Source organism: Candidatus Accumulibacter cognatus (genome assembly GCF_000584975.1).
Taxonomy (GTDB): domain Bacteria; phylum Pseudomonadota; class Gammaproteobacteria; order Burkholderiales; family Rhodocyclaceae; genus Accumulibacter; species Accumulibacter cognatus.
The window spans coordinates 1-56,005 of record NZ_JDST02000013.1 but is presented as its reverse complement, the minus strand read 5'-3'; the positions used below and the strand labels follow the sequence as shown (position 1 = coordinate 56,005).

The 56,005-nt window shown below is 59.3% G+C and carries 53 protein-coding genes and 2 pseudogenes; 12 read left to right on the top strand and 43 right to left on the bottom strand.

Annotated features, from left to right (window positions below):
• Positions 1 to 9 precede the first annotated feature (9 nt).
• The 15 genes and pseudogenes from AW06_RS03495 to AW06_RS03430 form a co-directional block, all read right to left on the bottom strand.
• Complete coding sequence (locus tag AW06_RS03495) at positions 10 to 951, bottom strand: agglutinin biogenesis protein MshI (protein WP_273704348.1); 942 nt, start codon at positions 949 to 951, stop codon at positions 10 to 12.
• Between the two features lie 429 nt (positions 952 to 1,380).
• A pseudogene (locus tag AW06_RS19815) lies at positions 1,381 to 1,519 on the bottom strand (IS4 family transposase); the annotation flags it as partial.
• A gap of 384 nt (positions 1,520 to 1,903) precedes the next feature.
• Complete coding sequence (locus AW06_RS03490; RefSeq protein ID WP_034945630.1) at positions 1,904 to 2,974, bottom strand: hypothetical protein; 1,071 nt, start codon at positions 2,972 to 2,974, stop codon at positions 1,904 to 1,906.
• Between the two features lie 451 nt (positions 2,975 to 3,425).
• Positions 3,426 to 3,815, bottom strand: a complete 390-nt coding sequence (locus tag AW06_RS03485; RefSeq protein ID WP_034945627.1) for a DUF2237 domain-containing protein — start codon at positions 3,813 to 3,815, stop codon at positions 3,426 to 3,428.
• Positions 3,812 to 4,006: a Fe-S cluster assembly protein IscX gene (gene iscX / locus AW06_RS03480; protein ID WP_034945624.1), complete on the bottom strand. Its 195-nt coding sequence runs from the start codon at positions 4,004 to 4,006 to the stop codon at positions 3,812 to 3,814. Before iscX ends, AW06_RS03485 begins: the two co-directional genes overlap by 4 nt.
• Positions 4,003 to 4,344 (bottom strand): ISC system 2Fe-2S type ferredoxin, encoded by a 342-nt coding sequence (gene fdx / locus AW06_RS03475; RefSeq protein WP_034945621.1) that lies wholly within the window; start codon positions 4,342 to 4,344, stop codon positions 4,003 to 4,005. Before fdx ends, iscX begins: the two co-directional genes overlap by 4 nt.
• Positions 4,341 to 6,242 carry a Fe-S protein assembly chaperone HscA gene (gene hscA / locus AW06_RS03470; protein ID WP_034945618.1) on the bottom strand — a complete coding sequence of 634 codons (1,902 nt, stop codon included), beginning with the start codon at positions 6,240 to 6,242 and terminating at the stop codon, positions 4,341 to 4,343. Before hscA ends, fdx begins: the two co-directional genes overlap by 4 nt.
• Positions 6,243 to 6,293: 51 nt before the next feature.
• A complete protein-coding gene (hscB, locus tag AW06_RS03465; protein WP_034945616.1) occupies positions 6,294 to 6,821 on the bottom strand; it encodes a Fe-S protein assembly co-chaperone HscB in 528 nt (175 codons plus the stop codon).
• 99 nt (positions 6,822 to 6,920) lie between these two features.
• Entirely contained in the window at positions 6,921 to 7,244 is a 324-nt protein-coding gene (gene iscA / locus AW06_RS03460) for an iron-sulfur cluster assembly protein IscA (RefSeq protein ID WP_034945614.1), read from the bottom strand.
• Positions 7,245 to 7,271: 27 nt separating this feature from the next.
• Positions 7,272 to 7,667: a Fe-S cluster assembly scaffold IscU gene (gene iscU, locus AW06_RS03455; protein WP_034945612.1), complete on the bottom strand. Its 396-nt coding sequence runs from the start codon at positions 7,665 to 7,667 to the stop codon at positions 7,272 to 7,274.
• Between the two features lie 28 nt (positions 7,668 to 7,695).
• Positions 7,696 to 8,907, bottom strand: coding sequence for an IscS subfamily cysteine desulfurase (locus AW06_RS03450; RefSeq protein WP_034945610.1), 1,212 nt, complete (start codon positions 8,905 to 8,907; stop codon positions 7,696 to 7,698).
• A 59-nt stretch (positions 8,908 to 8,966) separates the two neighbouring features.
• The gene (locus AW06_RS03445) at positions 8,967 to 10,124 is read right to left on the bottom strand and encodes a cysteine desulfurase family protein (protein WP_034945607.1); all 1,158 of its coding nucleotides are present in this window, start codon (positions 10,122 to 10,124) and stop codon (positions 8,967 to 8,969) included.
• A gap of 12 nt (positions 10,125 to 10,136) precedes the next feature.
• Positions 10,137 to 10,628: a Fe-S cluster assembly transcriptional regulator IscR gene (iscR, locus tag AW06_RS03440; RefSeq protein WP_034945604.1), complete on the bottom strand. Its 492-nt coding sequence runs from the start codon at positions 10,626 to 10,628 to the stop codon at positions 10,137 to 10,139.
• Positions 10,629 to 10,688: 60 nt separating this feature from the next.
• Positions 10,689 to 11,441 (bottom strand): serine O-acetyltransferase, encoded by a 753-nt coding sequence (cysE, locus tag AW06_RS03435; protein WP_034945664.1) that lies wholly within the window; start codon positions 11,439 to 11,441, stop codon positions 10,689 to 10,691.
• A gap of 62 nt (positions 11,442 to 11,503) precedes the next feature.
• A complete protein-coding gene (locus AW06_RS03430; protein WP_034945601.1) occupies positions 11,504 to 12,322 on the bottom strand; it encodes an RNA methyltransferase in 819 nt (272 codons plus the stop codon).
• A 63-nt stretch (positions 12,323 to 12,385) separates the two neighbouring features.
• On the opposite strand from AW06_RS03430, the gene AW06_RS03425 reads away from it, so the two are divergent.
• Positions 12,386 to 13,195 (top strand): inositol monophosphatase family protein, encoded by an 810-nt coding sequence (locus AW06_RS03425; protein ID WP_034945598.1) that lies wholly within the window; start codon positions 12,386 to 12,388, stop codon positions 13,193 to 13,195.
• Between the two features lie 39 nt (positions 13,196 to 13,234).
• Here the strand turns inward: AW06_RS03425 and AW06_RS03420 are convergent, their stop codons facing one another.
• The 3 genes from AW06_RS03420 to AW06_RS19810 are packed head-to-tail and all read right to left on the bottom strand — an operon-like array spanning position 13,235 to position 16,132.
• Positions 13,235 to 14,047, bottom strand: coding sequence for an endonuclease/exonuclease/phosphatase family protein (locus AW06_RS03420; protein ID WP_034945596.1), 813 nt, complete (start codon positions 14,045 to 14,047; stop codon positions 13,235 to 13,237).
• A gap of 31 nt (positions 14,048 to 14,078) precedes the next feature.
• Positions 14,079 to 15,533 carry a hypothetical protein gene (locus AW06_RS03415; RefSeq protein ID WP_034945594.1) on the bottom strand — a complete coding sequence of 485 codons (1,455 nt, stop codon included), beginning with the start codon at positions 15,531 to 15,533 and terminating at the stop codon, positions 14,079 to 14,081.
• Positions 15,530 to 16,132, bottom strand: a complete 603-nt coding sequence (locus AW06_RS19810) for an SRPBCC family protein (RefSeq protein WP_273704347.1) — start codon at positions 16,130 to 16,132, stop codon at positions 15,530 to 15,532. Before AW06_RS19810 ends, AW06_RS03415 begins: the two co-directional genes overlap by 4 nt.
• Positions 16,133 to 16,247: 115 nt before the next feature.
• Between AW06_RS19810 and AW06_RS03405 the strand changes: the two genes are divergently transcribed.
• Positions 16,248 to 16,880 carry an MBL fold metallo-hydrolase gene (locus tag AW06_RS03405; RefSeq protein ID WP_034945592.1) on the top strand — a complete coding sequence of 211 codons (633 nt, stop codon included), beginning with the start codon at positions 16,248 to 16,250 and terminating at the stop codon, positions 16,878 to 16,880.
• Between the two features lie 48 nt (positions 16,881 to 16,928).
• Here the strand turns inward: AW06_RS03405 and lpdA are convergent, their stop codons facing one another.
• From lpdA to AW06_RS03355, 10 genes are all read right to left on the bottom strand, one after another.
• A complete protein-coding gene (gene lpdA, locus AW06_RS03400; RefSeq protein WP_034945590.1) occupies positions 16,929 to 18,365 on the bottom strand; it encodes a dihydrolipoyl dehydrogenase in 1,437 nt (478 codons plus the stop codon).
• Between the two features lie 85 nt (positions 18,366 to 18,450).
• Positions 18,451 to 19,710: a 2-oxoglutarate dehydrogenase complex dihydrolipoyllysine-residue succinyltransferase gene (gene odhB / locus AW06_RS03395; RefSeq protein WP_034945587.1), complete on the bottom strand. Its 1,260-nt coding sequence runs from the start codon at positions 19,708 to 19,710 to the stop codon at positions 18,451 to 18,453.
• A gap of 12 nt (positions 19,711 to 19,722) precedes the next feature.
• Positions 19,723 to 22,563: a 2-oxoglutarate dehydrogenase E1 component gene (locus tag AW06_RS03390; RefSeq protein WP_034945584.1), complete on the bottom strand. Its 2,841-nt coding sequence runs from the start codon at positions 22,561 to 22,563 to the stop codon at positions 19,723 to 19,725.
• 111 nt (positions 22,564 to 22,674) lie between these two features.
• Positions 22,675 to 23,970: a citrate synthase gene (gltA, locus tag AW06_RS03385; protein WP_034945580.1), complete on the bottom strand. Its 1,296-nt coding sequence runs from the start codon at positions 23,968 to 23,970 to the stop codon at positions 22,675 to 22,677.
• Between the two features lie 69 nt (positions 23,971 to 24,039).
• Entirely contained in the window at positions 24,040 to 24,294 is a 255-nt protein-coding gene (locus tag AW06_RS03380; protein WP_034945579.1) for a succinate dehydrogenase assembly factor 2, read from the bottom strand.
• Positions 24,294 to 25,007, bottom strand: coding sequence for a succinate dehydrogenase iron-sulfur subunit (locus AW06_RS03375; protein ID WP_034945576.1), 714 nt, complete (start codon positions 25,005 to 25,007; stop codon positions 24,294 to 24,296). The genes AW06_RS03380 and AW06_RS03375 overlap by 1 nt, the downstream gene beginning before the upstream one ends.
• Before the next feature lie 23 nt (positions 25,008 to 25,030).
• Positions 25,031 to 26,815, bottom strand: coding sequence for a succinate dehydrogenase flavoprotein subunit (gene sdhA / locus AW06_RS03370; protein ID WP_138677885.1), 1,785 nt, complete (start codon positions 26,813 to 26,815; stop codon positions 25,031 to 25,033).
• The gene (sdhD, locus tag AW06_RS03365) at positions 26,816 to 27,163 is read right to left on the bottom strand and encodes a succinate dehydrogenase, hydrophobic membrane anchor protein (protein ID WP_034945573.1); all 348 of its coding nucleotides are present in this window, start codon (positions 27,161 to 27,163) and stop codon (positions 26,816 to 26,818) included.
• Positions 27,157 to 27,549 carry a succinate dehydrogenase, cytochrome b556 subunit gene (sdhC, locus tag AW06_RS03360; RefSeq protein ID WP_034945654.1) on the bottom strand — a complete coding sequence of 131 codons (393 nt, stop codon included), beginning with the start codon at positions 27,547 to 27,549 and terminating at the stop codon, positions 27,157 to 27,159. The genes sdhD and sdhC overlap by 7 nt, the downstream gene beginning before the upstream one ends.
• Positions 27,550 to 27,669: 120 nt before the next feature.
• On the bottom strand, positions 27,670 to 28,407 hold the full coding sequence (locus tag AW06_RS03355; RefSeq protein WP_034945571.1) for a GntR family transcriptional regulator: 738 nt from the start codon (positions 28,405 to 28,407) through the stop codon (positions 27,670 to 27,672).
• Between the two features lie 218 nt (positions 28,408 to 28,625).
• Between AW06_RS03355 and AW06_RS03350 the strand changes: the two genes are divergently transcribed.
• The 4 genes from AW06_RS03350 (at position 28,626) to AW06_RS03335 (ending at position 31,470) form a co-directional block, all read left to right on the top strand.
• Positions 28,626 to 29,612, top strand: a complete 987-nt coding sequence (locus AW06_RS03350; protein ID WP_034945568.1) for a malate dehydrogenase — start codon at positions 28,626 to 28,628, stop codon at positions 29,610 to 29,612.
• Positions 29,613 to 29,996: 384 nt separating this feature from the next.
• Positions 29,997 to 30,377 carry a nucleotide pyrophosphohydrolase gene (locus AW06_RS03345; protein ID WP_034945565.1) on the top strand — a complete coding sequence of 127 codons (381 nt, stop codon included), beginning with the start codon at positions 29,997 to 29,999 and terminating at the stop codon, positions 30,375 to 30,377.
• Positions 30,378 to 30,457: 80 nt separating this feature from the next.
• Positions 30,458 to 30,682, top strand: a complete 225-nt coding sequence (locus AW06_RS03340) for a hypothetical protein (protein WP_034945563.1) — start codon at positions 30,458 to 30,460, stop codon at positions 30,680 to 30,682.
• Entirely contained in the window at positions 30,679 to 31,470 is a 792-nt protein-coding gene (locus tag AW06_RS03335) for a DUF2189 domain-containing protein (protein WP_034945561.1), read from the top strand. Before AW06_RS03340 ends, AW06_RS03335 begins: the two co-directional genes overlap by 4 nt.
• Before the next feature lie 22 nt (positions 31,471 to 31,492).
• On the opposite strand, the gene AW06_RS03330 is transcribed toward AW06_RS03335, so the two are convergent.
• A complete protein-coding gene (locus AW06_RS03330; RefSeq protein ID WP_034945559.1) occupies positions 31,493 to 32,353 on the bottom strand; it encodes an amino acid ABC transporter substrate-binding protein in 861 nt (286 codons plus the stop codon).
• Positions 32,354 to 32,548: 195 nt separating this feature from the next.
• Here AW06_RS03330 and AW06_RS03325 point away from each other — a divergent pair, with 195 nt between their 5' ends.
• Positions 32,549 to 33,544 (top strand): DUF3616 domain-containing protein, encoded by a 996-nt coding sequence (locus AW06_RS03325; protein ID WP_138677883.1) that lies wholly within the window; start codon positions 32,549 to 32,551, stop codon positions 33,542 to 33,544.
• Between the two features lie 45 nt (positions 33,545 to 33,589).
• Here the strand turns inward: AW06_RS03325 and AW06_RS03320 are convergent, their stop codons facing one another.
• From AW06_RS03320 to AW06_RS19805, 13 genes are all read right to left on the bottom strand, one after another.
• Positions 33,590 to 34,375 carry a 3'-5' exonuclease gene (locus AW06_RS03320; protein WP_034945557.1) on the bottom strand — a complete coding sequence of 262 codons (786 nt, stop codon included), beginning with the start codon at positions 34,373 to 34,375 and terminating at the stop codon, positions 33,590 to 33,592.
• A 3-nt stretch (positions 34,376 to 34,378) separates the two neighbouring features.
• Positions 34,379 to 35,278: a cysteine synthase CysM gene (gene cysM / locus AW06_RS03315; RefSeq protein ID WP_034945554.1), complete on the bottom strand. Its 900-nt coding sequence runs from the start codon at positions 35,276 to 35,278 to the stop codon at positions 34,379 to 34,381.
• On the bottom strand, positions 35,271 to 36,275 hold the full coding sequence (gene rfaD / locus AW06_RS03310; RefSeq protein ID WP_034945551.1) for an ADP-glyceromanno-heptose 6-epimerase: 1,005 nt from the start codon (positions 36,273 to 36,275) through the stop codon (positions 35,271 to 35,273). The genes cysM and rfaD overlap by 8 nt, the downstream gene beginning before the upstream one ends.
• Positions 36,276 to 36,284: 9 nt before the next feature.
• On the bottom strand, positions 36,285 to 37,217 hold the full coding sequence (rfaE1, locus tag AW06_RS03305) for a D-glycero-beta-D-manno-heptose-7-phosphate kinase (RefSeq protein ID WP_138677882.1): 933 nt from the start codon (positions 37,215 to 37,217) through the stop codon (positions 36,285 to 36,287).
• Positions 37,218 to 37,299: 82 nt separating this feature from the next.
• Complete coding sequence (lapB, locus tag AW06_RS03300) at positions 37,300 to 38,469, bottom strand: lipopolysaccharide assembly protein LapB (protein ID WP_171047282.1); 1,170 nt, start codon at positions 38,467 to 38,469, stop codon at positions 37,300 to 37,302.
• A 130-nt stretch (positions 38,470 to 38,599) separates the two neighbouring features.
• Complete coding sequence (locus AW06_RS03295; protein WP_034945548.1) at positions 38,600 to 38,902, bottom strand: integration host factor subunit beta; 303 nt, start codon at positions 38,900 to 38,902, stop codon at positions 38,600 to 38,602.
• Between the two features lie 10 nt (positions 38,903 to 38,912).
• Positions 38,913 to 40,610: a 30S ribosomal protein S1 gene (rpsA, locus tag AW06_RS03290; RefSeq protein ID WP_034945545.1), complete on the bottom strand. Its 1,698-nt coding sequence runs from the start codon at positions 40,608 to 40,610 to the stop codon at positions 38,913 to 38,915.
• Between the two features lie 182 nt (positions 40,611 to 40,792).
• A complete protein-coding gene (locus AW06_RS03285) occupies positions 40,793 to 42,739 on the bottom strand; it encodes a bifunctional 3-phosphoshikimate 1-carboxyvinyltransferase/cytidylate kinase (protein WP_034945641.1) in 1,947 nt (648 codons plus the stop codon).
• A gap of 2 nt (positions 42,740 to 42,741) precedes the next feature.
• Positions 42,742 to 43,629: a prephenate dehydrogenase/arogenate dehydrogenase family protein gene (locus tag AW06_RS03280; protein WP_138677881.1), complete on the bottom strand. Its 888-nt coding sequence runs from the start codon at positions 43,627 to 43,629 to the stop codon at positions 42,742 to 42,744.
• Positions 43,630 to 43,654: 25 nt separating this feature from the next.
• Positions 43,655 to 44,743 (bottom strand): histidinol-phosphate transaminase, encoded by a 1,089-nt coding sequence (hisC, locus tag AW06_RS03275; RefSeq protein WP_034945638.1) that lies wholly within the window; start codon positions 44,741 to 44,743, stop codon positions 43,655 to 43,657.
• 23 nt (positions 44,744 to 44,766) lie between these two features.
• The gene (gene pheA, locus AW06_RS03270; protein ID WP_171047281.1) at positions 44,767 to 45,858 is read right to left on the bottom strand and encodes a prephenate dehydratase; all 1,092 of its coding nucleotides are present in this window, start codon (positions 45,856 to 45,858) and stop codon (positions 44,767 to 44,769) included.
• Between the two features lie 69 nt (positions 45,859 to 45,927).
• On the bottom strand, positions 45,928 to 48,549 hold the full coding sequence (gyrA, locus tag AW06_RS03265) for a DNA gyrase subunit A (RefSeq protein WP_034945539.1): 2,622 nt from the start codon (positions 48,547 to 48,549) through the stop codon (positions 45,928 to 45,930).
• A gap of 508 nt (positions 48,550 to 49,057) precedes the next feature.
• Positions 49,058 to 49,354, bottom strand: coding sequence for a hypothetical protein (locus tag AW06_RS19805; RefSeq protein WP_138679133.1), 297 nt, complete (start codon positions 49,352 to 49,354; stop codon positions 49,058 to 49,060).
• 30 nt (positions 49,355 to 49,384) lie between these two features.
• On the opposite strand from AW06_RS19805, the gene AW06_RS19800 reads away from it, so the two are divergent.
• Genes AW06_RS19800 through AW06_RS03245 form a run of 4 tightly spaced genes read left to right on the top strand, consistent with a single transcriptional unit; the run spans position 49,385 to position 54,575 of the window.
• Entirely contained in the window at positions 49,385 to 51,571 is a 2,187-nt protein-coding gene (locus AW06_RS19800; protein ID WP_138679132.1) for a hypothetical protein, read from the top strand.
• Between the two features lie 28 nt (positions 51,572 to 51,599).
• Complete coding sequence (locus AW06_RS03255; protein ID WP_034945536.1) at positions 51,600 to 51,851, top strand: acyl carrier protein; 252 nt, start codon at positions 51,600 to 51,602, stop codon at positions 51,849 to 51,851.
• A gap of 7 nt (positions 51,852 to 51,858) precedes the next feature.
• Positions 51,859 to 53,427, top strand: a complete 1,569-nt coding sequence (locus tag AW06_RS03250; RefSeq protein WP_138679131.1) for an amino acid adenylation domain-containing protein — start codon at positions 51,859 to 51,861, stop codon at positions 53,425 to 53,427.
• Complete coding sequence (locus tag AW06_RS03245) at positions 53,427 to 54,575, top strand: acyl-CoA dehydrogenase family protein (protein ID WP_034945530.1); 1,149 nt, start codon at positions 53,427 to 53,429, stop codon at positions 54,573 to 54,575. Before AW06_RS03250 ends, AW06_RS03245 begins: the two co-directional genes overlap by 1 nt.
• A 145-nt stretch (positions 54,576 to 54,720) precedes the next feature.
• On the opposite strand, the pseudogene AW06_RS03240 reads toward AW06_RS03245, so the two are convergent.
• Positions 54,721 to 54,891, bottom strand: a pseudogene (locus AW06_RS03240) (transposase); the annotation flags it as partial.
• Between the two features lie 766 nt (positions 54,892 to 55,657).
• Here AW06_RS03240 and AW06_RS19795 point away from each other — a divergent pair.
• Positions 55,658 to 56,005 (top strand): DUF6444 domain-containing protein (locus AW06_RS19795; RefSeq protein ID WP_273704346.1); only part of this gene is annotated, 348 nt, incomplete at its 3' end.

The window sequence follows — 56,005 nt, the reverse complement described above, 5'->3', positions numbered from 1 at the left end:
ATGAGGAAATCACCTTAGTTCCGGCATCGCCGGGAAATCGAGGACCGACGAGAGATCCATCTCCTTGAGCGGTACATAGATGTTTTCTCCCAGTTCGCTGACAAGATTCCCGACCTGTGGATGGCTCGCCAAAATCACCTTGGAAATGGGAATCTGGCTGTACTGCCGATCAAAATTGTCGAGGCTGCGCTGTAACTCAAGTACCAAACGTTCCTGCACAAGCGCCCGTTGATCCGCATCACGCCCGTTCAATTGCCCCGAATTGATCTCGCCGCGCCGCACGGCAACCAGCTCGCCCTGAAAGGTCAGCGTCAGCATCATGCCGGTCTCGTCGATACGGAGAAACGCCAGACCCCGATTCTCGTCTTCCAGCAGGGCCGCCACATTACGTTGTGCCAACTCGGGAATGTCCAGCGCCTCCAGCGGTATCCTGGCTTCCTCAAATGCCCTGACTCGTGCGCGCACTGCCTGCTCTGCGGCGGAGACCACCAGAACGCTCGCCGCCCGCCCTGGTGGCAAGCCCGCTCTTGGAATATCGAGCACGTCGATGCAGGCACTATCAACCTGATAGCTCACAATTTCCTTGAGCACCCAGCGCAAGGCCTCCTTGCGCTCCTCTGCGGGTACCGGCGGTGCCTCAAGCTGCGAAACGGTGTACTCGCCTTCACCCATCAAAGTCGTACAAACATAGGATTTGAGTTGCCGTGTCACACGCAGACGCTGCAAAGCTTCGTGGGTGCCATTCTCAAGGGCGAAAGAGTCGAGCAGCCTGACTTCCGGACGTGAATTCGGTTCGCGCACCACATGCACAAGCGTCACCTCGCCACCCTGCGGAATGATGGCCAACCAGCCTGACTTGCGGCGTGTGAAGGGAAACGGAATAATTTTCTTGCCCTGCAATCGTTTCGTTGAAATATACCGACTAAGCCGTTCAATGACAAGGCGCCACACTATGATATTTGCATATATTGGGGGGCTTATATTCCGTATGGTCATATTCCAGGTTGTCGGCAAGAACTCCGCCCACTCCCCCTCCTGACTCATCTGGGAGGCACAATTTAACCTTCCCGGAAAGATGGCGGTAAGCCCGGATAGGTCAATGTGTTGATGATCGCGGCCCCTGAAGGGCGTCGGTCGCAATACCGGCGTCCATCACCACCAGTGCTCCCGCAGGCGTCCCCAGTTCAGCCAGCATGACAGCCAGCGCGCCGGGCTCTGCGAAGTTGCCGGCTAAGAGAGGTGGCCCCGTTTGGCTGGACAGAAAATCTTCTTTGATAAGTGGATCTCTGCCGGTTGTGGTCAGGAAACCGGTGTTACGCTTGGTTTTGACTTCCCGGGATCTTATGCGAAACCAATAGAGCTTGGTGGAGCTTGTGGGCGAAGGGACGCGCGAAGGCCCAGTGACACCAGCAACATCCGTTCCCCCACACTGGACATCTGCAGTTCTCGTGCGTACTGGCACTGACGATGGGACTCGAGAACCTCATCCGATCCAGTTCGCAGGCAACGCCTGCTCCAGCGCTCCTCACGCCATCACGCATACCAACGCCTTACGCTCAAACCGATCCAACACTTCTTTCCACCTCTTCGTCCCTCCCAAGTCTTCTGCCCAGACGGGAGATTACCGGAGATCCACCAAGACCTTTATAATCCAGGGTCAAACAGAAGGTCCCCAGCGGCTTCCGGACCAAGAAGGGGCCGATACCTACTGCATCATTGATTCGTATCTCGCTACCAGGCACCAGCCTCTTCCTCGCCCTGATCCTCACTTTCCAGGCCAGCCTCTCCTCAGACTCTCCCCGCTTGAGCTTCGTCCTGAACGCCTTGAGTAGTGATCGCCGTGCATGGATTAACGACCGCTTGCGCACTTCGTCGGCGACGACGCCAAGAAAAATTTCCTCGGTCAGACGCTGAGGTCCACCTGCTGTAGACTGCCGACCCCGCCATTTTCCTGCAGGAAGACGCCACTGCTGCGGATCTGCCCAAGGGTTTCGTTGCTGCCGTTACGTAGATCGAAAGGTGTCGCGACGCGGGCCAGGCTGAGTGCGCCGACATCGGCCTCCTTGAGGCTTAGCACCTTGCCACCACCACCTGCATCGGGCGTCCACACCCCGAGCTGGGCATAGGCCGCGTCGTTTTCGTCGATCCAGCCGTTACCATCTCCGTCAAGTGCCGCGAGGTCAGCAAAGCCATCGCCGCTTCTGGTCCCGAAAAGCTCGCTACCGTTGTTGATCTGCCCGTCGTGGTTGCGATCGAGGGTCAGGAAACCGCTACCGGAGGCGAGACGACTGATACTCTCGGCGGTCCCGTTAGCATCGAGATCGAACTTGAAAAGCTGGTCGCTGAGTTGGGCGGCATTGCCCGCAAAATTGATCACCAGGGGATCTTTCTTCTGGCGCGTAGCGTCGCCGAGGAGCACTCTGACATCGCTCTCTTCGTGGTAGCTGCGCGACATCTGAAGCTCCAGGTCAAAGCGGATCTCCTGGCCGTCGGCGGTCTTGATCACCCCGCTGGCAGCGAACGAGGTTTGCTCGAATTCGCTGTGCGACGCGTGGTAGTCGTATTCGACGCCGTAACCTGCTGGCCTTTGCGCTACAGCAACGTGTTCACCCTGGGCAACGCTGGCAACTGGCGCCGCCTCGGCCGGCACCTGCGCCGCAGCCGGTGCATGCAACTCGGCGACATCGAAGACGCGGACGTCTTCCCCGGTCAGCATGCGAACGAGGGCTCGCATCAGCAGCATGCGTGGATCACTCTCGGTCTCGTCGGTACTACCTTCCATTGCATCCGCCTGTGCTGCCGCCCTGCCGGCGTCGGAAAGAGTGACCTGATCTGCGGGAGCACGCGCATCGCCGCGACCCTCGAAGTCCGGCCGCTGAGCACCGACCCACACGCGCATCGATTCGCGGACTTCGGTTTTTTGTGCTGCGACATGCGACGAGAGCAGTTGCATCTCGGAACTGGTGATTTTCATGGTGGCTGCCTGAGTGGATGGAGGTAAACGCTACAACGGCAGACGGGAGGTTATTCTTTAATGTGAAAGTCGTGTCAGCGACTCACCAATCTCCTCTCTCCCTCGCTGGGGGGAAGACGCATAGCCTTATACACAACTCATTCAGCATGAGCAAAAAAGCGATCTAAATCGTTGATTTTTAGATGAAACATGCTCAAACGAGCAGGTTTTTATGCAATTCGGTAACTTATTGTTTCATATCGATATTTATGATGTCAGATGAGTTGTGTATAAGGCTATGGGGAAGACGGGGTTTCCGAGCATCGCTCCCGTCGCTGCAGCCGGCCCGCGATGCAGGGCAAGCCGTGGAAGGGATCGGGGAAAGGGCAAAGTCATGATGACCGTTACCGTGAAAGCCCGCTTTCATCATCGGAGGCGATCGGATTACCCATCATGATGGCTTAGTCGTTTTTCAGTTCAGGTCGACCGCATGGCGTTTGAGATCATCAAGGCCGACGATCAGCAGTGCAGCTTCGTTGGTGGCGTTAAGAACGACGCGCGGCGCCCTGCCGGCATGAAGGGCTTCACGCCAGCGGGCGGCACAGAGGCACCAACGATCGCCGGGGCGCAGGCCGGGAAAGCCAAATTCGGGGCGTGGCGTCGACAGGTCATTGCCATGCGCTTTCGAGAATTCGAGGAATTCGGCAGTCAGCAGCACGCAAACGGTGTGACTGCCGAAATCTTCGTCGCTGGTGTTGCAGCAGCCATCCCGAAAAAATCCGGTCATCGGCTTTTCGCTGCAGGACCCCAGTGGTCCACCGAGAACGTTGCGCTGGCCTCCGCCCATATCGCCGGGTTTCATGTCAACTCGTCGATCCAGGCTTGCTGGATCGCCTCGAGAATTTTCTCGCCACAGTGTCTGGAATCTTCGTCAAAACCGGGCAGGGCGAGCACCCAGTTCATCAGGTCGACGAAGTTGATCTTCAGTGGGTCGACCTCAGGATGCGCTTCCACGAGTTCGACAGCGATATCGTTGATGTCAGTCCATTTCATCGATGCCCCTCCTTGGTCATGTTGATCGAGTAACGCGGGATCTCAATCACCAGCAACGCTGTATTGACGATCACCTGACACGACAGGCGGGAATTCGGTTCGAGACCCCAAGCCTTGTCGAGCAAGTCGTCCTCGACCTCGTCGGAAGGGTCGAGGTCGGCGAAGCCTTCACGCACGATGACATGGCAGGTGGTGCAGGCACACGACATCTCACAGGCGTGCTCGATGGCAATGCCGTTTTCGAGCAGGTTCTGGCAGAGCGACTCGCCCTGCCTAGCGTCGATCACTGCTCCGTCTGGACAGAGTTCGATGTGTGGTAGAACGATGACCTGGGTCATACGGTCTCCCCCGTACTTGCCCCGCCGGACCCACCATCCAGATCGTTGATGTTGCGGCCGGTGAAAGCCTGCCGGATCGATTTGTCCATGCGTCTCGCAGCGAAATTCTGAGTATCGGCTTCGAGTTCGTCGATCGCCAGCATGATCTGACGTCGCTTGTCACCGCGTACCGCCGCCTGCAACCTAGCGATGTCGAGGTCGATGCGAGCCCGTTCGTCGGCGCTCAGCAGATCCCCGTCGCGAGCCAGCGCCGAGCTGACTGCCTGGACCAATCGTTCGGCATCGACCTGCGTTTCCTTGAGCGCACGTTGCAGCGCGTCGTCTCTGACGTGCACCAGAGAGTCCTTGAGCATGCCGGCAATTTCGTCGTCGGACAGTCCGTACGAGGGCTTGACGACGATGCTCGCAGCAACGCCAGAAGTCTTTTCACGGGCGGTCACCGCCAGCAGGCCATCAGCGTCGACCTGAAAAGTGACGCGGATGCGGGCAGCGCCAGCGACCATCGGAGGAATGCCACGCAACTCGAAGCGCGCCAGCGAACGGCAATCGCTGACCAACTCGCGCTCGCCCTGTACGACATGCAGGGCGAGCGCCGTCTGGCCGTCGCGAAAGGTTGTGAATTCCTGCGCGCGCGCCGTCGGAATCGTCGAATTACGGGGAACGATCTTCTCGACCAGACCGCCCATGGTTTCGAGACCCAGCGACAAGGGGATCACATCGAGCAGCAGCCAGTCATCGCCGGCCAGGCCGTTGCCAGCCAGCAGGTTGGCCTGTTTGGCCGCTCCGATGGCGACGACCTTGTCGGGATCGAGATTGTTCAGCGGATCCTGACGGAAAAAGTCACCAACGGCGCGCTGCACCTGCGGCATGCGCGTGGCGCCACCGACCATCACCACGCCCTTGACTTCGGCAACCGACAGACCGGCATCGCGTAACGCCTTCTTCACTGGTTGCATGGTCTTGGCTACCAGTGTCTGGGTGATTTCGGCAAAGATTTCGGTGGTCAGTGTCAGGTCGATCTGCTCGCCACTGTTCAGATGCGCGTTGATCTGGGCAACGCCGTGAAAGGTCAGGTATTCCTTGGCCTCGCGAGCGCGTGTCAGGAGCATCCGGGCATCTTCGACCGACAGGGGTCTGAGCCCGGCGGTTTCGAGGATCCAGCAGAAGATGCGATGGTCGAAATCATCACCACCCAGTGCCGAGTCGCCACCGGTTGCCAGCACCTCGAAGATGCCGCGCGACAGTCTGAGGATCGAGATATCGAAAGTGCCACCGCCGAGGTCATAGACGGCATAGACGCCTTCGGCAGCGTTGTCGAGACCGTAGGCAATCGCTGCTGCGGTCGGCTCGTTGAGCAGGCGCAGCACCGGGAGTTCTGCCAGCCTAGCAGCATCCTTGGTGGCCTGTCGCTGCGCATCGTCGAAGTAGGCGGGAACGGTGATCACCGCACCGAGCAGTACGCCCCCCAGCGATGCTTCGGCACGCCGACGCAGGGTGCGCAGGATCTCGGCCGAGACTTCGACCGGGCTTTTCAGCCCGGCAGCGGTGTGCAATCGCAACATTCCAGGAGCATCGTCAAACAGGTAGGGCATGCCTTCGCGGTTGGCAATGTCCTGCAAGCCGCGGCCCATGAAGCGTTTGACCGAGACGATGGTGTTGCGCGGATCAAGGGCCTGTTTCGCTTGCGCTTCGTAACCGACCTCGCTATGTCCGTCGGGCAGGTAGCGTACCACCGAGGGCAGCAGGGGACGCCCCAGTTCGTCGCCGAGAACGGCCGCCAGGCCACTGCGGACCGTTGCGACCAGTGAGTTGGTCGTGCCGAGGTCGATGCCGATCACCAGCCGGTGCTGGTGCGGCGCCGTGGACTCGCCTGGTTCTGCAATCTGTAACAATGCCATGAAGAAGTTCCTGGTACTTGTGGCGGGTAGTTCGGCGCAGTGGATTGGTTGCTATTCTTCGCAGGCCGCCATCGCTTCGTCGATCTCGGCGAGCAGCTTCTCCAGGAACATCAGTCGCCGCACACGGTCTGCGGTCTGTTCCAGGTCATGCCGATCGTCGAGCAGGACAGCGATTTCCTCGTAGCGTTCGCGCATGTCACGCTGCAGACGATGGTACAAATGCTCAAGTTCGTGGTATTCGCCAGCGGCACGCGCTTCGGCAGCTGCCTCGCGCCATTCCATCTGCTCGATCAGGAAATCTGCCGGCATCAGGGTATTGTTGTCGCTGCCGATATCGTGCGCAGCCAGATGCAGCAAATATTTCGCCCGTGTCAGGGGTTTCTTGAGCGTCTGGTAGGCTTCATTGATCCGCGTCGCCCACTGCAGCGAAAGCCGTCGTTCAGCCTCGCCGGCACTTGCAAAGCGGTCGGGATGCAACTTGGACTGGATTTCTCGGTAGCGATGGTCGAGCAGCGCTGCGTTCAGCCGAAAGGCGACCGGCAACTCGAAGAGGGTGAAGTGATCGGCGTTGAATTCCATTTGTTCCCAGCAGCACAGCTTCACTCAGCTCGGAGTGGTATACGCGACTTTCGCCTGCACCAACCTGCCTGTCGCTCCCCCTCCCATCTTATCTGCGAATTACACGTTGAAACTTTCGCCGCAGCCGCAAGCGTCCTTGACGTTCGGGTTGTTGAAGCGGAATCCTTCGTTCAGGCCCTCTCGCGCGTAGTCGAGTTCGGTCCCGTCAAGATAGGGAAGGCTTTTTGGGTCGATCAGAACCTTGACGCCGTACGATTCAAACTCGATGTCATCCGGTCGCGCGTTATCAGCGAATTCGAGCTTATAGGCCATCCCGGAGCAGCCGCTGGTGCGCACGCCGAGGCGCAGCCCGATGCCTTTGCCGCGCTTGACCATGAAATTAGCAACGTGGCGGGCGGCCCTTTCAGAAAGCGTCACTGCCATGCAAAAACCTCCTGCTGTACTGGTCTGTTAAGCCGGGAACTGCTCGCCATGCTTTTTCTTGTAATCAGCCACCGCCGCCTTGATCGCATCCTCTGCAAGTATCGAGCAGTGGATCTTGACCGGTGGCAGAGCCAGTTCGTCGGCAATCTGAGTGTTCTTGATGTCCAGTGCCTGATCGATGGTCTTGCCCTTGACCCATTCGGTCACCAGCGAAGAAGAAGCAATCGCCGAACCGCAGCCGTAAGTCTTGAACTTGGCGTCTTCGATGACACCGCCCTTGCCAACCTTGATCTGCAGCTTCATCACGTCACCGCAGGCGGGCGCACCGACCATGCCGGTGGCCACGCCCTCCTCTTCCTTGCCGAACGATCCGACGTTACGCGGATTTTCGTAGTGATCCAGAACCTTGACACTATACGACATGCTGTTTCTCCTTCAATACATTCATTCATCAATGAGCGGCCCACTGGACCGTACTGAGGTCGACTCCGTCCTGAACCATTTCCCACAGTGGCGAGAGTTCGCGCAATCTGCCGATCTTCTCGTGCAGGAGCTTGATCGCGTAGTCGACGTCCTCCTCGCTGGTGAAACGGCCAAGCGTGAACCGGATCGAACTGTGCGCGAGTTCGTCATCGCGACCGAGCGCTCGCAGGACATATGACGGTTCGAGAGAGGCAGAAGTACATGCCGACCCGGACGACACGGCGAGATCCTTGATCGCCATCAGCAACGATTCGCCTTCGACGTAGGCGAAGCTGATGTTCAGGTTGTGCGGCACCCGGCGCTCCATGTCGCCATTGACATAGACATGCTCAATGTCCGACAGACCTTTGAGCAGGCGATCACGCAGCATACGGATGCGCTCGTTCTCTGCACCCATCTCCAGGCGTGCCAGGCGAAAAGCCTCACCCATGCCGACGATCTGATGCGTTGCCAGGGTCCCGGAGCGGAAACCACGCTCGTGGCCACCGCCATGCATCTGCGCGTTCAAGCGAACGCGCGGTTTGCGCCGCACGTACAAGGCGCCGATCCCTTTCGGGCCGTAGGTCTTGTGCGCCGAGAAGCTCATCAGATCGACCTTGAGCGCCGCGAGATCGATTGCCACTTTGCCGGTCGCCTGCGCCGCATCGACATGCAAGATGATTCCCCTGCTGCGGCAGATCTCGCCAATCTCGCTGATCGGCTGGATGACGCCAATTTCGTTATTGACGAACATCACCGAGGCGACGATCGTATCCGGGCGTAGTGCCGCCTTGAACACATCGAGGTCGAGCAGACCGTCGTTCCTAACGTCGAGGTAGCTGACTTCAAAACCCTGCCGCTCGAGTTCGCGGCAGGTATCGAGAACGGCCTTGTGCTCGGTCTTGACCGTCACCAGATGCTTGCCCTTGCCGGAGTAGAAATGCGCCGCTCCCTTGAGCGCCAGATTGTTCGACTCGGTCGCACCGGAGGTCCAGACAATTTCCTTGGGGTCGGCATTGACCAGTCTGGCCACTTCTGCACGCGCTTCTTCGACCGCAGCCTCGGCTTCCCAGCCGAAAGAATGTGAGCGAGAAGCTGCGTTGCCGAATTTCTCGAACAGATAAGGGATCATCTTTTCCGCCACGCGCGGATCAACCGGCGTCGTGGCGGAATAATCGAGATAGATAGGCAGTTTCAGCATTGCTCTTGCTCCGGGTTATTCATGTTTCTTGCAGATCTTCAGTTCGTCGTCTGGCGCGCTCAGGCGGTCATTGCGGTCAGCCGCCGCAAGCCGGCGACAGTGGCCCGCAGGGTTTCCAGAAAACCGGCGACATGTTCCTTGCGGTTGCCGGCACCAAGACTGATGCGCACCGCGCCGCGGGCCAGCTCGGGATCGACCCCCATCGCCCGCAGCACATGCGAGGGCTCGGGGTTGGCACTTGAACAGGCCGCGCCGCTGGCAACTGCGTAGCCGGCGCGGTCCAGGTGTCCGACCAGCGTTTCACCATCAAGTTCAGGAAACGAAAAATAAACGGTGTTCGGCAGGCGCTCGGCGGCCTGGCCAAAGAGTGTCGCGCCGAGGGCGATGAGACCGGCTTCAAGCCGCCTGCGCATTTCGAGCAGAGGCTTCGCCAGCTTGGCTTGTCGCTCTGCAGCCAGGGTACAGGCGACGCCGAAACCGACGATTGCCGCAACATTCTCGGTCCCCGAACGTAGTCCGCGTTCTTGACCACCGCCGGCAATCAGTGGCTCCAGTTCGACGCGTTTATCGAGCACCAGCGCTGCCGCACCCTTGGGACCGCCGATCTTGTGTGCCGACAAGGTTAGCGCATGCACTCCAGCGGCATTGAGACGACGGAAATCGACGGCCAGCTTGCCGACCGCCTGCACCGCATCGGTGTGAAACCAGGCGCCGGCCATGCGCGCGTGCTCGGCGAGTGGTTCGAGATCCTGCAATACACCGGTTTCGTTGTTGGCCAGCATTACCGAAACGATCTTCGGTTTTCGGGTCATTATCATCGCAAAGTTGTTGATATCGACCCGTCCGTTGGCGTCAACCGCCAGTTTTTCGAGTGTCCAGCCACGTTTGCACAATTGTTCGGCCGGCTTGATCACACAGGGGTGCTCAATCGCGCTGACGGCCAGCAGACCAGGCTTCAGACAAGCTGCGGCACCCTTGATCAACAGATTGTTGGCTTCCGAACCGCCACTGGCAAACACCACTTCGCTCGCATGCGCACCGACTGCCGCAGCAACCTGGCTGCGCGCCTCGTCGATCGCCCACCGTGCCGCACGCCCATACTCGTGCCGGCTCGAGGCATTGCCGAACTGCCCCGAAAGATAGGGCAGCATCGCCTCGAGCACCTCCGGATCGGGCGGAGTACTGGCATTGTGGTCGAGATACACGGGCGCGAACATGGCGATCGACGCTTAGCTTTCAAGGGCAACGGCCTTGACACGTGCCCGCGGCCTGCTCCGGCGCGCATCATGGACAACGGCGACCTTGCCACCGGTTCTCTGGAGTTGTTGATTGACGAGCTCGGCTAGCGTCACCGAACTGAGAAACTCGTACATTTTGTCGTTGAGCGTCGACCATAACTCGTGCGTCATGCAGCGCTCATCGTCGCGGCAGTTCTCGCGGCCACCGCATTGCGTCGCATCGAGTGGTTCATCGACGGCACGGATGATGTCGGTAACCGTCATCTCGCTGGTTGGTCGCGCCAGACAGTAGCCGCCACCGGGGCCGCGCACGCTGTCGACGAGGCCATAGCGGCGCAGCTTGCCGAACAGCTGCTCGAGATAGGAAAGGGAAATCTTCTGGCGATCGCTGATTCCGGCCAGAGACACCGGACCTTCGCTGCAGCGCAGTGCCAAGTCGATCATCGCAGTGACTGCGAAACGTCCTTTGGTAGTTAGTCGCATGGCTCCTCCACGGATATTAGTAGTTGATCAAGTTATTAGACTATAGTGACAACTCGGTAATTAGTCAACTATTTTACTCAGGTATTTAGGGTCAAAATGGTCAGTCGTGACCAAGTCGTCCTTGACCTCGACGCCGGCCTCGTCAAGTTTCCTGAGCAGTAGTTCAAAACGCCGGTCAACCTCGACCGCATGGTCGAGAAGTCCATGAATCGCCTTGGCCAGCGGGTCATCCTGATCGCCAGCCAGGGCATAAGCCGAGAAACCCAGCTGCCCGGCCATCTGCTCACGCTTCTCGGCCTGCACGCTGTCGATGATGCGCGCCGGATTGCCCACTGCAGTGGCTCCTGGCGGCACGCTCTTGATCACCACAGCATTCGAACCGACCTTGGCCGACGCACCGACGGTGATCGGTCCGAGCACCTTGGCGCCAGCTCCGATGACCACGCCATTTTCCAGCGTCGGATGCCGCCTGCCCTTGTTCCATGAAGTGCCGCCGAGGGTGACGCCGTGGTAGAGCGTGACATCGTCGCCAATGATGGCGGTCTCGCCGATCACCACGCCCATCCCGTGATCGATGAACAGACGCCGGCCGATCGTCGCTCCGGGGTGGATTTCAATGCCGGTGAAGAAACGACCGAGATGCGAAACTGCGCGGCCCAGCCAGTGCAATTGATGCGTCCACAGCCAGTGCGCCAAACGATGTGAGGCCATCGCATGCACCCCGGGATAACAGGTCAGCACCTCCCAGAAGGTCCGGGCAGCAGGGTCACGATCGAATACCGATTGAATGTCTTCTCGCAGGCGGCTGAACATGAAAGGAAAATCCTTCAGCGAAAATCCTTGTGGGAAGTAACTCATCATACAATAACCAACCATTATGATCCACTATTATCCACGGTGTCGCTTGTACCGCTGGCCATTCTGCGCTTTCCGGCGACCTGCCTTTCGACCGCGTCGAGCAATCCGCGCAGAATGTTGATCTCGTCGCACTCGAGCTCGGCACGTCCGAACAGGCGACGCAGCTTGGGAAGCAACCGCCGTGGTCGCCGCGGGTCGAGAAAACCGCTGCTCACCATGACCCGTTCAAGATGCTCGAAAAACCGCTGCACATCCTGGTGGCTTGCCGGTGGCGAAGCAAAAGGCACCGTTTTGCTGAGTACCGGTGGATGGCCATCGAAAGCCGCCAGGCGCAACTCGTAACACAGCAGTTGCACCGCTGCAGCCAGATTGAGTGAAGTGTACTCTGGGTTCGCGGGGATGAAGACTGTACGCTGACAGCGCTGTACCTCGGCGTTCGACAGCCCGGCAGTCTCGTTGCCAAACAATAGCGCTACCTCGCCCTCGTCGGCCCTGGCGAGAATCTCTGCCGCAGCCAGGCGCGCCGGCAATGGCGGTGGCCCGAGGTTACGCTGCCGCGCCGAGATTGCGCAAGCAAATACGCAATCGGCCAGGGCTGCATCAACGCTCGTACACACCTCGGCCGTCACGAGAAGGCTTTCGGCCCCGGCGGCGCGGGCCAGCGCCTGGTCATCGGGAAAGTGCTTCGGATTGACCAGCAGCAGGCGCGATAGACCCATCGTCTTCATCGCGCGCGCGGCGGCGCCTATGTTGCCGGGATGACTGGTATGCGACAGGACGACGCGGACCCGGTCGAGCGGCGAGCTCGAAGATTGAGACCTGGCAGGCCGGTTCATATTAGAATCGAAGCTCTCCCACAGCAATCAGTCCGCACCCGCCGGGTTCCTTAAAATTCATCCATGCATCCAGCTCTCAACATCCTCATCAAGGCGGCTCGCCGCGCCAGCCAGATCATCAATCGTGCCTCACTGGATCTCGAGCACCTACAGGTCGCCACCAAGCGTCAGAGCGATTTCGTCACGGAAGTGGATAAGACCGCCGAAGCGGCGATCATCGAGGTGCTGCGCGAGGCATATCCAGAGTATGGCATTCTAGCAGAAGAGTCCGGTCAAACCGCCGGCAGCACTGGCACCAGCGAGTATCAGTGGATCATCGATCCGCTTGACGGCACCACCAATTTCATTCACGGTCTTCCTCAATACGCGGTCTCGATTGCACTCGCTCACCGCGGCCAGATCACCCAGTCGGTGGTATATGACACGGTCAGGAACGAGATGTTCACTGCCAGCAAGGGCGCTGGCGCCTTCCTCAACGAACGCCGCATCCGTGTCAGCAAGTGCGTCAGGCTCGAAGACGCGTTGATTGGCACCGGCTTCCCTTACCGCATCTACGACCACATCGACGCTTACTTGGCGATCTTCAAGGAACTGGCGCGAAAATCTGCCGGCCTCCGCCGCCCCGGCGCCGCTTCTCTCGATCTGGCCTATGTGGCCTGCGGTCGTTTCGACGGCTTCTGGGAATTCGGCTTGTCGCCCTGGGACATCGCCGGTGGCGCGCTGTTGATTTCCGAGGCCGGCGGCTTGATCAGTGATCTTGCAGGCAACGAAAGCTACCTGCAAACCGGCAACCTGGTCGCTGGTACGCCCAAAGTCTTTGCTCAATTGTTGCAAGTGATCGACAATCATCGGACGGCGGGGCTGGCGGCGTGAATGGGCGGGAATACCGTTGACTACGGTGTCCGCCTGCCGTCAGAGTTCGAGTTCCGCGATCAGCGGCGCGTGATCCGAACAGCGAGCCCAGGACAGACCCTTGGGGACCTGCATTTCGAGTATCTGGAAGCCGCGCACGTAGATGCGATCGAGCGTCAGCCACGGGGCAAAACTCGGAAATGTGCGCGCCACTCCAGCCTGCGTATCACTAGCGGTGCGCCAGGGCAGCAACCAGTCGAGAACCCCACGGTCAGGGGTTTCCGACCTGGCTGCCTCACCCACTTCATCGACACCCAGCCGGTCGCGAAGCAGACTATCGACTCGCTGTTGCCAGTCATTGAAGTCGCCGGCAATGATCAGCGGCGCCTTAATGGGTACTTCACGCTGCACGAAATCGGCCAGAAAAGTGGCCTGCCGCAGGCGGCTACGCTTGATCAGGCCGAAATGGACGCAGATCAGGTGCACCTCACGGCCCTTGCCGCGGCCAAAACGCACCACGGCGTGCAACAGGCCGCGTTTTTCCAGGATATGGTCGGAGATATCGTGGTTAGTGAAGTCTACAATCCGATGGCGCGAGAGGATGGCATTCCCGTGATGCCCATGCGGATAAACGGCATTCATGCCATAGGCACGGTGCGCGTAAGTGCCGGTGGCCAGAAAATCGAGCTGCGTACCCGATAATGGGTAGCCAGGCTGACGAGCGAGCCGTTCGTTGCGGTCCTGCACTTCCTGCAGGAAAACGATGTCGGCGTCGATGGCGTCGAGCGCCATGCGTACGTCGTGGATGCGCGGTCGCCCGCGGATACCAGTGACACCCTTATGGATATTGTAGGTAGCAACTCGTAGCCTCATGGCATAGCCTGGCAGGCGGCTGGCTGATGCTTCACGGCAGGCGTTCGAAGTAGCGATCGATCAGGGTCGGATCATCGAAATGGCGGCGCCCGACGAAAGCCGTCGCATGTCGCCCCCATTGCCGCATCTGCCCGGCGCTGACCACCCCCATCGGCCAGAAGTAAAAGCGTTCGAGCCGCTCGCTGCCGTCGATCAGCCCATCTGGAGTGAAAGCGCTGCGGCTGCCGCCGTCAGGCAGGGGTAGCGCACGCAGCTCGTCGTCGTCGCGCAGCACGAGTGCGACGCTGTGATCCTGTCGCGCGACGTCGATTTCGACTCGCTGCAGATAGTGCGTGCCAGCTGCAAGTTTCAGCACGACGCGCTCGTGCGTCGCCGGCGAGCGTAGCGTTTGGGGGGCAAACAGGTTTTCATCGATGCTCTCGGTTTGCGGTCGCGCCTGTACCTGCTCGGTCGGAATGAACAGATGATAGCAGCCACAGGGATGAATCGTGTCATAGACCAAGGGGGTGCCGTCCTCGGCCAGGGTGACGCGCCACATCAGGCCATCGAGCCGCCCGGCCAAAACGTCGTAGGCATGCACCGGTGGGCGTGCCGAAAACCAAACAGTGTATATCAGTTGTAGCAACCAGCGCCCACCGAAATGTGCGTGGCTAGTGCGCACGTACAGAACCGGCTGGTTGAGGCCAACGTCGATCCGCGGCCGGCCATCATAACCGATCCGCCAGACCAGTGCGCCGGGGTGATCGGCCTCGCTCGCCGTGGCAATGTCGAGTTGCGGGGCGTGGAGAAGGATCAGTCTGGTCAGTGTCTGTCGAGTGAGCACCGGCAGGCCAAGTTCGGGCAAATTGAGCAGTGTCGGCATGGTGGCCAGAGATTCGCTGACGGTGTAGCGCCGACGCATGGCGGCAAACGGGTCAGTCTCGGCCTGTGCGGCAAACTCTGCCAGCGTGTCGCGCTGCCAGCTCCGGATGCCGGCAGCGAAAGTGTAGCGTGTCAGCGGATAGAGGCCCAGCGCACGCATCCCGATCGAGTAGTCGTCGGGCACCTGGATTGCTTCAAGCAACGCCGGCAGCTCGTTCTGATCGACCCATGCCAGCAGTTGCCGGCAAGAGGCTAGCGCGTCGGTAAAGGCAGTAGCGTCGTGACTGGCATTGCCAAGTTCAATCCGCCGAGCGGCCGCATCCAGCACCGCCAGCGCGACGCTCCAGGCTTGTGCCTGAGGCGCGGTCAAGTCGCTCTGCACTGCCATCTGGGCAAGTACACGATCGACCCGTCGATAGGGAAATCCTGGCACGCGTGGCGCCTGCGCATCACGTGTGCCTGCCTCGTCGATCAGTCGGTCGCTTACCTGGAAAAGCCGCGCGCAATCCCCCACGGCATCGTCCTGCTGCAGGCGCAGTGCGACCGGCGCGTATCCGTAGGGGTCAGTACTTGCACAACCGATAAGCAGGCCGCAGCACAGAGCAATGATGAGACTGTTCATCATTCGGCTTGCTCCGCAGCGACCAGCAGCGCCTGTCGCCGCTCGATCTCGCGCAGCATCGCCTCGAACTGCGCACGCATCGTGCCGCGCACGGCGGCAACGCCAAACAGCGGGCCGATCACCACGGGCAGCGGTCGCGTCAGTTCGAACTGCGCGTCGTAGTCCAGCCGCACCCCGGCACGCTGCGCCAGGCGGACCACGCTCAGCGTGTAACGGCCGCTGAAACTGCGCAGCGTCGGCTCACCCGCGTCCAGGGGACTCGCATCCATGCGCGCCAGCACCATCGTGTAGGGAAGGTGCTGAACCGCCAGGCGGACCCGTACCGGCAGATCGATAAACAATACCGAGAACACGCCGACCTGCTCGATACTGAGCTGGTTTCCTGTACGTGCGAGAACGCGTGCGCGCGTCACACCAGGAATAAACTCGCGCAGGCGCTCATAGTCGGTCAGCGTTTCCCAAACCACACGCTGATCGGCGGCCAACTGCGCGCTGGCTCGCACGCTGTAGATTTCGCCGTCGAGCGACACCTCGACGCGGGCCGCTGCGCCGCCGGTTGCATCGCTCTGCGCCATGGCATCGCAAGCGATCATCAGTGACATCAGAGCCACCAGCGCACTCGGCAAGAAGGGCCGCACAGCTGGACGCAGCGGCGCGGCGAGTGGTCGTCTGGTATACTGCGCAGTCTTGGCAGACATCCCTCTACGACCGTCGAACATGAAATATCAGATCATCCCGGTGACTCCCTTCGAGCAGAACTGCAGCCTGCTCTGGTGCGAGCAAACCAGACGCGGTGCCGTCGTAGACCCGGGTGGTGATGTATCGCGTATCCTGCGAGCAGTTGCGGCTAACGGCGTCGAGCTGGAGAAAATTCTCGTCACGCACGGTCACATCGACCACGCCGGCGCCGTCGCTGATTTGGCGGATCGTTTGTCCTTGCCGATCGAAGGACCGCAGCGCGAAGACCAGTTCTGGATTGACGGCATGCCGGTGCAGAGCAGGATGTTCGGCTTTGCCAACGTGCGTGCCTTCACTCCTGACCGCTGGCTCGTCCAGGGCGACAAGGTATCGTTCGGCAAGGTCGAAATGGATGTCCTGCATTGTCCTGGCCACACGCCTGGGCACGTGGTTTTCTTTTACCCGCCGGGCCGCTTGGCGATCGTTGGCGACGTGCTGTTCCAGGGGTCGATTGGCCGTACCGATTTTCCGAAAGGCGATTTTGATACGCTGATTTCTTCGATCCGCAACCGGCTCTGGCCGCTCGGCGACGATGTCGCCTTCATCCCTGGTCATGGACCGATGTCGACTTTCGGAGCCGAGAGACGCAGCAATCCTTTCTGCGGAGACTAACGATCCGATCAGTTCTCCGGACGTTGGCGTCGCCTCTCTCGTTCAGATCTAGAAGTGTAGTGGCCGCTTGTCGCAGGCCAGCGCAGCTTCGTGGACCACCTCCGACAATGTCGGATGCGCATGGCAAATGCGCGCCAGATCCTCGGCGGCGGCGCCGAACTCCATCGCCACGACCCCCTCCGAGATCAGCTCGGAGGCATTCGCGCCGATGATATGGACACCGAGAATACGGTCGGTCGTGGCGCAAGCGAGCATCTTGACGAAACCGTTTGGCTCGCCCATGCCAAGCGCACGACCGTTCGCGGCAAAAGGAATCCTGCCGGCTTTGTAGGCAACGCCTTCGGCCTTCAACTGTTGTTCGGTCTTGCCGACCCAGGCGATCTCCGGACTGGTGTAAATCACCCAGGGGATAGTCTCGTGATTGCAGTGCCCGGACTGACCAGCCATGATCTCGGCGACCATGACGCCCTCTTCCATCGCCTTGTGCGCCAGCATCGGACCGGCGACGACATCACCCACCGCCCATACGCCGGGGAGATTGGTACGGCATTGGGCATCGACTTCGATCTGGCCTCGCTCGGTCAGTTTGAGACCCACCTTGTCGGCATCCAGGCCATCCGTGTTGGGAATGCGGCCGATCGAGACAATCAGTCGATCGGCATCGAGTTTCTGCTCGCTGCCGTCCCTGCCGGTATAGTCGATCGAGACCCCTTTCTGGGAAATCTTGACATCACCGATTTCGATGCCGGTAATGATCTTCAGGCCCTGTTTGGCAAAAACCTTGGCAGCTTCCTTGGCCACGTCGATATCGGTGACTGAAAGAAATTCCGGTAGCGCTTCAAGGATGGTCACTTCAGAACCCAGGCGACGCCAGACGCTGCCCATTTCAAGGCCGATGACGCCGGCACCGATGACCGCGAGCCTCTTCGGCACGGCGTTGAGGTCGAGCGCACCGATGTTGTCGCAAACGATCTCGTTATCGACAGGCACCCCAGGCAGATGACGGGCCTTGGAACCGGTAGCCACGATTATCTGCCTAGCCTCGACCAGTACGTCACCCACCCTGATCTGCCAGACCTCACTTTCAGCCGATTCCTTGCGCCCGACAAAAGCACCGTGCCCATTGAGCAGAGTGACCTTGTTTTTCTTGAACAGGCCCTTGATGCCACTGGTCAGCTGTTTAACGATACCCTCCTTGCGACCGATCATCCTGGCCACATCGATGGTCGGCGTACCGACACAGATCCCCTGCTCAGCAAAGCTGTGCCCGCTCTCCTCAAAGAGGTGCGAGGTATGCAGCAGCGCTTTCGAAGGAATGCAACCAACGTTCAGGCAGGTACCGCCAAGACGCGGTTCTCCCTTGGGATCGGCATAGGCATTTGATTCACAGCAGGCGACATTGAAACCAAGCTGTGCGGCCCGAATGGCGGCAATGTAGCCACCCGGGCCACCACCGATAACGAGAACGTCAAATTGTTTGGACATGATTGATTCCCTTTATAACAGTCATGACTTTCCCGGACACTCCCGATTCATGATCCGTGAGGACCCGTGCCTCGGTGGCGAGTGGTCAAACGCCAAGCAGCAGGCGAGCTGGATCCTCCAGTGCTTCCTTCATGGTCACCAGGCCGAGCACCGCCTCGCGACCGTCGATAATCCGATGATCGTATGACATGGCCAGATAGTTGATCGGACGGATCACTACTTGGCCATTTTCGACCACTGGACGGTCCTTGGTCGCATGAATGCCGAGGATCGCCGACTGCGGCGGATTGATGATCGGGGTCGACAACATCGAACCGAAGACACCGCCGTTGGAAATCGAGAAGGTGCCGCCGGTCAGATCTTCCATCGACAGCTTGCCGTCCTTGGCCTTGCTGCCGAATTCGCCGATTTTCTTCTCGATGTCGGCAATGGTCATCTGGTCAGCGTCGCGCAGGATCGGCACCACCAGGCCGCGCGGGCTGCCTACAGCAATGCCGATGTCGATGTAGCCATGGTATACGATGTCGTTGCCATCGACCGAGGCGTTGATCACCGGGAATTTTTGCAGCGCCGCAACGGCGGCCTTGACAAAGAAGCCCATGAAACCGAGGCGAACCCCGTGTACCTTTTCGAAGCGATCACCATATTGCTTGCGCAGGGCCATGATCGGGCCCATGTTCACCTCATTGAAGGTGGTCAGGATCGCATTGGTCGCCTGTGATTGCAGCAGGCGCTCGGCAACTCGGGCACGCAGACGTGACATCGGTACGCGCTGCTCCGGCCGGTCACCAAGCGGCACCGTCACGCTCGGTGCTGGTGCCAGCCCCGAAACCGGGCTGGCGACCGGCACGGTGACCGGGTCTGCAGCCGCAGCCGCTTTCACCACAGGCGCCTGCGCCTGGGCGGCCAGTGCATCACTCTTGGTCACCCGACCGCCACGACCGGTACCCGCGACACTGCTGGCGGCCATCCCTTTCTCTTCGAGGATTTTGCGGGCTGCCGGCAAAGCGACACCCGCAGCCGTAACCGGAGCCATCGCCACGGCCTCTGTTTTGGCCGGTATCCCCCTCGTTGCTGGTACTGCGCCCGCGACTGCGCCAGCCTGCGCGGCAGTATCGATGCGCGCAATCACCTCACCCGCAACCACAGTCTCCCCGTCAGTCTTGACAATTTCAACCAGCACGCCACCATCCGGTGCTGGCAGTTCGAGGACGACCTTGTCGGTCTCGATGTCGATCAGGTTTTCATCCCTTGTGACGGCTTCGCCGGCCTTCTTGTGCCAGGTGACCAGGGTCGCTTCGGCAACTGACTCGGAAAGCTGTGGAACTTTGACGTCGATGATCATGTTCTCTCCGTTCTAGGGCAATTTGTAGTACTCGATCTCACCGAAGGCGGAGTCGATCAGAGCCTTTTGTTGGGCGTTGTGCTTGCTTTGGTAACCAACCGCCGGGGACGCTGAGGCTGGACGGGAAACCAGCAACAAATGCTGCTTGTCGCTGAGCGAGCGCGACAGGTGCTGACGCGAGGCGATCCAGTACCAAGCACCTTGATTGCGCGGCTCATCCTGACACCAAACAACTTCCGTAGCTTTTGGGTACTTGGCCAGTTCCTCCTGGAAAGACTCTTGCGGAAAGGGATAGAGCTGCTCGAGTCGGGCAATCGCAACATGCGAGACCTTCCGCTCGTGCCGTGCAGCCACCAGTTCGTAGTAGATCTTGCCGGAGCAGAAGATCACTCGGGTGACCTTCTTGGCAATGATCGGTTCGACTTCTCCGATCACGCGCTGGAACTCTCCGTCGCTCAACTCCTCCAGCGTCGAGGTTGCATCCTTGTGGCGAAGCAGCGATTTCGGCGAGAAAACGATCAACGGTTTGCGCTGGCTACGCAGTGCTTGCCGGCGCAGCATGTGGAAAACCTGCGCTGGTGTCGATGGCTGGCAGACTTCCATGTTCATCTCGGCACAGAGCTGCATGTAACGCTCGATGCGTGCCGAAGAATGCTCCGGACCCTGTCCTTCATAACCATGCGGCAGCAGCAGTACCAGTCCACTGGCCCGCCCCCACTTGGCTTCTCCGGCAGCGATGAACTGGTCGATGACCACTTGCGCACCGTTGGCGAAGTCCCCGAATTGCGCCTCCCAGACCACCAACTCGTGCGGATTGGCGGTCGAGTAGCCATACTCGAAGGCCAGCACTGCCTCCTCCGAGAGCACCGAGTCGAAGCATTGGAAACCACCCTGCCGTTCCTGCAGGTTGGCCAGCGGGTAATAGGTCCCATGATCCCAGTGCTCACGATTCTGGTCGTGCAGCGCGGCGTGTCGGTGGAAGAAAGTGCTGCGGCCAACATCCTCGCCGGAAATACGAACGCCATAGCCGGAAACCAGCAGCGAGGCGTAAGCCAGGTTTTCGGCCATTCCCCAGTCGACCGGGAGCTTGCCCTCGCCCATCTGGCGACGGTCCTCGATGATCTTCTGAACGCGGCTGTGCAACGTGAAGTTCGGTGGAATAGTCGTCAACCGCTCGGACAGGCGCTGCAGTTCGCCGACTGGCACCTTGGTATCACAATTTTCGATGTATTGCGGCGAGACGAACGGTGTCCAGTCGATGGTCATCGGGTGCTTGTAACCGGCGAGGACCGGGTTATACAACAGTTCGCCACGATCGAGGTGAGCACGGTAATCGGCGATGATCTCGTTCGGACCCTCGGCGTGCAGTACGCCTTCGGCAACCAGCTTGTCTGCGTAGAGCTTGCGCGTGCCGGGATGCTGCTGGATCTTCTTGTACATCAGCGGTTGTGTGACCATCGGCTCATCCTGCTCGTTGTGACCGAGCTTGCGATAACAGACAATGTCGACCACGACATCCTTCTTGAAGGTTTTGCGGAATTCGACGGCCAGGCTAGTGACCAGCGCCACCGCTTCCGGATCATCCCCATTGACATGAAAGATGGGTGCTTCGGCCATCTTGAAGATGTCGGTACAGTACAAGGACGAACGGTAGTCGCGCGGGTCGGAGGTGGTAAAGCCGATCTGGTTATTGATGACGATATGGACCGTACCGCCCACACCGTAACCGCGCGTCTGCGCGAAATTGAGCATTTCCTGGTTGACTCCCTGGCCAGCGACGGCTGCATCCCCATGGATGAGCACGGAGAGTACCTTGTCCTTGCCGTTCTCGCCGCGACGACGCTGGCGCGAATACACCGAACCGACGACTACCGGGTTCACGATTTCGAGGTGTGAGGGGTTGAACGCCAGCGTCAGATGGCAGGGACCGCCCGGGGTTGACACGTCGGACGAGTAACCCATGTGGTACTTGACGTCACCGGCAGTCAGTATCTGCGCCTTTTTGCCCTCGAATTCGTCAAATAACATCGACGGCGCCTTGCCCAGCGTATTGACCAACACGTTGAGGCGGCCACGGTGAGCCATTCCGACGACGATCTCGTCCACCCCTCCGGCGCCGGCGACACGAATCAGTTCATCCATGGCCACGATCGTGGATTCTCCCCCTTCGAGCGAGAAGCGTTTCTGCCCGACATAACGGGTGTGTAGGTAGCGTTCGAGCGTTTCGGCGGCAGTCAGACGTTCGAGCATCCGTCTTCTCTGCTCGGCAGTATAGTTCGGCTTCGAATGGATGCGCTCGAGGCGATCTTGAATCCAGCGTTTCTCGGCGACCGTACTGATGTACATGTACTCGACGCCGATCGATCCGCAATAGGTCGCCTTGAGTGCGTCGTAGATCTGGCCAAAGGTGGCGTGGTCCGGCGTTCCCTTGAACGATCCGGCATTGAACACGGTATTCAGGTCAGCATCGGAAAGGCCGTAATAGGCAGGATCGAGCTGCGGCACCTCCGGACGCGGCGTGCGTTTGAGTGGGTCCAGGTTGGCCCAGCGGTCGCCAATGAAACGATACGAGGTGATCATCTGGAGAACGCTGACCTGTTTCCTGTCATCTACCGGTGTGACTGCCGCGGCGCGGTAGCCTCCCTTTCTTGCCAGTTCAGCAAACGCATTGATCACTGGCAAATGAGGAACATCGCGGGCAACGTAACCCGGCAGTTGCGCCAGCTTGTCGAAATACTCGCGCCATTGATCGGAGACAGAGCCAGGATTGTCGAGATAGTTTTCGTACAACTCCTCGACAAAGGGTGCATTGCCGCCAAAGAGTAGGGAGTTACCAAAAAGCTGATTCATCATGGCAGTTACCTGTCGTCACCGTTCTGGTTCGAATTGAGAAAAACTGTGGTGTGGGAGGCCACAGCATGAAAAAGGGCGGCTACTGCCGGCCGCCCCTTTGAGTCGATCAGCCTAGCGCTGGTCGACGGCAATGACGTCACGCCGGGCTTTGCCGACATAGAGCTGGCGTGGACGACCGATCTTGTATTCCGGATCGTTGATCATCTCTTCCCATTGCGTCATCCACCCGACCGTACGCGCCAGCGCGAAGATGCAGGTGAACATGGTGGTTGGAATGCCAAGCGCCTTCTGAACGATTCCCGAGTAGAAATCGACGTTGGGATAGAGCTTCTTCTCGATGAAGTAGTCATCCTCCAGAGCGATCTTCTCCAGTTCCATCGCCAGCTTGAACAGACGATCGTTCTCTAGACCGAGTTCCTGTAGGACATCGCCGCAGACCTTGCGCATCAGTTTCGCGCGCGGATCGAAGTTCTTGTAGACACGGTGACCAAAACCCATCAGCTTGAATTCGTCGTTCTTGTCCTTGGCGCGGGCAATGTAGCGGCCAACGCGCGAGACATCGTGGATTTCTTCGAGCATCTGCAGACAGGCTTCGTTGGCACCGCCGTGTGCCGGGCCCCAGAGGCAGGCGATCCCCGCTGAGATGCAGGCATACGGATTAGCGCCGGAAGATCCCGACAGACGAACCGTCGAAGTCGATGCGTTCTGCTCGTGATCGGCATGCAAGGTGAAAATGGTGTCCAAGGCGTGCACCAGCACCGGATTCGGCTTGTACTCCTCGCAGGGCGTGCCGAACATCATGTGCATGAAGTTGGCAGTGTAATCGAGGTCGTTGCGCGGGTAAATGAACGGCTCGCCGACGTGATATTTATAGGCCATGGCGATGATCGTCGGGAGTTTGGCGACGATCCGGTTGAAGCTGATGTTCTGGTGTTCGAGATCGGAGAAATTCTCGGCTTCATGGTAAAACGCCGACAAGGCGCCCACGACCCCCACCAGAACGGCCATCGGATGCGCATCACGACGAAAGCCCTGGTAAAACTTCACCAGCTGCTCGTGTACCATCGTGTGTACCTTGATGTTTTTCTCGAAGTTGGTTTTCTGAGTAGCCGTCGGCAGCTCGCCGTTCCACAGCAGATAGGCCACCTCAAGGAAGTTGCATTGCTCGGCCAGTTGCTCGATCGGATAACCCCGATAAAGGAGTTCGCCCTTGTCACCGTCGATGAACGTGATCTTCGACCGGCAACTCGCCGTCGACAGGTAGCCAGAATCGTAGGTGAAATGACCGGTCTTGCCCAACAGGGTACGAATGTCGATGCAATCATTGCCGTGGGTAGGCGTCATGATTGGAAATTCGACGGGCGCCCGCCCCTCGATGGTCAAAGTTGCTTTACGTTCGATCGTCATTTATTTATCCCCGTTCAGGTGTTGAGGTCACAGCTACGAACAGGAAGCTGCCAGACTATGGCAACTTCCTTACTTAACTCTTACGTTGCGCAACAACGCAACGACTTCGGCCTGGACCGCATCTGAGCACTGGCGGCTACCATTGATCAGTGGCCATAGTTCCAGATCCTCCATGTCGGCCAGTGTGACAAATGCGTCCGCCTGTTCGGGTTCCAGCATCGGGAAGATCCGGTCAAGAAACTCCCCGAGCAAGAGGTCCATTTCCAGCATTGCGCGTCGAGTGCAACGCCAGCGCAGGCGGTTGAGGTTTTCTCTGTCCACCATCAGACCGCACGACGAACCATCAATTCCTTGATCTTACCAATCGCCCGTGTCGGATTCAGACCTTTCGGGCAGACGTCAACACAGTTCATGATGGTGTGACAGCGGAACAGACGGTAGGGATCCTCAAGATCATCGAGGCGCTCATTGGTCGCTTGGTCACGGGTATCGGCGATGAAACGGTAGGCGTTCAGCAGGCCGGCAGGACCGACAAACTTGTCCGGGTTCCACCAGAAAGAGGGGCACGATGTCGAACAGCAGGCACACAGGATGCACTCGTACAGACCATTCAGTTCTTCACGTTCCTCTGGCGACTGCAGTCGCTCGCGTTCAGGACGCGGACCTTCATTGATCAGGTAGGGCTTGATCGAGTGGTACTGCTTGAAGAATTGGGTCATGTCGACGATCAGGTCACGAATCACCGGCAGGCCCGGCAGCGGCCGCAAGACGACCGGCTGCTTGAGATCCTTGATCTCGGTCAGACAGGCCAGGCCGTTCTTGCCATTGATGTTCATTGCATCCGATCCGCAAATGCCTTCTCGACACGAGCGACGATAGGAAAGCGTGTCATCCTTCGCCTTCAGTCGGGTCAGAATGTCGAGCAACTTGCGATCGATGGAAAAATCGACCTCGACCGAGATGTCCTGCATGTAGGGCGCGGCGTCCTTGTCGGGATCGTAGCGGTAAATCTTGAACTGCATGGTACTGGTGGTCATGACATTGACTCCTTGGCGCACGATCAATAGGAGCGCGTCTTCAGCGCGATGGATTCGACAGATAGCGGCTTCATGATCACCGGTTTGTAATCGAGATGATTACCGTCGCGGTGCCATAGCGTGTGCTTGTGCCAGTGGAGGTCGTCGCGCCCGTTCGGATTCGCTGCAGTATCCGGCGCATCGTCACGGACATGGGCACCACGCGACTCCTTGCGCGCTTCCGCCGAAATCATCGTCGCCTTGGCCACTTCGATCAGATTGTCCAGCTCCAGAGCCTCGACTCGTGCCGTGTTCCACACTTGGGACTTGTCCTTGATCTCGGTTCTCGCGACCGCCTTCTCGATATCGAGGATCTTCGCGACACCCTCGGCCAGCATGTCCTTGAAACGGAAAACGCCACAGTGTTTTTGCATCGTACGCTGCAGTTCGAGACGCGTGGCGTTGACGTCGGCCCCACCGGTCTGCGTATCGAGACGGTGCAGGCGTGCCATCGTACGATCCGCGAAATTCTCCGGCAACTCCTTGAGACCGATAGCTCCGGATTTGAGATCGTCGATCACCGAATCGCCGGACGACTTGCCGAATACCAGCAGGTCCAGCAGCGAGTTGGTTCCCAGCCGGTTGGCGCCGTGCACTGAAGCACAGGCGACCTCGCCGGCGGCGTAGAAGCCCTTGACCGGTGTTCCGTCATCGGCGACGACCTGACCCTTGTAGTTGGTCGGTACACCTCCCATCTGGTAATGACAGGTCGGCACCACCGGGATCGGCGCCTTGATCGGATCGATACCGGCAAACTGGATTGAAATCTCGCGAATTCCCGGCAAGCGCTTCATGATCGTCGCAGGATCGAGGTGGGTGATGTCAAGCAGCACAAAATCCTTGTTTGGCCCGCAACCGCGACCCTCGTTGATTTCCGTGACCATGGCACGCGATACCACGTCGCGAGAAGCCAGGTCCTTGGCATTCGGCGCATATCGCTCCATGAAGCGTTCGTTGGTCGAATTACGCAGGATGCCGCCTTCGCCGCGCACTCCTTCGGTAATCAGCACGCCCGCGCCAGCGACACCGGTCGGGTGGAATTGCCAGAATTCCATGTCCTCCAGTGCAATGCCGGCGCGCGCTGCCATGCCCAGACCGTCACCGGTGTTGATGAAGGCATTGGTCGATGAATAGAAAATCCGGCCAGCACCTCCAGTGGCAAAGACGGTGGCCTTGGTGTGGAAAGCGACGACTTCCCCCGTTTCCATTTCAAGGGCGATAACGCCGAGAATCTGACCGGAATCGTCGCGAATCAGGTCGAGCGCCATCCATTCAACGAAAAACTGCGTATTGGCGCGTACGTTGCGCTGATAGAGCGCGTGCAGCATGGCGTGACCCGTTCGGTCTGCCGCGGCGCAGGCACGGCGAACCGGCTTCTCGCCAAAGTTAGACATATGTCCACCAAAGGGACGCTGGTAGATCTTGCCCTCGTCGGTACGGTCGAAGGGCATTCCGAAGTGCTCGAGTTCAACGACGACCTCGGGTGCCATGCGGCACATGTATTCGATCGCGTCCTGATCACCTAGCCAGTCCGAGCCCTTGACGGTATCGTACATGTGCCAGTGCCAGTGATCTTCCTCGGAATTGCCGAGCGAGGCCGATACCCCTCCTTGCGCCGCCACCGTGTGCGAACGGGTGGGAAAGACCTTTGACAACACGGCCGTCTTCAGACCAGCTTCGGAAAGCTGGATCGCCGCGCGCAGACCCGATCCGCCAGCGCCAACGATGACAGCATCGAACTTACGTACTGGAATGGTTTGCTTGCTCACTTACATTCTCCACAGGATCTGAACCGCCCAGCCGGCATATCCGACCAGCACCGTCGCCGTCGCAATCATCATCAGCAGACGCAAGCCATCGGGCTTGACGTAATCCATCCAGATGTCCCGGACACCAATCCAGGCATGGTAGAAGACACTGACAAAGAACAGAAATGTGGCGAATTTCATGAAGCCGTTGGCAAAGATGGCGCGCCAGGCTTCGAAGGAATCGGGCCCGACGGCACCGACCACGACCAGGAAAACGACCGTGTAAACAGCCATGACGATGGCTGTAGCACGCTGGATGAGCCAGTCCTTGAGGCCATAGTGAGCCCCGACGAGAATACGATTTACCATAGCACTTTAGCTCCGACGATCAGGGTCAGCGCAATGCTGACCGCGAAAACGACCTTGCTCGACAGACGTGCCGCTTCAAGTTCAATCCCTTTGTGCAGATCGAGCAGCAGATAGCGGATGCCGGCGCAGAAGTGGTGCATGTAGAACCAGATCAAACCGAGCAGGACGATCTTGACCAGGGGATGAGCCACGACCCCCTTGACGCTAGCGAAGGTTTCCGGAGACGTGAGACTGCCCTGGAACAGCCAGAGCAGAAATGGCAACAGCAGGAATAGCCCTGCCCCGCTAATGCGGTGAATGATTGAAAGGATACCCGGAAGGGGTAGCCTGATAGTGGGCAAATCCAAATTCTTTGGACGCTTCTTCTTGATCGCCATCTCTGCCATGAACGTCATCCCTCATATGATTAGCTGGCCGAATGTACGCCACCCGACCCCCTTGATACCACGCTGGATTATAAATCATCCAGACGTGCCTGACTTGCCCGAGGAGCCTGTCCCGGGTCCTCAGCCCAGTTCATTGTGATAATGATAGTTGCGTGTCGAATAGAAACCCCGCCGCCATTCGACGGGCTTGTGGCCATAGGTGAAAGTCACCCGCTCGACCAGTAACAGCGGACTTCCCTCGGCCACCTGCAGCCACTCGGCACTGACCCGGTCAGCCGCAACGGCGCGCAGCCGTTCGTTGGCACGGATCATGCGAACGCCGTAACGCGTCTCGAACAGGCTGTACAGTGACTCGCCGGATCTGAGCACCTCCAGTGACAGATCGGGAAAGAGTTCGCTCGGAAGATAGATCTCGTCGAAGACGACCGGCTCGTCACCCAACTTCAACAGGCGGCGAAGAATCGTAATGGGCGCACCCGTCTCGATGGCCAGAATGCGCGCGACATCGGCACCGGCCTTGGCCCGCCAGCATTCGAGCGGGATGCTCTGGGAGATCTGCAACTCTCCTTGATTGGGGAGCAGTCGGAGAAAGCGGAAAAACGAACCCGGATCCTTATGGGTAGCGACGAAAGTCCCTTTACCTTGCTGGCGAACAAGGAGATTCTCGGCAGCCATTTCGTCAATGGCCTTGCGCACCGTACCCTGGCTCACACCGAAACGGCTAGCCAGTTCGGACTCACTCGGGATGGAGTCCCCCGGACCCCACTCACCCGCCTCCAAATTGTGCAGGATCAGTTCCTTGATCTGCCGATACAGCGGACTGAATGTAGGAGGATGCAATGACGATGACCGGCCCATGGACAGTCATTTCAGCATAATTTGACGCTCACGTCTATCCTGTTCGAACTATTCGTATCTTATATAAGACATAAGATAGATTTGACACCTGCTGACCATAGATCTTATGATTTGTCCGATTTGCCAGCCCCACAGCACACGGCTTGTGGGGGCAACGCCGATCGTTTTTCTGCTCACGCTGCCTACTTTACGTCGTCACTAACAACAGGAGCCGCATCATGTCCAAAGTCCCCATGCGCGTCGCGGTCACCGGCGCCGCCGGTCAAATTGGTTACAGCCTGCTTTTCCGGATTGCCTCCGGCGAAATGCTCGGCAAGGATCAACCGGTCATCCTCCAGCTACTCGACCTCCCGCAAGCTCAAAAGGCCTGCCAGGGCGTGATGATGGAACTCGAAGACTGTGCCTTCCCGCTGCTCGCCGGCATGTTCGCCACCGACGATCCGAACCTTGCTTTCAGGGATGCGGATGTCTGCCTCCTGGTTGGCGCACGCCCACGTGGTCCGGGAATGGAGCGCGCCGACCTGCTGACCGCCAATGGCGCGATCTTTACCGTGCAGGGCAAGGCCATTGCCGAGAATGCCCGCGAGGACGTCCGCGTTCTCGTCGTTGGCAACCCCTGCAATACCAATGCCCTGATCGCTGGCGCTGCCGCCAGAAAAATCGGCCGCACCAATCCGGACAACTACCATGGCATGCTGCGCCTCGATCACAACCGTGCCCTTTCGCAACTTGCCGCAAAAACCGGCCGGCCGGTCGCAAGCTTCAAACAGCTCGTCGTGTGGGGCAATCATTCGCCAACGATGTACGCCGATTACCGCAATTGCACCTCTGGCGGCGACAACGTCAAGGCCCTGATCAATGACCCGGTGTGGAACAATGATGTGTTCCTGCCAACTGTCGGCAAGCGCGGCGCCGCGATCATAGATGCGCGCGGTCTCTCCTCCGCTGCCTCGGCAGCCAATGCTGCCATCGACCACATGCGCGACTGGGTCCTCGGTTCTGACGAATGGGTGACCATGGGCGTCCCCTCCGATGGCTCCTATGACATCCCGGTCGGTATCGTTTTCGGTTTCCCATGCGAATGCAAAGACGGTTCGTTCAAGATCATCCAGGGAATCGAAATCGACGAGTACTCGCGCGAGAAGATGAACAAGACTCTCAAGGAACTGACCGACGAAGCGGATGCTGTCAAGGACATGCTCTAAGCGAGTCATCAGCAGTCGCTGCGAACTTTCAGCCGCGGGCCAGTCCGCGGCTTTTTTCACAGGAGTACGTTCCAATCTAAGGAGGAGCCTGAAAAGGTGAGGATGGCGGAGAAGTTGACAGGCTGCTGTCCGCATCCTGTTACGGAAACAGATTTTGTTAAGGGCTATTAGGGTGGCCTTGGATTTCTTTTCCTTCCCTATTTGTTTTCCTTCTAGAATAGCCGCTTCGCAAAACCCGCAAGCAACCCTCATGCGCCGCTCCACAGAGAACCTCTTCACAGGTGTGAATCCGTTACCTCTGTTACAGAGAGTCGCTCGCAGGCACTCGGACAACCCGCATGTACCTGTTGGAGGATGCAAAACCGCGCTTCTTCACCTGCAGCCATGAGTCTGTCGACGCTGACCGCGGCAATCCTCGAATTTCGCGATCAACGCAACTGGGCGCAGTTCCACAGTTTGCGCAACTTGATCGTCTCGCTGAATCTTGAAGCCAGCGAGTTGCTCGAATTGACGCAGTGGAAGAGTGACGCCGAAATGGCTGCAATTGCAGACAGCGCCAGCGCGCAGGAAGCCCTGCGCGACGAATGTGCCGACGTCCTGATTTACCTGTTGTTGATTGCCGAAAATGCCGGAATCGACCTTGAAGAAGCTGTGAGCGCCAAACTCGTGAAAAATGCAATCAAGTATCCGGTTGCGCGCAGCTATGGATCGAACCGGAAGCATTCAGAGCAAACAGGGCTTGAGGATGCTCAGGAAATCGAGTGATTCTCCAACGGCCATGACTTTTCCAGCCCTCCCGATCATGCAAGTCATGACCGTTTCCCCATCCTCTGTGAGAGGGAGGGGTGATTCGTGAGTCGCTGACGCGACTTCCACATCAACAGTGGATCGGCAATCTGGGCAGCGATGAACGCAAAGAACTGTTCACCTGCATTGCACACCAGCAAGGAGGAGCAATCATGAACCCATATTTTTCTCCGGGATCCATCGGCAAGTTCTCTCTGGCTATCCGCATCGTGGTCGCGCCGATATACCGGTACTCGGCCAAGAATGGCAAAGCCTGCCGATGAGCAGCACACCAGACCCGGCCGCGAGCCGCTTCCCGACCATCCGTCAAATCCAGGCCAGTGCCGTTCTTGGCTGGGTGCAGGCAGGCTGGCATGACTACCGTCAGAGTGGGTTTGCCAGCCTGTTCTATGGCGTCTGTTTTGCCTTCGGCGGCTGGTTGCTGCAAGTGGTTTTTTCTCATGCCATCGCACTTCTCGCAGGGCTGACGACCGGCTTCCTGCTGTTTGGCCCTTTTCTGACATTCGGGCTCTACGATCTGAGTCGGCGTATCGAAACCGGCAAACTACCCCGATTGGCCCCGACCCTTGTCGCTTGGCGCTCGAATCTTGCGAATATCGGGCTGTTTGCCGCGCTGTTGGCGGTGATCCTGCTGATCTGGGCACGCGCGTCAATCATTATCTTTGCGCTATTCTTCGCTGGCGGATTGCCCAGCTTCGCTGATGTCGTGCGAACTGTCCTGACATTCGAGCAACTCGACTTTGCTTTCGCCTACTTTGCCGTCGGCGGGTTCTGCGCCTGCTTCGTCTTCGCGATGAGCGTCATCGCCCTGCCCATGATGCTCGACCGCAAGACCGATGCGATCACGGCGGCGCTGGCCAGCCTCTTCGCCTGCGCCCGCAACCCCGGCCCGATGCTGCTCTGGGCTGCCTGCATCGCGATCCTCGCCGCGATCGGTTTTGCGACGCTGTTTCTCGGGCTGATTGTGACCATGCCCCTGGTGGGGCATGCGAGCTGGCACGTCTACCGCGAAGTCGTGGCCGACGAGGAGAAGCAGACCGACCCGCGCTGAACGCGATCGCAGCCTGATCCGGCTACTCCGGCAAACCGTTCAGGAAGTACAGGCTCTCCAGCCGCAGCCCCGGTTTGCCGAGCATTCCGAACCAGCGATCATGGATCGCGTGCATCTCGCGGCTGCGGCTGAGGCGAGCGAGTTCGCGGTTCACCGCCAAGCGGAAGGCCGCATCATTGCGGCGCATCATCAAGGCATAGGGCTCGTAGGAAAAGGTCTCGGGACCGATCGACCAGTCATTCTGGCTGCCTGAATCGAGGACAAGCCCGATCAGCAACGATCGATCGGAGGCATAGGCCTCGACCTTTCCCTGCAGCATCGCCGCTATCCCCTGCGAGTGATCGCTGACCTTGACCAACTCGGCAGCAACCTTGTACTGCAGCAGTGCCGCGGCAATCGTCCTCTCGCTGGTCGTTCCGGTGGCAACGGCAATCCGCTTGTCGGCCAGGTCTTCGAAGCGCCGGATTCCGGCGGCCCTGCGCGACAGATACGCGCCACCGTCAATGTAGGTCAGCAGGCTGAAATCGACTTCTTCCATGCGTGCCAGCGTACTGGTGGTTGAACCACATTCGAGGTCGATCGCACCCGATTTCAATTTGGCGATCCGCGTTTCCGGTGTCACCGGCACCCACTGCAGCTGCAGCTCGTCAAGGTCCAGTTGCTTGACGATTGCCGCCGCCACCCTGGTACATAGGTCGACCGAATAACCCCAGGGCTGATTGTCATCGCCAGTATAAGAGAAGGGTACCGAGCTCTCGCGGTAACCGAGTGCAATGGTTTTTGAGGCCTTGATCTTGTCTAGCGTCCCCGCCGCCTGCGCCGGTACGACAAGGCCCAGGAGCACAGTCGTTGCCGCCCGCAGAACCCAACGATGCAACTGCATGCAATTCCTCCCAACGGTAATGGCGCGAATATCGCCTGATCGAATGATCAAAGCCGTGAAGACATGATTCTGATCGATTGAAGGTGATTTGAACATCGCTATGACCTGGGTTCTGCGGAATGCACCCTGTCACTTGCGGTTTGAACCCGTCACAAGACTATACTTTACCCCGTGCCTGCCAGGAGATCACTGCTCATGAACAACAACTGTCCGATGTGTGTCGCCGCCCTGTTTCTGAATACGCTTCTGATGACTGCACCCGTCCATGCAGAAGCGACGCGCTACCTTGGCCTCTGCGATGCTTCCGCTGCCGTTGCGCTCGGCGCAAGGCACTTCGTCGTCGCTGACGACGATCGTCATGTCCTGACCATCTACCAACGCGGCAAACCCGAAGCCGTAGCCTGTGTCGAGTTGCTCGAAAACAGTGGCGAGTGCCTGCCCAAGGCAAAGGTTAAGGCCACGAAATCGGACATCGAGGGTGCCGCGCGCATCGGCAACCGGATTTACTGGATTTCCTCGCACGCCCGCAACCAGGACGGTGAAATCAAGGTGCAGCGACGGCAGATATTTGCCACCGACATGCTCGCGGGTGCTGCCTCACCAACGGTCAGCGCGGCCACGCCGCCCTACACCCTGCTTGTCGAGCACATCGCCGCTGAGCCGAGGTTCGCAGTCCTCGGCTTGGCCAGCAAGCAGACGATTGATCCCGAAATGCCGGGCGGCCTGAACATCGAAGGCCTCGCCGCGACCCCTGATGGGCAACTCCTGATCGGCTTCCGCAATCCCTTGTCCGTGCGCAAGGAAGCCCTGTTGCTGCCACTGAGGAATCCTGCGGCAGTGATCGACCAGTCAGCCAAGCCGGTTTTTGGCGATCTGATTGCGCTCGATCTTGGCGAGCGCGGGATTCGCAGCATCGATTTCGTCAATTCCCGTTTCGCGATCATCGCCGGACCCTGGGGCGACAAGAAGAGCGGCAAGGGTTTCGCCCTCTATACTTGGTCGGGCAAGACGGCCGATTCGCCGCAACGGGTCAAGAAGATCGACTTCTCTGACATGCACCCGGAGGCGCTCTTCGCGGCCGCCGGGAAAAACGAGATCTATGTACTCAGCGACGACGGCAACCAGTGCAATGACACCAGGCCAGGCGAGAAATCATTTCGTGGCTTGTCCTTGACCTTGCCTGATCTCTGAGCAGGCCTGCCGATCGCGAGAAGAAGGGGCCGGCGAACGGCCACGCTACTGCCAGGCAGCCAGAAATTCCCGCCAGTGCGGTTTGTCGATCCGCGCCAGTTCAGCACGCACGGAGGCCATCTCGTTTTCGTATCCGGCACGCGCAATCTCACCGCGCATACGGCGAAAGCACACAGAAACCAGGTAGGTGTTGAGTGCGTCGGTCTCACAATAATCGCGGATTTCAGCGTTTCGGCCTGCCTGCCATGCGCTCCACACCTTGCTGCCATCCATCCCGAGCTTGCCAGGAAACCCGATCAACCTGGCCAGCTCGTCGAGCGGCACACTGGCGCGTGGCTGATACATCGCCAGCAGGTCCATCAGATCCAGGTGGCGCATGTGATAGCGGCTGATGTAGTTGTTCCATTTGAATTCTCGGCTGTCGGAGTAGTCGCCGTCACCGAGGTCCCAATATCGCGGCGCGACCACACCATGCATCAGCCCCCGGTAGTGCAACACCGGCAGGTCAAAACCACTGCCATTCCAGGACACGATCTGCGGTGTGAACTTTTCGATGCCGTCGAAAAAGCGTTGAATGATTTCGGCCTCACCCTGCTCCGGTTCAGCCAGCGACCACACGCGAAAATCCTTGCCAATCCTGAGAACGCAGGAGATCACCGTAACGCGTTGCAGGTGCAGCGGCAGGAAGTCGTTGCCGCTGCTAGCACGGCGCTGCTGAAAGGCAAGTTCGGCAACCTCGTCGTCGGAAAGCGCCGCATCGAGGCCATGCAGACGGCGCAAGCCCCCGACGTCCGGGATGGTTTCAATGTCAAAGGCAAGAACCGGCTTCATGCGTCAAGCAGGAAAGACCCCGGTTGACAGATAGCGATCCCCACGATCGCAAACGATGCTGACGATCGTCGCATTCTCGACTTCACTGGCGACCCGCAAGGCGACGGCCAACGCGCCACCCGATGAGATGCCGGCGAAAATGCCTTCTTCGCGCGCCAGGCGGCGGGTCATTTCTTCTGCCTCTCCCTGCCCGACCGATTCGACGCGATCGATACGCGAGCGGTCGAAGATCTTCGGCAGATAGGCTTCCGGCCACTTGCGGATGCCGGGGATCTGCGAACCGTCTTCGGGTTGGCAGCCGACGATGCAGATGCCGGGATTCTGTTCCTTGAGGTAGCGCGACACCCCCATGATCGTTCCGGTGGTGCCCATGCTGCTCACGAAATGAGTGATGCGCCCCGCAGTCTGGCGCCACAGCTCGGGACCGGTACCTTCGTAGTGTGCCAGCGGGTTGTCCGGGTTGGCAAACTGATCAAGGATGATACCGCGGCCTTCGTTGCGCAGGCTCTCGGCGACGTCGCGCGCCAATTCCATGCCGCCATCCCTGGGCACCAGCACCAATTCGGCGCCAAAAGCACGCATCGTCTGCCGGCGTTCGACACTCTGATTTTCCGGCATCACCAGAATCATCCGATAGCCGCGCACCGCCGCCGCCATGGCCAGGGCGATGCCGGTATTGCCCGAAGTGGCCTCGATCAGGGTGTCCCCCGGTTGAATATCACCACGCTGCTCGGCGCGTGCGATCATCGACAGCGCCGGCCGATCCTTGACCGAGCCGGCCGGGTTGTTGCCTTCCAGTTTGGCCAGCACCAGATTTCCGCGAGCATGGTTGGCGGTACCCGGAATACGCTGCAGACGCACTAGCGGCGTTTCGCCGACATAGTCTTCAAGGGTGTTATGCATGCTCGTTCAGCCAGTTAACATATTGCGCAACGCCTTCCTCGACACTGGCAAAAGGGGCGTCATAACCCGCCTTGCGCAGCCTGGTGAGGTCGGCTTCGGTGAAACTCTGGTACTTGCCCTTGAGATCCGCCGGAAACGGGATGTATTCGATCAGCCCTTGCTGCACCAGTTCGGCGAGCGGCAGCGCTGCCTCGCCAAACAAGGCTCGGCAGCCATTGACGCTGGCCATCGCCAGATCGTTGAAGGGTTGTGCGCGACCGCTGCCGACATTGAAAATCCCTGATTTCTCAGGATGATCGAGGAAAAACAGGTTGACGCTCGTGACATCGCCGACATGCACGAAATCGCGTCGCTGTTCGCCATCCGCATAGCCATCGCAGCCTTCGAAGAGCTTGACCTTGCCCTGGCTGCGAAACTGCTGAAAATGGTGGAAGGCGACCGAAGCCATGCGCCCCTTGTGCGACTCGCGCGGACCATAGACGTTGAAATAGCGAAAGCCGACGATCTGCGAGTGGGACGAACCGGCGGCGGCAAGACGTTGCCGAACCACTTGGTCGAACAGGAACTTCGAATAGCCGTAGACATTCAGCGGTGCCTCGTGAGCCCGCTCTTCCCGGAAAACGTTGCCCCCTCCATAGGTTGCCGCGCTCGATGCGTAGAGCAGCGGGACTTCCTGATCAAGACACCAGTCAAGGAGACCTAGCGAGTAACGGTAATTGTTCTCCATCATGTAGCGGCCATCGCTCTCCAGGGTATCAGAACATGCCCCCTGGTGGAAAATGGCATCGATGTCACCGTCAAAGTCTCCGGCCAGCAGACGGTCGAGGAATTTCTGTTTGTCGATGTAATCGGCGATGTCGCAATCGACTAGATTACGAAATTTCTCGGCCCGACTCAGATTGTCGACGGCAATGATCCTGCGCATGCCGCGCTCGTTGAGCGCCTTGACGAGATTGGAACCTATGAAGCCGGCTGCGCCGGTAACGATGGTATACATGGATTGACCTCACTTGAGTGCTGCGGCCAGTTCATGATGACTGACCACCGCCGTACCGAGCTTGCCAACGACGACGCCGGCCGCGACATTTGCCACCCGGACGGCTTCCGGCCAGGCCCTGCCGCACGCGAGCATCACCGCCAGGGTGGCGATGACCGTGTCGCCGGCGCCAGAAACATCGAAGACCTCCCTAGCCACTGCCTGCTCATAGATCGCCCCGCCGGCATGGAAGAGCGACATCCCTTCCTCGCTGCGGGTCACCAACAGCGCTTCGAGTCCCAAATCGCTGCGCAGTGCCCCAGCCTTGTACGCCAGTTCGCCGTCGTCATGCCAGCGACCGACCACAGCGCGCAACTCGGCGCGGTTCGGTGTGACGATGGTCGCGCCCGCATACTTGGAGAAATCGTCTCCCTTGGGATCGACCAAAACCTTTTTGCCGGCCGCTCGCGCCAATCGGATCATCTCGCCGATGTGCGCCAAGCCGCCCTTGCCATAATCGGAGAGGATCACCGCGTCGCATGTTGGCAGGCGCGCCGCAAACTCGACGAGTTTGGTGCGCAACACCTCATGCGAAGGTACCGTTTCAAAATCGATGCGCAGCAATTGCTGTTGCCGGCCGATCACGCGCAGCTTGACCGTCGTGCTGATCGCGGCATCGAGATGCAGGCTGGCCTCGATGCCACTTTCGGCCAGCAGTCTCTGCAAGCAGCGCCCGGCCTCGTCGTCGCCAACCACCGACAGCAGGGCGACCTGCGCACCCAGGGCGGCGACGTTGCGGGCGACGTTAGCCGCCCCGCCAGGGCGCTCCTCGCTGCGCTCTACCTTGACCACCGGCACCGGTGCCTCGGGAGAAATGCGTGTGACCTCGCCAAACCAGTAGCGATCCAGCATCACGTCGCCGACGATCAGCAGCTTCGCGGTCGCAATATCAGGGATGTGCATCGCTGCGGCTTTCTAAACGGCAGGATCTGCTCATGAGGCGAAGGTACCCCGTATCGCGTATGGCGACTGGCAAGTTGAACTCCTAAGGTGTGAGGTCAAATTCTTCGGTGCGCTTTGGCGAATAGGTCTCCCAACCGCCACAGGCCGGACAGCGCCAATAGAACTGACGCGCCTTGAAGCCGCAATTATCGCATCGATAGCGCGCTAGGCGGCGTGTATAGCCCTGCACGATCCCTTTTGCAAGGTCGAGATCGGGGCGACTCTCGGGCGGCGCAATCAGTAATCTGGCCTCCAGCAACTTGTCGAAACCGAGCAGGGTCGGATTGCGCTTCAACTCATCGCGAACCAGTTTGTACGCTGCATCCGGCCCGTCGCTCTCGAGCACCAGTTGAAAAACCACGTCGAGCAGGTCCAGCGAAGGATAGTGCTCAAGATAGCCGCGCAACAGTTGCAAGCCCCTTTCTCGGCGATCGAGCTTGCGAAAGGCGTCGAGCAGGCGTTGCGCAACCAGTGCCAAGTAGGTTGGATCCTGCTGTTCGATGCGTTGCCAGGATTCGATTGCTGCCAGCGGCTGATCCTGCTGGAGCAGAATGTCACCTTGGAGCAGGCTGGCGCGAACACATTTACGGTTGCGCTCAAGCGCCGTCTGCAGATGGCTGACCGCCAGATCACGGCGCGAGCGAATCAGCTCAGCAGCGGCCAACTCGCAATGGTACTCAGCGATTTCCTTGTGTGACGCGTAGTCCGGCAGTTCCGAAGCGATCGTGATCGCCTTTCCCCAGTCCTTTTCGAGTTGATAGATCTCGAGCAGGTTGCGCTTCGCTTCTTCGGCCAGAGATGAATCGCGCAGCTTGTCAAAAATTTGTTCGGCGCGATCGAGCAAGCCGGCCTTAAGATAGTCCTGTCCGAGTTCCGCCAGTGCCTGCAGTTTCAAATCCTGTTTCAGATCTTCACGTTCGATTAGGTTCTGGTGCATGCGGATGGCGCGTTCGGTCTCGCCGCGACGACGGAATAGGCTGCCCAACGCAAAGTGCAGCTCAATGGTCTGGGGATCGATCTTGACGGCTTCGACAAAGGCCTCGATGGCGCGGTCAGGCTGCTCGTTGAGCAAGAAGTTGAGCCCCTGAAAATACGAACGCGGCAGCGTTCGCGACTCCTTCACGAGATGCCGGATATCGATGCGCGCCGCTGCCCAGCCGAACCCGAAGAACAGAGGGAAACACAGGAGCTGCCAGTATTCGAATTCAATCATGTGTCACCTGATTCTTGATGGCAAACGCGAACATGACAAAGCCCACGACAGTGCACGCATCGATCAGCCTCCCACAAAAAACGGGCGGCAACTCTCGTTACCGCCCGTCATTCGCCACGGTCTTAGCAACTCAGATCGAGTCTACCGCGTCCAGAGCGCCGTCGACGCGTTCCCGCAACTCCTTCCCGGCCTTGAAGTGCGGTACCCATTTTTCTGGGACCTCGACCTTGTCGCCGGACTTAGGATTCCGACCGACCCGCGGTGGCCGGTAATTCAGAGAAAAACTCCCAAAGCCGCGAATCTCGATGCGATCACCCTGGGCCAGGGCCTCCTCCATCGCAGCGAGAATCATCTTCACCGACAGGTCCGCATCCTTGGCGACCAGTTGCGGAAAGCGCTCGGCCAGCTGGGTGATAAGATCCGACTTGGTCATTCGCTAAACCCTAGTTCGGGTTGTTGAGCTTGGCTTTGAGCAGGGCCCCGAGATTCGTGGTACCTGAACTGGCATTGCTGTCAGCCGAAAACTTCTGCATGGCCTCCTGCTGCTCGGCCTGCTCCCGGGCCTTGATCGACAGGCTGATCGAACGTGTCTTGCGATCAACGTTGATGATCATGGCTTCCACCTTGTCACCTTCCTTGTACACCTTGGTCAGATCATCGATGCGGTCTCGCGATACTTCCGAAGCGCGCAGATAGGCTTCGATGTCGCCATCGAGCGTCACCACAGCACCGCGGGCATCGACCGATTTGACGATGCCACGCGCGATGCTGTTCTTGTCGTGAGTCGCGATATAACTGGTATAGGGATCACCATCAAGCTGTTTGATGCCCAGCGAAATCCGCTCCTTGTCAGTATCGATGGCCAGCACCACAGCATCGACCTCGTCGCCCTTCTTGAAGTTGCGGATCGCCTCTTCACCTGGCAGCGACCATGAGAGGTCGGACAGATGTACCAGACCGTCGATGCCCCCAGGCAGACCAATGAAGACGCCAAAGTCGGTGATCGACTTGATGGCGCCACGGACCCGATCGCCCTTCTTGTAGTTCATCGAGAAGTCGTCCCACGGATTGGCTGCACACTGCTTCATCCCCAGGGAAATTCTGCGCCGATCCTCATCGATCTCGAGGATCATCACCTCAACTTCATCGCCGAGTTGAACGACCTTCGACGGGTGCACGTTTTTGTTGGTCCAGTCCATTTCGGAGACATGCACCAGGCCCTCGATGCCTTGTTCGATCTCGACAAAGGCGCCGTAGTCGGTGAGGTTGGTGACTTTCCCGAATAGCCGGGTGGTCGGTGGGTAGCGGCGCGAGATGCCGACCCAGGGATCTTCGCCCAACTGCTTGAGACCGAGGGAGACGCGGTTTTTCTCCTGGTCGAACTTGAGGATCTTGGCCTGTACCTCGTCGCCAACTGCAAGCACTTCAGAGGGGTGGCGAACCCGGCGCCAAGCCAGGTCAGTAATATGCAGCAGGCCATCGATGCCGCCCAGGTCAACGAAAGCGCCGTAATCAGTGATGTTCTTGACCACCCCTTTAACGATGCTGCCTTCCTTGAGCGCCGCCAACAGTGCATCGCGCTCTTCGCCCACACTGGCTTCGAGGACGGCACGCCGGGAAACGACGACGTTATTACGCTTGCGGTCGAGCTTGATGACCTTGAATTCGTAGGTCTTGCCTTCGTACGGGCTGGTGTCCTTGACCGGACGCATGTCCACCAGCGAACCTGGCAGGAAAGCGCGGACGCTGTTGGTCATTACCGTCAGCCCGCCCTTGACCTTGCCGGTAATGGTGCCAGTCACCAGGCTACCGTCATTGAGCGCCTGTTCGAGAGCATTCCACGCCGCGACACGTTTGGCACGGTCACGTGACAGACGGGTTTCACCGAAACCGTTTTCGAGCTGCTCAATGGCGACTTGAACAAAATCCCCGACCTTGACCTCGATTTCGCCCTTGTCACTCAGGAATTCTTCAATTTCAATATAGCTCTCGGACTTGAGACCGGCATTGACGACCACAAAATTCTGGTCAATGCGCACGACTTCCGCGGTGATCACCTCTCCGGGACGCATTTCCTGACGACCGAGGCTCTCTTCGAAGAGTTCGGCAAAACTTTCTAGCATGGTGGGATTAGCTGACATATGAGTTGAGTTACCTAGCCGCAGCATTGCGGGGTGAATGAATGAACGATCACCAGTTCCGGCTTGACGGTCTTACCAAGGCGGGGAAGGGCAGCACCGGCAGACCAAGTGCGGCAGAACCTGCCGGGCCAACGGAACGACACGTCGAACTGATGACACCTAAGGAAACGACGGTTGCCGTTTCACCTTTTCTGCAGACCCTTGCTGACCCAGTCCAGAACCTGTGCCACCGCTGAGTCGATGGTGTGATTCGTGGTGTCGAGTAGCTCGGCGTCCGCACTCTGCTGCATCGGAGCGACGCTACGTTGGCTATCCCGTTCGTCGCGCTCGCGCAGATCCAGCAAGAGGTCCGCAATACTAGCAGCCATTCCTTTTTCGATCAACTGCTTATGCCGGCGCATGGCGCGCATCTCGGCGCTCGCGGTGAGAAAAACCTTGATCATCGCATCAGGAAAAACTACCGAACCCATGTCGCGCCCATCGGCAACGAGTCCAGGTGACCGGCGAAAAGCCCGTTGCCGGAACAGCAGGGCAGCGCGTACGGCAGGCAGCGCAGCCACTCGCGAAGCACCGACAGAGATCTCCTCGCTGCGGATGGCGTCAGAAACTTCCTCGCCAGCCAGAATGATTGCATGGTCGCCGAACTCGACATCGAGACCGGCAGCAATTGCTGCGACAGTGTCTTCATCGTCCCAGGCCGTTCCAGCATGCCGTGCGGCCAGGGCGGTCAAGCGATAGAGAGCGCCGGAATCGAGGTAGTGCCAACCCAGCGCCTGCGCGACGCGGATGGCGATGGTGCCTTTGCCCGAAGCCGAGGTGCCATCAATGGCGATCACCGGCACCGCCTGGCCGACCTCGGCGAAGCGTGCGAAATAGTCCGGGAAGGTCTTGGCCACCGTCTGCGGGTCATTGATCCGCAGAGGCGTTCCCAGTGCTGCCAGCGAGCAGGCCATGGCCATCCGGTGGTCATCATAGGTGTCGATCGCCGCCGCGTGCAGACCGCCGACTGGCGGATCGATGCGGAGGTAGTCCGCACCCTCTTCGACGCTTGCACCGAGCTTGCGCAGCTCGGTTGCCATCGCGGCGATGCGGTCGGTTTCCTTGACTCTCCAGCTGGCAATATGGCGCAGGGTGGTCGGCCCGTCGGCAAACAAGGCCGTGGTAGCCAGCGTCATCGCCGCATCGGGGATGTGATTGCAATCGAGGTCGATACCCCGCAGCCTGCCGACCAACGGCGCCGCAGCCTCGATCCAGTGTGCCCCTGCACTGATCCGTGCGCCCATCGCGGAGAGGGCATCAGCAAAGCGCACATCCCCCTGAATCGAGTCCGGACCAATTCCCTCGACGCGCAAAGGCCCGCCGCCGATTGCGCCGAGTGCGAGGAAGTAGGACGCCGACGAGGCATCGCCTTCGACCTGGACGAGCCCTGGCGAACGATAGGCACTGCCCGCAGGCACGGTAAAGCGCCGCCAGCCGTCGCGTCGCACCTCGACGCCAAAGCGCGCCATGCTCGCCAGCGTGATGTCGATGTAGGGTCTGGAAATCAGCTCGCCGACCACTTCCACCGTCGTTTCGATCCCGCGTAGCGGCAAGGCCATCAACAGACCGGTGAGAAACTGGCTGGACACGTCGCCACGCACCTGCACCACGTCATTCGAGCAGGGCATCGGCGGGCGAATCCGCAAGGGCGGAAAGCCCTCGACACCCTGGTAGTTGATCTGGGCGCCTAGCTGGCGCAAGGCATCGACCAGATCGCCAATCGGTCGTTCGTGCATCCGCGGCACTCCGCTCAGGCAATAGTCACCTCTGGCGAGCGCCAAGACTGCAGTCAGCGGCCGGAAAGCCGTGCCAGCGTTGCCGAGGAAAAGGTCGGCCGCACGTACCGGGAAATCCCCTGCCACACCAGTGATACAAAGTGCCTTGCCCTCCCCCGGCTCGACGCCAACGCCGAGTATCCGCAGCGCTGCGAGCATGCGCGCGGTGTCATCGGAGAGCAGCAGGTCACCAAGCTCGGTCCTGCCAGTGGCCAGCGCTGCCAGCAGCAGCAGCCGGTTGGAGAGGCTCTTCGAACCGGGCAGGTGTACCGTACCGCGCGCCGCGCACAATTGCGGCAGATCGAGATGGTCGATGCTCACTCGTTCGCCTGGCCCGCGGCCCACTCGCGACGAGCGTTCCTGGCGATGTCGAAGGTCGCTTGGAGGCTGGTTCCGTCGCCACGCTGCAGCGCCTCACGCAATTCGTCGAGTTCTGACCGGTAGTGGTCGAGTTCGTCGAGCAAAGCGGTGCGATTGGCCAGACAGATATCTCGCCACATCTCCGGGTGGCTGGCAGCAATGCGCGTGAAGTCGCGAAAACCGCTGGCGGCAAAGCCGAACAGCAACTCCCGGTTGTCGCGCCGGGTCAGCTCATGCACCAGGGCAAAGGACAAAAGGTGCGGCAGATGGCTGACGGCAGCGAAAATCCGATCATGCTCGGCCGCTGTCAGTTCCCTGACCAGGCCGCCGCAACACGCCCATGCCGAACGTACGCGAGCGATGTCCTCCGGACGGTTTTCCGGCAGTGGTGTCAGGACTATCTGCTTGTGGCGATAGAGATCGGCACGCGCGGCCAGTGCACCGCTGTTTTCGGCACCGGCAATGGGGTGCGCGGGGACGAATTGACCGAGTCGAGCAGCAAAATGGACACGCGCTGCGGCAATCACGTTTCCCTTGGTACTGCCCGCGTCGGTAACCAGCGTCCGGCGCCCCAGGCAGGGGGCGATACGGGCCATGATCTCGGCGGTCTTGCCGACCGGCGTAGCGATCAGTACCAGATCGGCATTGGAAACCTCCTGCCCGACATTGAATCCGGCACGGTCCACGATACCCAGCTCCAGCGCCTGCGTCAGCGAGCCGATCCGACGCCCGAAACCGACGATCTCTGCGGCCTCTCCGGCAGCCTTGAGGGCCAGCGCAAAGGATCCCCCGATCAGGCCGACGCCAAAGACAACGACCTTGCCGAACAACGGTGCGCTGCTCACGGCAGGAGCCCGCGGCAGCCGCTATTCACAGCGCCCCCTCCAGGGCGGTGAGGAAGCGGGCATTCTCGCTTTCGGTACCGATCGTGACGCGCAGCCATTCCGGCATCCCGTAGCTGGCGATCGGACGAACGATGACCCCCTGCTTGAGCAGCTTCTGGTTAACCAGATGCGCATCCGCTGCCCGGAAAGTCAGGAAGTTGCCATGCGATGGAATATGGGTACAGCCCAGGCGTTTCAGTCCGCCAACAATCTGCGCCATTCCCGAACGGTTGAGCGCATAGCTGCTGGCGACGAACTGATGGTCATCGAGCGCTGCGATGGCTGCGGTCAGTGCGAGGTTGTTGCAATTGAAGGGCTGGCGAACGCGATTCATGAGGTCGGCGATCTCGGCCGAGCAGAGCGCATAACCGATGCGCAGACCCGCCAGACCGTAGATCTTCGAAAAAGTACGGGTGATCACCAGGTTCGGAAAGGCCCCCAGCCAGGCAGTTGTATCGACCCGCTCGGCGGGAGGCAGGTATTCGTTGTAGGCTTCGTCGAGCACCACCACGACCTCTGCCGGCAGCGACTGTAGAAAGGCCCGAAGCTGCGCATACGGCACAAAGGTGCCGGTCGGATTGTTGGGGTTGGCGATCCAGAGCAGCCGTGTATCGGGCCGGATTGCAGCGCGCATGGCATCGAGGTCATGGCCGTAGTCCCTGGCCGCGACGGCAATGCCCTTGCCACCGGCCGCCAGCGTTGCCAGCGGATAAACGGCAAAGGCATACTGCGCGAAGACTGCCGAGCGCCCCGGCGCAAGAAAAACCCGGGCAACGATATCGAGCACGTCATTCGAGCCATTGCCGAGAACGATGCACTCCCTTCCCAGGCCGGTCCGTTCAGCCAGGGACTGTTTCAACGCGAAGTCATCCGGATAACGTGCCAAGCCGGCGATCGCCTCGGTCACTGCCACGCGCGCCTTGGGGCTCATGCCGAGCGGATTCTCGTTGGAGGCCAGCTTGACGATCTGCTCGACGGCAAGACCCATCTCGCGCGCCAGTTGGGTGATCGGTTTGCCCGGCTGGTAGGGAGAAATGGCCCGGATATAGGGTAATGAGTGCTCGTAGAGTGTCATCTGCAGTCCTCGCATCGAAAAGCCTAGTAGACCGCGACCGGGTATGAACCCAGCAGCTTCAGATAAGGCGCACGCCGAGCCAGTTCGGTGAGTGCGCTACGCACTGCCACATCGTCGCGGTGGCCCTCGACATCGACGAAAAAGACATACGCCCACAGCGTGTGACGTGCTGGACGTGACTCCAGCCGGGTCAGCGAAACACCGGCATCGGAAAACGGGGCCAGCAGCTTGCTGAGCGCGCCGGTCTGGTTGTGCGCCGACATGATCAGCGAGGTCTTGTCACGCCCCGATGGCCCGGCGTCGTGGCGACCGAGAACGACGAAGCGGGTGGTATTGTTCGGTTCATCCTCGATGTTGCTGGCCAGTTCAGGCAGTCGATAACGCTCGGCAGCTGCCTGACCGGCGATTGCAGCAACCCCTGCTTCGGTCGCGGCGAGTTGCGCGGCCTGCGCGTTGCTGCCGACCGGAATGCGCTGTACATTCGGCAGCGAGCGATTCAGCCACTCGTGACATTGCGCCAGCGACTGCGCATGTGAATAGACCTTCACCACTTCACCCAGCGAGCGCTCGTTCGACAGCAGATGCTGGTGAATGCGCAGCACCACTTCGCCACAGACCTTGAGCGGCGTCGTCAGTAGCAGGTCGAGGGTGCGTCCGACGGCACCCTCGGTCGAGTTTTCGATCGGCACCACAGCGTAGTCGGCATGACAGGATTCGACTTCGCGAAAGACATCGTCGATCGAAATCTGGGGCATCGGGCGTGCGGCATGACCAAAATGCTTGATCGCTGCGCTTTCCGAGAAAGTACCGAGCGGTCCCAGGAAGGCAATGCCCAGCGGCTGTTCAAGCGACAGGCAAGCCGACATCACTTCCCGGAAGAACCAGGTCACGCTCTCGTTCGACAGCGGCCCTGGGTTGATCTCCTGAATCCGCTGCAGCACCTGCGCTTCACGCTCGGGCCTATAGATGAAGCCGGCCTCACCATGGCGCGCCTTGATCTCCCCGACCTGCTGCGCATAGCGGGCACGCCGGTTCAGCAAGTCCAGCAATTGCCTGTCAAGGCCATCGATCTGCTGGCGAACGAGCGCCAGTTCGCTCTGCAGGTCGCCGCTCACCAGGCATATCCTGTGTGCAATCGCGGCCGGTCGGTCAAGCAAGGTACGCGGTCGAACATGCGGACCACCCTACCCCTGCTCCGGATCGGTAACGGAAAGCTCGACCGCGGCGGTGTCCTCGCCATCCGCCGGGGGCTCAACCCCTTCGACGTCGTCTTCGCTCTCGACGACCTTTTCCAGACCGGCGAGCTTCTCTCCAGCGTCGAGCGCGATCAGCGTCACTCCCTGGGTCGCGCGCCCAAGTTCGCGAATCTCGCGCACGCGCGTGCGGATCAACACGCCACCGGTGGTGATCAGCATGATCTCGTCTTCGTCACGCACCAGGCGAGCGGCAACGACCTTGCCGTTGCGTTCGCTGGCGGCAATCGCCTTGACCCCCTGCGTGCCGCGACCGGAATGACGGAAATCTGCGAGAATCGTGCGTTTGCCAAAACCGTTCTCGGTGGCCACCAGCACCGTCTGTTGATCGTTGTCAGCAACCAACAGCGACAACACCTGTTGCTGGTCCGCGAGCCGCATGCCCCGCACGCCGCGCGCGGTACGCCCCATCGGGCGAACCTCCTCCTCGTCGAACCACACCGCTTTGCCGACGTCGGAAACCAACACCACATCCTGCAGACCATTGGTGATCTCGGCGCCGATCAGAACATCATCCTCGTCGAGGGCGACAGCGATGATTCCTGCCTTGCGAGGGTTGGAGAAGTCCGACAGTGGCGTCTTCTTGACCGTGCCGTTGGCGGTGCACATGAAGATGTAGCGATCGTCGGCGAACTCCTTGACCGGCAGGATGGCACTGATTTTCTCGCCATCCTCGAAGGGAAACAGGTTGACGATCGGCTTGCCGCGGCTGCTGCGCGTTCCCTGCGGTACCTCATAGACCTTCAGCCAGTAGACGCGCCCCCTGTTGGTGAAGCAGAGAATGAAATCGTGCGTATTGGCCACGAACAGATGGTCGACGAAATCGTCCGCCTTCATCGCTGCCGCCTGCTTGCCCCGTCCACCCCGCCGCTGTGCCCGATAGTCGGCGAGCGGCTGCGCCTTGATGTAACCGGTATGCGAAAGCGTTACCACCATGTCGGCCGGGGTGATGAAATCCTCGATGCCGAGATCCTGGGTGTGGGTGACGATCTCCGAGCGACGCCTGTCGGAGAACTGGGCACGGATGCCGGTCAATTCGTCGACGATCATCTCGGTGATGCGCTCGGGTCGCGCCAGGATGTCCATCAGGTCAGCAATGCGCTCCAGCAGTTCGCCGTAATCGGTCACGATCTTGTCGCGTTCGAGGCCGGTCAGGCGCTGCAGGCGCAGTTCGAGGATCGCCTGTGCCTGTGCTTCCGAGAGCAGGTAGCCGTTCTCCGTCAGGCCGAATTCGCGACCCAGCCCTTCTGGGCGGGTTGCATCGAGCGCCGCCCGCCGCAGCATCTCGGCCACCGTCGGCGAAGTCCAGGGCTTGGTCATCAGCCCGCGGCGAGCATCGGCCGGCGTCGGCGCAGCCTTGATCAGGGCGATGATCTCGTCGACATTGTCGAGCGCCACCGCCAGGCCTTCCTGGATGTGCGCTCGCTCGCGTGCCTTGCGCAATTCAAAAACGGTTCGACGGGTCAACACCTCGCGCCGGTGCCAGAGAAAACATTCGAGCATCTGTTTGAGGTTGAGCAGGCGCGGCTGCCCATCGACCAAGGCAACCATGTTCATGCCGAAGGTGTCCTGCAGTTGCGTCTGCTTGTACAGACAATTGAGCACCACTTCAGCCACTTCGCCACGCTTCAGCTCGATCACCACCCGCATGCCCGATTTGTCGGACTCGTCGCGCAGATCGGAAATGCCTTCGATCTTCTTTTCGTTGACCAGTTCGCCGAGCCGTTCGAGCAACGTTCGCTTGTTCACCTGGTAAGGCAGTTCGTCGATGATGATCGCCTGACGATTGTTGCCCTTCTCCAGTTCCTCGAAGTGCACCTTGCCGCGCATGATGACGCGTCCCCGCCCGGTGCGATAGCCCTCGCGGACCCCGGCAAGGCCGTAGATGATGCCGGCGGTCGGAAAGTCGGGTGCTGGCAGCAGATCGATCAGATCGTCGACGCCGATCTCGGCGTTGTCAAGCAACGCGAGGCAGGCGTCGATCACTTCGCCGAGGTTGTGCGGCGGAATATTGGTCGCCATGCCGACCGCAATTCCCGACGAGCCGTTGATCAGAAGGTTCGGAATGCGCGCTGGCATGACCAGCGGCTCTTCCTCCGAGCCGTCGTAGTTAGGTCCGAAATCAACGGTTTCCTTGTCGATGTCGGCAAGCAATTCGTGCCCGATACGCGCCATGCGCACTTCGGTGTAACGCATCGCGGCAGCATTGTCGCCGTCGACCGAGCCGAAGTTGCCCTGCCCGTCGACCAGCATGTAGCGCAGGGAGAATTCCTGCGCCATGCGCACGATAGTATCATAGACTGCCGTGTCGCCATGCGGATGGTACTTACCGATGACATCGCCGACGATCCGCGCCGATTTCTTGTACGGCTTGTTCCAGTCATTCGACAACTCATGCATGGCGTACAGCACACGCCGATGCACCGGCTTGAGGCCATCGCGTGCGTCGGGCAGCGCGCGCCCGACAATCACGCTCATCGCATAATCGAGATACGATCGACGCATCTCGTCTTCGAGACTGATCGGGAGGGTTTCTTTGGCGAAAGCTTCCATCTTCTATCCGCTGGCGACGTGACTTCGGCAGGAATGTCGTCGTCTTGTTGAAGCCTGCTATTTTAGCATGCTCCCGATTGCCCCGGACCCGGCAGAGGGGATAGCGAGTGTGAATAATTGACCTGAGTTGATCATGAACATATACTCTCGCGGACAGTTTTGGATTTTCTGTTCTCCACATATGCTTGGGATGGTTTGGAGAGCAGTTGGCAGTGCGGCCACGTTGCTCTGAAGACTTCCGGAACATTTCTGGTTGGTGGTCTATGCTCCCCTAACGGCGCGAACGCCGCCACTCACCGATCGACGTGTGTATTCTCGCAGGTTGACCGGCTGGTTTGGACTTACGTATTAACGAAGTACGAACTTCGCTACGCCTGCAACACCCCTTCTTGGTTATCACGTTTTCAGCAAGCCTTTGGCATAGCAAGGACACCGTGCCATGGCGCGGGCAGTAATCGCTAATGCTGTGGATAGTTTTGAGGTAAAGATGCCCACAAACGCCATTCCTTCACAACCAAACAGCCTCGACAGGCCAGGCACGATCAGGATTTTCGATTTTGCATTGGTCGGTGTCCAATTGATGTTGCTTTTGCTTCTCTTGCGCCAATTCCAAATCGAATCCGCAGCCTTCCTGCGGCTCGCCGCCCTTGCCTTCGGCGGCTTTGCCATTCATGCCTGGTTGCCCCTGCGCTACCGTTTGCCATTCTTTCTGCTCTTGAGTTTCACAGGCATCGGGGTCGTCATGGGCTTCGAGAACGGCGCCTGGATGATCGGAATCGGTCTGCTCCTGATAGGCATCTGCCATATCCCGGTTTCCTTTACGTTCAGAGGAGCCTTGCTGTTGCTCGTGGGGGCGCTGCTGGCGGCACAACGCGCAAAGCTCCTGCCGTTTCCCTGGTCGGAGGCAATCTGGCCAATTCTCGGCTCGATGTTCATGTTCCGGCTGATCGTATACTTCTATGACCTGCGCCACGAAAAGGTACCGGGAACGCCAGTCCAGGCTTTGGCCTATTTCTTCATGCTGCCGAATGCCTGTTTTCCCCTCTTCCCCGTGGTTGACTACAAGGCGTTTCGCCGCAGCCATTTCGACGATGATGCCTACCGTGTCTATCAGGTCGGCATCGACTGGATGGTCCGCGGGGTCATCCATCTGATCCTGTATCGGGTGATTTACTATTACTTTACGATGGCGCCCTCGGAGGTCAACACCCCGGCCGACCTGTTGAATTACCTCGTATCGAACTTCCTGCTCTACCTCCGCGTATCGGGCCTGTTTCACCTGATTATCGGCATGCTTTACCTGTTTGGTTTCCGTCTCTCGGAAACGCACAACCGCTACCTGCTGGCGACGAGCTTCACGGATTTCTGGCGGCGCATCAACATCTACTGGAAAGACTTCATGCAGAAGGTCTTCTATTACCCGGTGGTGTTCAAACTGAAAAAACTGGGGGCGACCAAGGCCCTGGTAATCGCGACGCTCTATGTTTTCGTAATGACCTGGTTCCTGCACGCCTACCAATGGTTCTGGCTGCGTGGAACGCTGCTCTTCGTGCCACAGGACATCCTCTTCTGGGCGATCCTGGGCGTTCTGGTGGTGCTCAACTCGCTCTACGAGATCAAGCACGGACGGTCGCGAAGCATTGCGGCGAAGAAGCGAACCCTGCGCGATGTCCTTCTTTCGATCGTGAAGACCTACGGCACCTTCTGGTTCATCTGTGTCCTCTGGTCTTTCTGGACTGCGGAAAGCCTGGGCGACTGGTTCTCCTTATGGGGCGCCCTACACGGCGACTTCAGCTGGCAGGTTCTGGCCTGGCCGGCCGTCGTCCTGCTGGTGGTTGCCGTCGGCTCGATCCCCAAGGAGACCTTGCGCAACATCAAGGTCTCGGCGCAGGAAGAAAGCGAGTGGATTCGCTCACGCATCGTCACTGTCGTCGCATTGATTGGACTGATTCTGATCAGTATCGAAGGGGTAGCCACCCGGATTAGCCCGGATATCGCGACGATCGTGCATTCGCTACGTTCCGGACAGTTGAGCCGCCTTGATCAAGCCAAGCTCGAGAAAGGCTATTATGAAAACCTTCTGTCGGTAGACCGTTTCAACTCGCAGCTCTGGGAGGTCTATACCAAGAAACCCGCCAACTGGCTGGACGTCGACAATGCCAATCTGAAGCGTTTTGACGGCGGCTTTGCGCAAACGGAACTGATCCCGTCTTTCGTTTCTCGCACCAAATACGGTGATATCACCATCAATCGGTGGGGAATGCGGGATCGTGACTACGCACTGGAACCCGCTGCCGGTGTCTTTCGTGCCGCAGTCCTCGGCGCATCTTCGGTGATGGGCTGGGGTGTAGGAGACGGTGAAACCTTTGAAGCGCTCGTGGAAGAGCGCCTGAATGCCGAGCGACCGATCGTTGACATCGACCACTATGAATTCCTGAACTTTGGCGTTCCAGGTTATCAACCGCTGCAGCAACTCGTGGCCTTTGAGAAGGCCATGCAGTTTCGGCCGAATGCTGTGATCTACGTCGCGACCGGACGCGAGCTGTCGCGTGCCGCGGCTTACCTTACCGAGGCGGTCAGAAAGCGGATCGACATCCCCTACGAGGAGTTGCGACAGATCGTTCAGCGCTCAGGGGTCACGCCGGAGATGGAGGAAGCCGAGGCACTCAAGCGCCTGACGCCATACCGCAAGGAAATGCTGAATTTCGTCTACGGATCGATCGCGGCGCGCGCGCGCGCCGGCGGCACCATCTCGATCCTGCTTTTCCTGCCACAGGTTACCGATGGGTCGTGGCGAGAGGAGACGGCCGATACCCTCGCGATCGCAGCGGGTGCGGGCTTCCTGATCATTGATCTGGACGACCTCTACAAGGGCCGCGACATCAACCAGTTGCGGCTTGCCGAGTGGGATGACCATCCGAACACGCAAGGCCATCGCCTGATCGCAGAGCACCTGTACCAGAGACTTCTCGAACGACGCGACCAAGTGTTCAATACCGCTGGCATCGGCCAAGCACAGTAGTTTGACAAACTAGACTAACGGGGATCACATGAGTACAGAAGAACTGAAACAGGCAATAAAGAATTACATCATCCAGGAGTTCCTGCCGGGCGAAAACCCCGAGAACGTGACCGATAACCTTCCGCTGATTAGCAGCGGGATTCTTGACTCGATTGCGACGCTCAAGCTTGTGCTCTTCATCGAGGAACGCTTCGGGATTACGCTCGAGGCGCACGAAACCGATAAGGAGAACATGGATACCCTTGCCCAGATGGTAGCCACCATCGAGGCCAAACAATAGTGAATTGATGATGAGCACTCGGGCATTGCACCAGGCGTTTCTTGCCGCCGCCGAGCGTTTTCCGGAACGCATAGCCGTCGTCGAACCCGGCGATGGAGAGATCAGCTATGGACAACTTGCCGATTTGTCGGGCCGCACGTGCGATCAACTGCGCGCACGTGGCATCGGTCGCGGTGACCGGGTTGGTCTGTACCTGCGCAAGTCAATCGATACCGTCGCCGCGATTTACGCGATCCTGCGCGCCGGCGCAGCCTATGTACCGGTTGATCCGGGTGCGCCGCCAGCTCGCAACGCATACATCATGCACAACTGTGGGGTGAAGTTGGTGTTCAGCGAGAGCCGCGTCACAGAAAAGTTCTGCGCTGAACTCGACGCCATCGGAGCGGCACCGCAGGTGATTGCTCTCGACGACGTGTGTGCCGGACGGGCCCTGGAGCGGTGGCTCGGTACGCAACCGAGTGCCCTTCCGTCAGCGCAGGAGACAGACGCCAGCCCCGACGATGACGATCTCGCCTATATCCTGTACACCTCAGGATCAACAGGAAAACCCAAAGGCGTGATGCTGTCGCACCAGAATGCCGTCAGTTTTGTCGACTGGTGTTCCGAGGTCTTTGAACCGCGAGAGACGGATATTTTCTCCGCGCATGCACCGTTTCATTTTGACCTCTCGATTCTTGATCTGCACGTTTCCTTGAAGCATGGTGCCGCGCTCGTGCTGATCACGGAAGATGTTGGCAAGGATCCGATGCGTCTGGCAAGAATTATCGCGGAGCACAGGATTTCGATCTGGTACTCGGCACCATCGATTCTGGGCCTGCTCGCACAGTTCGGAAACCTCGCCAACCTCGCGTTCCCGGCTCTACGCCACGTGTTGTTCGCCGGTGAGGTTTTCCCCGTCAAGCACCTGCGCATCCTCTGCGGTTTGTGGACGCAACCGCGATACTTCAACCTGTACGGCCCAACCGAAACGAATGTCTGCACCTTCTACGAGGTCATCACTCCGGTACCGGATGATCGCTCTGTGCCCTATCCGATCGGGCAGGTCTGCTCGCACCTGCTCGGAAAAGTAGTTGATGAGAGCGGCACGACCGTCGAGCGAGGTGCGGAAGGCGAGCTGTGCATCACGGGCCGGGGGGTCATGCAGGGTTACTGGGGACTCCCCGAGCAGACCGTGAATAGTTTCCTAGTCGATCCGCAAGGAACACGGTGGTACAAGACGGGCGACATCGTCGTCGAGGAATCCGATGGCTGCTACATCTACCGTGGGCGGCGCGATCGTATGGTCAAACGGCGCGGCTATCGCGTCGAACTCGGCGAAATCGAAGCCGGTCTGTACAAGCATGCGCAAGTGAAGGAAGCTGCAGTCGTCTCCGTTCCCGATGAGGAAGCGGGCGTCAGGATCGTCGCACACCTGAGCTGCAAGGTGCAGACCGTACCGTCGTTGATCGAAATGAAACGCTTTTGCGGCGAGAATCTGCCCTTGTACATGATCCCGGACCGTTTCGTCTGGCAGCCGTCACTTCCCAAAACCTCGACCGACAAAATCGACTACCAGCGCCTGAAGGAGATGGCTTGATGGATTTTTCTTTCTCGGAAGAGCAGCGATTGCTGCGAGACAACATCGTCAGATTCGCCAAGGGTACGCTGAACCAGAAAGTGATCGAGCGCGATCACAACCATGAGTTCTCCCGGGATCTATGGCGCAAATGCGGAGAGATCGGCATCCAGGGTTTGCCTGTTCCTGAACAGTACGGCGGTTCCAATGTCGATCCGCTGACTTGTGCGATCGCCCTGGAAGCACTTGGCTCTGCCTGCCACGATGGCGGCCTGGTGTTCTCTCTGTCGGCGCATCTGCTGGCTTGCGTCGTGCCGATCTGGCGGCACGGGACCGACGCCCAGAAGCAACGTTATCTGCCGGGATTGTGCGACGGAACTTGGATCGGATCGCATGCGATCACCGAGCCAGGCTCGGGTTCGGACACGTTTTCGATGCGCACCCGCGCCGAAAAGGTGGACGGGGGCTGGAAGATCAACGGAACCAAGACCTTCATCTCAAATGGCCCGGTCGCAGACGTAGCAATCATCTTCGCGGTGACCGATCCTGGCAAGGGTTTCCACGGCGGGGTCAGCAGCTTCCTGGTGGATGCTGGGCAACAGGGCCTGACGACCGGCAAGCCGTTCGCAAAGATGGGTTTGCGCACATCGCCGATCGGTGAATTGGTCTTTCAGGACATGTTCGTTCCCGACGACGCAGTGCTCGGAAAAGTAGGGGCCGGATCCGCCGTTTTCGGTACGGCCATGGATTGGGAACGTGCTCTGCTCGTCGCCGGACATGTCGGAGTGATGGAACGGCTGCTGGAAACGGCGGTCGGCTATGCGAGATCGCGCAACCAGTTCAATCAGAGCATCGGCAAGTTCCAGGCGGTCTCGCACAAGATCGCCGACATGAAGGTCCAGCTCGAAGCGGCGCGCCTGCTCGCCTATCGAGCTGCCTGGAAACTCGGCAACTCGCGTAGCGCGTCCCTCGACGCGTCTATCGGTAAGCTGTTCGTGAGCGAGTCGCTACTGCAATCCGCGCTCGACTGCGTGCAGTTGCATGGAGGCTACGGCTTCATGGTCGAGTACGAAGTCGAGCGAGTCTTGCGTGACGCCGTCGCGGGAACGATCTACTCGGGAACTTCAGAGATGCAGCGAAACATCATCTCGCGCTGGCTGGGATTGTAGATCCCTGCGCGTGCCTCGCGAACCAGTACGCCCTAACAGCCGTCAGACTTAAGGTTTGGAAAACTGCCAAATTTCTTCATGCGGAATGAGAAGCCCGGAACTTGTCGACTCTCCGGCCTTGTCGAAGGTTTTCCGATCATTTTCCCTACTGTAGGCACAATTTGGCCATGCGCTTCAAGTTCCACTCCAGGCAGACCAGCGTCCACTCGTCCGTGACCTGCTTCAAACCGCGTAGCGAGAACGGGCAATAGCCCATGACCGATTCGATGGTTCCGAAGACCGGCTCGACCGTCTGCTTTCGCAATAGGCGTAGAGCGCTCGTCCCGCTGGGGTTTTCAAGCGATGCGATAGGGTCTGCAGGGTTGTCGCATTCTGCCGGTTCGCGGTGCCACTCCCGCCAGGCTGGAGGATTCTCGTCGCAAGCCACCGAGATCACCGGATCGATGCCGGCCGCCTCGCATGCATGGATGTTCTTCTCGCCGCTGCTTGATTTCTTCGGGCAGGCTGACGCCACGCCGTCTAAAACGTCGGCCTGATCGGCCTGTTCCGCCAAGGCGAAAAGTTTCCTGCAGTCCGGCCTTGAGCTGGGCTTCCCGCTGTTCGATGTGGCCGTGCGAGAGCGCCCTGGGCCTCGATGCGTTGGCTTTGAACTTCGTGCCGTCGAGGCAGACGTTACCCGGCCTGAACAGCTTTATTTCGTGGGCCATCTCCAAGCCAGGTCCTGCAGAAACAGCTCGCTCAGTTCGTCAAGAATACGCCAGAGGAACATCGCCAGGCTGTCGTAATCGGGATGGCTTCCGGCAACAAGGTAGCAGAAGACCACCGAATTGAATACCAAACCTGCCCAATCTGCGCTAACTGCCGAACCTAACGGTCATTGCAGGACAGGTAGCCACCCCGCGTATCATGAAACATTCAAAGGCACGGTCTGCTCGCCAGCCAAAGTTAGAGGCACCAGGGGTGGTGCTTGACCGAGGCATCTGAGCGATCCTGCCACGCTCTTTTCTTGGCATCGCGACGTCATCGTCTGCGATTCTTTTTTGCGCCCGAAAGCCGGGTTTTTTCACATTAATGTTGAGGCCATGGATGAGCTTCCCGATTTGAGCAGACTGAGCGTTGCCGAGAAAGATCAACTGATCCGCGATCTGTGGTCGTGGGTGCGGAGTCTGACGGTTCAAGTCACCACGCTGCAAGCGAAGGGAGATGAACTGGTAGCGCGCCTTGCGCAAAACAGCCGCAATTCAAGCAAGCCACCGTCCTCGGATGGGCTTGCCAAGCCCCAACCCAAGTCGCTGCGCAAGGGAGGAGAGCGCCCAAATGGCGGACAGGAGGGGCATGGTGGGCACACGCTGCAGAAAGTGGCGGTTGCAGATCACATTGAAACCCATCTGCCTCCATCGCATTGCGATGACAGAGGTGGCCCCGTTTGT

What these genes read in the sequence shown, in the direction of transcription:
- rpsA (WP_034945545.1), bottom strand. Translation starts at nt 40,610, where the DNA reads ATGTCAGCTAATCCCACCATGCTAGAAAGTTTTGCCGAACTCTTCGAA.
- AW06_RS03325 (WP_138677883.1), top strand. Translation starts at nt 32,549, where the DNA reads ATGAACAACAACTGTCCGATGTGTGTCGCCGCCCTGTTTCTGAATACG.
- lpdA (WP_034945590.1), bottom strand. Translation starts at nt 18,365, where the DNA reads ATGTCCAAACAATTTGACGTTCTCGTTATCGGTGGTGGCCCGGGTGGC.
- AW06_RS03245 (WP_034945530.1), top strand. Translation starts at nt 53,427, where the DNA reads ATGGATTTTTCTTTCTCGGAAGAGCAGCGATTGCTGCGAGACAACATC.
- hscA (WP_034945618.1), bottom strand. Translation starts at nt 6,242, where the DNA reads ATGGCATTGTTACAGATTGCAGAACCAGGCGAGTCCACGGCGCCGCAC.
- AW06_RS03375 (WP_034945576.1), bottom strand. Translation starts at nt 25,007, where the DNA reads ATGACCACCAGTACCATGCAGTTCAAGATTTACCGCTACGATCCCGAC.
- AW06_RS03445 (WP_034945607.1), bottom strand. Translation starts at nt 10,124, where the DNA reads ATGTTCGCGCCCGTGTATCTCGACCACAATGCCAGTACTCCGCCCGAT.
- AW06_RS03345 (WP_034945565.1), top strand. Translation starts at nt 29,997, where the DNA reads ATGAGTCTGTCGACGCTGACCGCGGCAATCCTCGAATTTCGCGATCAA.
- AW06_RS03295 (WP_034945548.1), bottom strand. Translation starts at nt 38,902, where the DNA reads ATGACCAAGTCGGATCTTATCACCCAGCTGGCCGAGCGCTTTCCGCAA.
- AW06_RS03320 (WP_034945557.1), bottom strand. Translation starts at nt 34,375, where the DNA reads ATGAAGCCGGTTCTTGCCTTTGACATTGAAACCATCCCGGACGTCGGG.
- AW06_RS03490 (WP_034945630.1), bottom strand. Translation starts at nt 2,974, where the DNA reads ATGAAAATCACCAGTTCCGAGATGCAACTGCTCTCGTCGCATGTCGCA.
- iscA (WP_034945614.1), bottom strand. Translation starts at nt 7,244, where the DNA reads ATGGCAGTGACGCTTTCTGAAAGGGCCGCCCGCCACGTTGCTAATTTC.
- AW06_RS03450 (WP_034945610.1), bottom strand. Translation starts at nt 8,907, where the DNA reads ATGCTGAAACTGCCTATCTATCTCGATTATTCCGCCACGACGCCGGTT.
- hscB (WP_034945616.1), bottom strand. Translation starts at nt 6,821, where the DNA reads ATGGAATTCAACGCCGATCACTTCACCCTCTTCGAGTTGCCGGTCGCC.
- sdhD (WP_034945573.1), bottom strand. Translation starts at nt 27,163, where the DNA reads ATGGTAAATCGTATTCTCGTCGGGGCTCACTATGGCCTCAAGGACTGG.
- sdhC (WP_034945654.1), bottom strand. Translation starts at nt 27,549, where the DNA reads ATGGCAGAGATGGCGATCAAGAAGAAGCGTCCAAAGAATTTGGATTTG.
- AW06_RS03250 (WP_138679131.1), top strand. Translation starts at nt 51,859, where the DNA reads ATGATGAGCACTCGGGCATTGCACCAGGCGTTTCTTGCCGCCGCCGAG.
- cysE (WP_034945664.1), bottom strand. Translation starts at nt 11,441, where the DNA reads ATGTTCAGCCGCCTGCGAGAAGACATTCAATCGGTATTCGATCGTGAC.
- AW06_RS19810 (WP_273704347.1), bottom strand. Translation starts at nt 16,132, where the DNA reads ATGTCACTGATGATCGCTTGCGATGCCATGGCGCAGAGCGATGCAACC.
- AW06_RS03425 (WP_034945598.1), top strand. Translation starts at nt 12,386, where the DNA reads ATGCATCCAGCTCTCAACATCCTCATCAAGGCGGCTCGCCGCGCCAGC.
- iscX (WP_034945624.1), bottom strand. Translation starts at nt 4,006, where the DNA reads ATGAAATGGACTGACATCAACGATATCGCTGTCGAACTCGTGGAAGCG.
- AW06_RS03330 (WP_034945559.1), bottom strand. Translation starts at nt 32,353, where the DNA reads ATGCAGTTGCATCGTTGGGTTCTGCGGGCGGCAACGACTGTGCTCCTG.
- lapB (WP_171047282.1), bottom strand. Translation starts at nt 38,469, where the DNA reads ATGATTGAATTCGAATACTGGCAGCTCCTGTGTTTCCCTCTGTTCTTC.
- odhB (WP_034945587.1), bottom strand. Translation starts at nt 19,710, where the DNA reads ATGATCATCGACGTCAAAGTTCCACAGCTTTCCGAGTCAGTTGCCGAA.
- AW06_RS03430 (WP_034945601.1), bottom strand. Translation starts at nt 12,322, where the DNA reads ATGAACCGGCCTGCCAGGTCTCAATCTTCGAGCTCGCCGCTCGACCGG.
- AW06_RS03405 (WP_034945592.1), top strand. Translation starts at nt 16,248, where the DNA reads ATGAAATATCAGATCATCCCGGTGACTCCCTTCGAGCAGAACTGCAGC.
- AW06_RS03255 (WP_034945536.1), top strand. Translation starts at nt 51,600, where the DNA reads ATGAGTACAGAAGAACTGAAACAGGCAATAAAGAATTACATCATCCAG.
- gltA (WP_034945580.1), bottom strand. Translation starts at nt 23,970, where the DNA reads ATGACGATCGAACGTAAAGCAACTTTGACCATCGAGGGGCGGGCGCCC.
- iscU (WP_034945612.1), bottom strand. Translation starts at nt 7,667, where the DNA reads ATGTCGTATAGTGTCAAGGTTCTGGATCACTACGAAAATCCGCGTAAC.
- AW06_RS03380 (WP_034945579.1), bottom strand. Translation starts at nt 24,294, where the DNA reads ATGGTGGACAGAGAAAACCTCAACCGCCTGCGCTGGCGTTGCACTCGA.
- AW06_RS03390 (WP_034945584.1), bottom strand. Translation starts at nt 22,563, where the DNA reads ATGATGAATCAGCTTTTTGGTAACTCCCTACTCTTTGGCGGCAATGCA.
- cysM (WP_034945554.1), bottom strand. Translation starts at nt 35,278, where the DNA reads ATGCATAACACCCTTGAAGACTATGTCGGCGAAACGCCGCTAGTGCGT.
- rfaD (WP_034945551.1), bottom strand. Translation starts at nt 36,275, where the DNA reads ATGTATACCATCGTTACCGGCGCAGCCGGCTTCATAGGTTCCAATCTC.
- AW06_RS03355 (WP_034945571.1), bottom strand. Translation starts at nt 28,407, where the DNA reads ATGGGCCGGTCATCGTCATTGCATCCTCCTACATTCAGTCCGCTGTAT.
- fdx (WP_034945621.1), bottom strand. Translation starts at nt 4,344, where the DNA reads ATGACCCAGGTCATCGTTCTACCACACATCGAACTCTGTCCAGACGGA.
- rfaE1 (WP_138677882.1), bottom strand. Translation starts at nt 37,217, where the DNA reads ATGCACATCCCTGATATTGCGACCGCGAAGCTGCTGATCGTCGGCGAC.
- gyrA (WP_034945539.1), bottom strand. Translation starts at nt 48,549, where the DNA reads ATGGAAGCTTTCGCCAAAGAAACCCTCCCGATCAGTCTCGAAGACGAG.
- AW06_RS03420 (WP_034945596.1), bottom strand. Translation starts at nt 14,047, where the DNA reads ATGAGGCTACGAGTTGCTACCTACAATATCCATAAGGGTGTCACTGGT.
- AW06_RS03485 (WP_034945627.1), bottom strand. Translation starts at nt 3,815, where the DNA reads ATGAAACCCGGCGATATGGGCGGAGGCCAGCGCAACGTTCTCGGTGGA.
- hisC (WP_034945638.1), bottom strand. Translation starts at nt 44,743, where the DNA reads ATGACACTCTACGAGCACTCATTACCCTATATCCGGGCCATTTCTCCC.
- AW06_RS03350 (WP_034945568.1), top strand. Translation starts at nt 28,626, where the DNA reads ATGTCCAAAGTCCCCATGCGCGTCGCGGTCACCGGCGCCGCCGGTCAA.
- AW06_RS03415 (WP_034945594.1), bottom strand. Translation starts at nt 15,533, where the DNA reads ATGATGAACAGTCTCATCATTGCTCTGTGCTGCGGCCTGCTTATCGGT.
- AW06_RS03335 (WP_034945561.1), top strand. Translation starts at nt 30,679, where the DNA reads ATGAGCAGCACACCAGACCCGGCCGCGAGCCGCTTCCCGACCATCCGT.
- iscR (WP_034945604.1), bottom strand. Translation starts at nt 10,628, where the DNA reads ATGCGACTAACTACCAAAGGACGTTTCGCAGTCACTGCGATGATCGAC.
- AW06_RS19805 (WP_138679133.1), bottom strand. Translation starts at nt 49,354, where the DNA reads ATGGCAGATGCCTATCAGGAGCAGACCGATTCCGATCATCCAGGCGCC.